The sequence below is a fragment of the Pseudacidovorax sp. 1753 genome, from assembly GCF_040544975.1.
Lineage (GTDB): Bacteria > Pseudomonadota > Gammaproteobacteria > Burkholderiales > Burkholderiaceae_C > Xenophilus.
Map to the genome: position 1 here is coordinate 110,684 of NZ_JBEPKY010000007.1, position 55,212 is coordinate 165,895.

Genomic DNA, 55,212 nt, shown 5'->3' on the forward strand with positions numbered 1-55,212 from the left:
AACGTCACCTCGAACTTGGCGCGTTCGCGGTCCCAGCGGTTGGTGCGCTTCCGGCTGGCTGGCCAGTGGAGGGGGTAGGCTTCGGTGGTCATTGAGGGGCCTCCGCTGGCGCGTTGGCCAGCTCCAGCAGCACGTCGGCATGGCAGGATGCCCCGGGCTTGCACCAGCATGCGAGGTTCTTGCCGCGCAGTGGCGTCAAGTCGAGCAGCGGCGCGGTTTCACAGGCGAAGCGAAGCACGGGATCGGTGCGCCCGGAATTCTCGGCCGTCCATGGGTTGCCCCAGCGGGTAGAGCGGTCGACCTTCACCTTGTTCTCGGGCATCCGCCAACCCTTGGCGCGGCTGAGCTGGATGCGCACGGGCTTCTCGGTGGGCGTGGTGGTCTTGACCTTCATGACCCTGCCTCCTCGCGCAGTCGCTGCACCTCCTGAGCCAGCGCATCGCGCTCGGCCAGAAGGGCCATGGCCGCGCGCTGCAGGGGCGTCTGCACCACGGCGCGCTCCACCACGTAGCCGGCGAACCGCTCGGGGTAGTCGCGCTGGTGTTCGGCCAGCCAGGCGCGAGCTTCCCGCTCAGGGTCCAGGCTGTTATTGCGGTTGAACCACATGACGATGCCGTCGCCCTTGATGACACGCCACTCCTCACGGCCCGCGCACAGGTCGCGCACCTTGCCGTCTTCGACCGTCGGGATACTCATGACGCCACCTCGCTCTGTGGGCTTGGAATTGAGCACCGAGCAATGTCGCGGAGTTCAGCGCCGGAGAACGTGAAGGGGCGAAGCCGCTGCTCCAGCAACTTCCGGTTGTGTTCGTTGATGGACTCCACCATGCGAGCGCCTATGGCCTTCGCCTCTATGCGCAAGATCGCGCTCAGTGCGATGGAGAACTCCCGATCCACGTTCAGCTTGCGGCGGCGTTGGCGCTGCGTGGTCATGACGGCACCCCATCCCAGGTGAGGCCGTCCAGCAGGCGGCCGGCGGCCTTCTTGCCTACCTTGACCATTGCATAGGCATTCCGCAGACCCGTGGAGCTCGGCTTCGCAGTCTTGCCGTCGACGTCCAGCCAGATAGCTGCGTTGCGGCTCATGTCGCTGTCGAAGTGACCATTGGCCTCTGACGCGATTTGCCACTCGCCCCACTGCTTGAAGAGGAATGGCACGCCCGCCTGGGCGCACTGGTCGCGCAGACAGCGGGCCCAGTCCGGATGCATGGGCCTCGCGCTGTGGCCGCTCTCGCCGCCGACGATCACCCAATCCAAGGCCTCCAGCACGTTGGTGCCGTCAGCCGGATTGCCTCGGTTGGCGAAAAGGCCCTCGAAGCTCACCGGCCCCAGCAGCGGCTCCATCGATAGGAACCGCTTCGTGGCGGGCACGGCCAGCAACTTCGAGATATCGCGGTCGGCCTCGGGCTGGTTGCAGATGGTGGCGCCCAGCCAGACGTTCTTCGGCGGGTTGCCGGTGCGCCACTGGTGGGCGAGCAGGTCGCCTGCATGACTTCCTGGGCGCGGCAGGTCGGCAATCTCATCGACCAGCCGGATCACATTCCCGACGCGCTTGGTCAGCAATAGCCAGTCAAGATTCGGGGTTTCGGCGATCAACTTGAACAGGTCGCGGCGCCAAGCTGGGTCCACCTCGTTGTCAAAGACGTCGGCGAGGGAGGCGCAGAACACACGGAAGCGCAGGCCCTCAGCCTTGGCCTGGGCATCCCACTTGATCGGCTTCGCCCAGTTGGCCGGCGTGGTGCGCACGCGGGGCGCGCCCGGGCCCCACTTGCCGACCTTCGCACCGGCGCGCTTGCTCCAGCCCTCCGCATAGCAGAGGTCGCAGCCGTCGCTGACCTTCGTGCAGCCAGTCCAGGGGTTGAACGTGTGGTCCGTCCACTCGATCTTGCTGTTCTCAGCCATGGAAGAGCTCCTCGGTGCGTGCTGCGCGCGCGGGCTTCGCCGCCAGCTTGCGCTCGATGGAAAGGATGGTGCGGTCCGGTGCGCCGGCCAATCGCTCACGCCAGCCGTCCTCAAAGACTGGCTTGAAGTCGGCTGCCAGAAGCGCGTGGGTCCTGGGGCGCAGCTTCTGGAGAAGTTCGGGGTTCGTCACGAAGAGACGGAACATCTCGGCGAACCATTCGCCGTCGTCCGGGCAGTAGGAGGTCAGGGGCTGCTCGTTGCCGCTGCGCTTGCGAATGCCGATGCTGTAGTCGCCGCGGTACCGATCGCGCCTGGTGCTGCGCGTCATGTCCACATGGTGGCCCAGCTCGTGCGCAATCACGCCATAGGGGGTCCGGTCGACCGAGTGGCCCGGGAAGGACCACTGCATGCCGGCGAACCCGATGGAGGCGCACTTGTCGACGCAGATGCGGATCTCGATGGGGCGGTAGTAGGCGCAGGCGTCGAAGGCCCAGATGCGCCGTTCGACTGTGACGACGGGCGGCACGAGCAGGCCATTCGGTGCGCAGAACTGGCGCATCAGCTCGATGCCGCGGTCCAGCATCGATTGCTTCGTCTCCCAGCTCATGCCGCACTGCCTACCTTGCTGGAGCCGCTGGTGCGGGCACGGTCTGCTGCGATGCCGATGCGCGCGTAACGCAGGAAGGTGGCGCGGTCCTGCGGTGCCAAGTGGCGGCCATGGGCGGCGCGGCTGTACGCCTTCAGCAGCGTCACGTCGTCCGGCACTGCGAAAGCAGAAACAGGTGCTGGGGCCTGCTCCACGGCGGCCGGTGCGGACTGTGCAGCGTCAGCGACGGTCAGCTTGCCTTCCAACACGCCGATGAGGTTGCCGAATTTCTCGGCCGTGATGTCTTGGTAGACGCCCGTTTGCTCGTAGCCGCTGGCGGCATCCAGCCGGTAGTGGAAGTGCGCCACGCCTTCGGATGGCGGCCCCTTTGGCTCGACCGTGGGCTGGCGCCCTTCCATCAACTCGCCCATGACGATGCCGCGCATGCCGGCGTCGTCGCGAAGGAACTCCACGATGTCGTCGGCAGACACATGTTTGAGCCACCAGCCGGGCGAGCCTTCGGGCTGTGCAGCCAGTGCGTCAGCGAAGGCCGCCAGCTGCTCGTGGGTGAACGACCAGCCGCGCACCGCACGCATGGGCGGAGGGCTGTAGAGGGTCGCGCCGCACTGCTTGGCAAGCGCTTCGAGTTGTTCGGGCGTCATGGGAGGCTTTCCAGGATGTCGAGGGCCCAGCGCAGGGCTGCGGCCTCAGCGCGGTCGTATGAGCCGTGACCGCTGTTAGCGGCGATGCGCGTTTCGAGGTGCTTGAGCCGGCGGCGCAAGGCGGCCAGCCGCCGCGCGCGCACGTGCTCGGCTGGCCGCGTCTGCATCAGGCCGGCGCCCCGACGAGGATGTCCAGGCCGGTGCCCTCGGCGATCTTGGCGCGCAGGTCCTTCACCGCAGCCTCGATGACCTTGTGCGGGCGCACCAGCTCGTACCAGATCGCCAGCTTGCCGCCGTCGTTGATGCGGTAGCGCAGCTTGGCTTCGACGCGCCACGGTTCACCGTTCTCGAAAACGGGGATGGCCAGGACGAACACCTCGGGCACCTTCAGCTGGCCCTTGTGCGCCGAGCCCTGGATGTCCTCCTCGTAGTTGAACTGCACGCTGCCGTCGGACAGGCGGATGCTCGAAGCGAACTCCACTTTCTTTTTGGCTTCGAGCGAACGCGACACCTCCAGCATCACCGCGCCTTCGGGCTCGATGATGTCCAGCATGTTGGCCTCGATGAACGCGGCGAAGTCGGTTTGACTGCAGGCCTTTCCGGAGGAGCCCAGCCAGATCTGCCACTCGGGCGACAGCGGCGCGTTGTAGCTCGCGCGGTGGTCACGCCAGCCGGGCTCGGCGGAGGTGTCGTTGAAGACGGCCAGGAAGGTGGGCGGGTTGACCGTGGAGTAGAGGCGCGTGGCCTCGCCCTTCTGGTCGTTGACCACGGCGATGAAGCTGGCGGCGTCGTTCAGCTTCGTGGTGCCGGCCTTGCGGATGGGCTGCAGCAGGAAGTCGGTGCACTCCTGCAGCTCGTAGCCTTCGGGCACGATGGCATAGGGCGCTTGGCCCTTGAGCGATGCGAGGTCGACGGTCTTGATGCCGACCGAGGCGGCGCCGGCCGCAAGGGCGGCGGGCACGTCGCTGTGGATGATGGTCTTGTCGGACATGGGGTGTGGTGAGGGAGTGGTGGGGATGGATGCGCGGCGGGGCCGCGATCAGGAGACGGCGCGCACGGGCCGCGTTTCGTCGGCCACGGTGCGCACGCCGTCCAGCGTGCGCTGGCGGGGGTCCTCGCGTTGGAGGTTGTTGTCGGGCGTGGCGAACATCAGCGTCTTGCCGCGCACGGGCTTCGGCTTCTTCACCTTCACGTCGCTGTCCAGCTCGACCTGGCCGGCCTTGCCGACCGGCTTGATCTTGATGGTCAGGGTGATCTCGCCGGTCTTGCCGGTCTCGGTGCAGGCGTGCACCAGCTCGTTCAGCTCGTGCGTGGCTTCATCCGAGATGGCGCCGTAATCGAGCGCCTCCAGGAACTCGGAGAAGCTCTGCCGGCGCGCGGCCGGCGTGGGGGACTTCAGGGCTTCGGGCATCGTTGCCTTTCAGGGGTGGGGGGAAGGGGCGCGCCCGGCAGCCAGGCGCGAGCGATCAGGCCGCGGACTCTTGGAAGGCGCGGACGGCGTAGATCGAGGAGGAGAGGCCCGTGACCGCCGCTTGCCACGAGAGATTGCCGGTGGGGCCGGCGTTGCGGACCGCGGTGATCACCGGCTGCTTGTGCAGTTCCTTCTCGGCCGCGGTCAGCAGTTCCAAGGCCTTCTCCAGCGACGCCAGCGACGGCCGGGGCGCTGCGGCGCTGGTGTCATGCTGCGCGTCCTGCGCCTGCGCCTGCGCCTGCGCCTGCGCCTGCGCTTCCGCTGCCGCAGCGACAGCCGGGGGCACGCGGCGGGACTCGCAGGCCGCGCAGCAGCAGCCCACGTTGAGGAAGAAGTCGGCGAGTGGATCGGCGCCCGCGTCTTCGCGGTCGGCGCCATTGCGCTTCAGGCCCTGCGTTTCGGCGGTGCTGCGTGGCGCAGTGGCTGCGGCGAGGAGGCTGACGGCCAGCAGCGAGGCTAGGCCGGAAGGGGTGCGGCGGTTTTCCATGGGATGAGGTCCTTTCGTGTGGACTGGTTGCGGGATGGGATGAGTGGAGGGCTCAGGCGCTGGCGTCGGCCGGCTGGTCTTCGTCACCGCTGGGCGCGGCGAACTTGTCGAAGGGCAGCGGCTTGATGTGCTCGCCGAAGAACTTGCCCTTCGACTCGGCGGCCATGAAGTCCGCGTGGGTCTTGGCCTCGACGTTGGGGTAGTGGTAGATGTGGCCCGGCCCGCGCGTGAAGGTCAGGGCCAGGGTCTTGGTGCTGGCGTCGTAGCCGATGCTGGCCACCTGGTTGGAGTCGACCTTTGTGGCGGGGATGGGGACGTAGGGCTTGTCGCTGACGGGCGCGGGGGCGGTGAAGGGGCGGGGCATGGTGGGCTCCAGGTGGTGGGAAAGGAATCAGGCGGCCAAGCGCTGCTGGTGCGCAGCCTTGGCCTGCATGGCGCGGACGGCCACGGCGTCACAGATGGCCGGGAACTGCGCTTCGTGGTAGACCGGCAGGCCGCGATCGAGCGTCGCGGGCTGGATGCCCATGGACTCCAGCTGCACGCGCGTGACGGCGAAGCCCAGGCGCTCGGCGATCGCGCCGATGCGCAGGCTCGGGACGCCGGCGGGCTGGACTTCGTTCGCGGCGGGCGCAGTGGCCACGGGTGCGAGCAGCGGGGCCGGCACCAGTGCAGCCGCAGGAGCGGGAGTGGGAGCAGGCGCAGGAGCGACGACGGGTTGCTGCAACTTGCGCTCGGCCTCGATGGCTGCCTGCGTGCGTCGGGCGCGCTCTTCCTCCTCAGCGCGGATGCGGACCCGCTCGGCCTCCAGTTGGCGCACGCGCTCGGCTTCGGCCGCAGCATTGAGGCGGTCCTGCTCGGCGCGCGCATCGGCTTCGGCCTTTGCGCGTTCCTCTGCGGCGATGCGGACGCGCATTTGCTCCTGTGCCGCCCATTGTTCTGCCTCATGCTGGGCGATGCGCGACGAGATCACGGCGCGCAGGTCGTCCATTTGCTTCTGCACCAGCGCCTTCACGTCCGGGAACAGACCCGCGAACTTCTGGTGCTCGGCCAGGAGCTTCAGATTCGCGTCGATGCGGTCGGCGGCCTCGTTCGCGGTGATCTTGTACTGGGCCAGGACGGTCGACACGGCGTCTTCCATGCTGTCCAGGTTGCGCTTGCCCTTCACCGCACCCGCGAAGTCTGAGGGGAGCGCGGGCAGGTAGTCGCCGCCCAGGCGCTTCACCAGCGCTGCAGCGTGATCGCGCTGCGCGGCGATGGCCCTGCTGACGATGGCGTCGCGTCGGGCCTCCTTCTCGGACTTGACCAGCTTTTCCAGCGCGAGGCCCTTCGCGTCAAAGGCGGTGGCGATCTCGCGCACTGTACTGATGGCGGTGTTGATGTCGCCCATCTGGCCCAGCGCCTGCTCGATGGCGAGCTTGAGCTTGGAGGCCGATTCGCGGCAGAACTTGGCATCAGCGTCCGCATCTGCGAAGTCCTGGTCGGTCGTCAGCTCAGTGTTGATCGAGGCGATATAGGCCAGCGCGGCGGGCTTGTACTGCTCCAGGTTGCAGGACACGAGGCGCCCTTCGACGCGCATGTCCAGCACCACGGGCAGACTGGCGACGATCTTGGCCACGGGCGCCGGCGCTGCGGCGGGCGTGGGCACGTAGGCGGCCACGTCCTTCTCCAACTGATCCCAGCCGGCAATGATGTGGGTGCGTAGCGAGAAGTTGGGCTTGTAGAAGCAGTGGCGCTCTTCGATCAGCGTGCCGTCGTCAGCCCACTTGGAAGCCATGAACAGCACGCGCTCGATGGAGGGACAGACCATGCACTGGTGTTCCATCTGCACCTGGTAGGGCATGGGCAGGTCCGCGCCGGTGCAGCCTTCGACCATGGCCGCGCGCAGCGTGTCGTTGAGGGCCTTGTGCTCGAAGGCTTGGTCTTCCATGAGCGTCAGGCCGTCGTAGCTGGCCGAGTAGGGCCCGTCATCGGCCACGCCTACGAGCGGCGACAGCTCCTCGCCCAGGATCTGCTCGGCCAGCGGGCGGGCCAGCGCCTCGGCGCGGTGGCCCATGTCGAAGCGGCGCTGCTGGGAGGCGTCGACCTCGGCGGTCAGACCGGTAGCGCGCTCACGCACCAGCTCGGCCCGGGTCTTGTAGGGGCTGACGCCCATCATGGCCGGCGCGTCGCTGGCGTTGAAGTGCTTGGCGCGATGGGCATGCCACTCGGGCGAGCCCTGCAGGAGGGAGACGATTTGCATGGCGGACCTCAGAACGGGGGGAGTTCGTTGCGGCGCAGCTCGATGAGGTTGGCCAGCTCGGCGCGGTGCTGTGCATCGGCCACGGCGCCCAGGTGCTCGTCCAGGGCATTCAGGTCTTCCTGCGTCTCTGCGCCGTTGATGAGTGCAGCGACCTCGGCGTAGGTCTTCGTGGGCGCGGCCGGGGCAGGTGCCGACGTTGCCTGAGCAAGTGGTGCGTGCGTGTCCTTCGGCTGCACGTCCGTAGCGGCAGTTGTGGGATCGGGTTGCACCGCCTTCAGCCTGGCGATCTGCTCGGCCGTGTACGGCTCGCCGCGCTGGGCGGCGAAGTGGATGAAGTCCTCCGCGATCTTTCGCCCGGAGCGGATCACCTTGGACCACTGCTCGAAGTTGGCGTCGAACTTGGCTTGGTCGTAGCTGGGGGCCGCGGGCGGGGGCGGCGGCTCGACCACATCGGCCGGGCCCATGAACTTCTCGGCGGGCTCGGCAAGCTCGTCGGGCGTGTAGACGCCGAGGATCACGTCCGGCGCGTAAAGCCGCGACCAGCGCTTCTGCGCCAGATAGGCCAGCTGCTGCTTGGGGTCCTCAGTCCACAACGTGGAGTTGCGGGTGCGGGCCTGGGTCAGCAGCAGTTCCAGCTTGCGCGGCTCGTTCTCGCCCTTGATCGTGGCCCACACGCGCACGCCCAGGCCATGCTCGTCGGCCTGCTGCCATGCCGGCACGATGTACTTCTTGGGGTAGCCGTTGTCGTCCTTCTTCGTCTTGGACTCGACCTCTTTGAAGCGGCCGACGATCTTCTCCCAGGGGCCGAACCACTCGAAGTGGAAGCGGTCCTTGACGACGCCGCTGTTGTTGATGACGGCGGCCACGAGCTGGGCTTCGTAGCCGAGCGTGCCGTTCACCAGGTGCGTCTTCTGCGCCACCGCGAACGGGTTCATCGCCCACTGCATGGCCTGCAGGGTGATCGCGAAGCAGTCGCCCGTGTTGCCGCGCAGATGCTGGGGCACGGTGGTCTTGCCGCTGGCCATCAGATCGGCCACGCGCTCGATGCGGGCCATGGCTGGCTCGTTCAGCAGCAGCGCCCCGGCGGAGGCGCCGCTGAATGCGGCCAGTTCGGTGCTGGGCGTGCGCTCGGCGACGGCGTTCATTGCACGATCCCCTTGAGCAGAGCCAGCACCTCGGGCATGTACATGCCGACGCCGAAGGCGAAGATCACGATGACGGCCACGACGCAGATGACGTCCAGCGCGGTCGGGAAGGCGGGGGCGATGTCGTCGGCCTGGCCCAGCGGGCGCAGGTCCAGCGGATCGTGATAGGCGGTGTCCTGGGCGTCGGCCGGCGGACGGGCAATGCGGATGCTCACGGCAGATCCTTTCGGGTGAATCAGGGAAGGGGTCAGCGCGCCGGCAGGGCCGGCGGTGGTAGGGGTGGCGCTTCGTCGCTGCCGACCGTGGCGCCCAGCACCAGGGCGGCCACCAGCACGAACAGCGCGGCGTCGATGACGGCCAGCTGCAGGCGAGTCACTGTTCGTGGGGCAGGTTGGCGAACAGGCCGGCAAACGACATCACCGGGTCCAGGCCTGCGGCGAGCAGTCGGCGGCGGTTCAGCGCCATCAGCTCGGCGCGGCGCCAGTCGATGGCCACGATCAGCCGCGTGAGGTCGTCCGTGATGCGCGAGCGCACTTCCAGGCGCTGGATCTCGTCAGCCAGCTCGGTGGCGCGCGCCTCTTCCTCGGCCGTCAGCGGCAGGGCTGGCGGCTCATCATTGGCGGCGGTGAGGGGGTAGGGCACTCGCGTGGGCTGGCCGCTCATCGCGGCGAGCACCGGCGCGAATGCCGGATGAACTTGGGCGTGCTGCCCGGGGACGGGTTCCATGCGCTCTCCTTGCTGGCCGGGATGGCCGGTGAGAGAATTACAAGTGAACTTGTAGATAAAGTCAACAAGAGAATTTGTAGATAAACAGGCTCGCTTGTAGACTCACTGTGCGCCGCGCGGGCGGACGCAAAAAAGCCCGCGCGCGGCGGGCATAGGGCTTAAAGATGGATCTGTCAGATGCGGAGCGTGCGTTCCTTCACTCCCTTCCCCCGGAGGACCTGCTCGTGGGAAATGGAAGTGACAGCCGGCCCGTGTGGGTAGGCGTTGACGCCGCGCAGCGGCGCGTGTTCAAGATTTTCGCGAGCGGTCGGTGTCAGGGCTTCGTGTCCGAGGCCGGAGCTTCGCTGCTGGTGTTCAACGGCCTAAGCGGCCCCTCGGAGTGGACGTTCAGACGTGCACGGCAAGTCGCAGGCGGTGATGGCTCGGATCTGTTGAAGGACGACGAGCGGATTGCGGTTTACGGGCTGCAGGAGCCTGATCAAGATTCGGAGCGCGACACATAACGCACCCCAAAGCTGACCTGTTCGTCGGCGGCTGGCCGCACGATCTCCATGATCTCCCCAGGTGGAGCAGATTTGCCGCGCATTGACAAGTGTCGCCGGAGACTGTCGGGCGCGGCGCGCACACGTCGGTCTGCAGCACGGGAGATCAGGTAGTCTCCGCAGTGGTCACACGCATAGTGCCAGCGGTTGCCGTAGTCTTTAGGGGCGCGTCGGGCCGCTTCGTCGCAGAGCGCGCAGGTGGCTACTTCTGTTGTCACCGTTGTTCCCGCCCGGCCCCAGTTCAGTCGCACCGAAACTGGATCTCTGCAGACGCATAGCGCCCAGCGAGGGTGGCGTCATCGCCGCGCGAGGCCACAGGCTTAAGCGACTTTCCTTGCTTTGCGCAGTACTCGTTCGCTTCCTTATACAGCTCGGCCTTGATCACGCCAGACGACCAAGCCATCGTGTCCATATTTGACGCCATGTAGAGCCCATCCCCGATAGGCACGATGCCGGTCTTGGTGGCGCAGCCTGCGACGGCCAGGGCCGCTGTTGCAAGGATCATCAAGGTTCGCATGTTCTTCTCCGTTCTACCGTTCAAACTGGGCGCCAGGCGCTCGGCGGGACGATGGGTCCTACAGCCTGGATGCTCTCCATGTCGGCCTTCTCAACCGTGAACCGCTGGGCTTGGTTTACGGACATCACCTCGAAGCTGCTGGGCCGTTCGAACAGCAACTCCTTCAGCATCTTGCGGCCGTCGCGGAGCTTGATGAGCACGTATTCGCCTTCGGTCGGGCGACGGTTCGGCTCGATCACGACATACCAGCCGTCGCGCACTGCAGGAAACATGCTCATGCCGCGGCACCTCAGGCCGTAGGCGTTCGGGTCTGCGGTGGCTATCTCGATGTGGCCGTCGCCAGCGCCAGGGATGTCGCTGATCTCCTCGTAGAACCCGTCATCGCCCATCTTGGCCGTGCCCACGATGGGGATCCGCCTCACCTGCATTAGAGGGGCGTCGATCTCGGTCAGGTCGTCAGGCTCAGGGGCGGCGCTTGGCGCGACCTCCACGGCGTCAGGCGAGCCGTCGCCGGTTGCCAGCCAAATTGAGCTCACCGATAGCGCCGCAGCAAGGGCGGCTACGTGTTTGCTGCCTGTAGCTGCCTTGGTGACATCGACCAAGTGTTGGATCGCCTGTGGCTTGACCCCGACCTCGCGCGCCAGCGCGCTCTGGTTCGTCTTGCCAGCGTTGTCCATCGCCCACCGCAGGCGCCCAGCCAACGAGAACCAGTCAGGAGAGCCATTGGGCAGGTACAGGGTTAACGCCATTGCCCGATGCTACAAACTAGTTTGTTGGAAGGGTTGCAAATCAGTTTGTAGTCATGTACAAACTGGCTTGTATGCAGCACCTCCAACACCCCTCGCGTTCGGCGATTGACCGCGCCGTCAAGGCGCTCGGCAGCCAAACCGCACTGGCTCATGCCTGCGGCAAGGCGCAGGGCCACGTCTCGCACTGGATCAAGGTCGGACGCATCCCTGCGGAGTACTGCCCGGCGGTGGAGCGTGCGACCCACGCCCACGGCGAGATGGTTGTCTGCGAAGACCTGTGCCAGGACGAGCCCTGGCGCCGCATCCCCGACAAGGCCTGGCCCAACCCCAAGGGCCGCCCGGTCCTGGACTACGCCATGCGTGAGCGGGCGAAGGAGGCCGCGTGATGCGCAGCACCCAGAAGCATGGCCCGCGCACCCCCGGCTTGAAGAAGGCAAGGGCACGTCAGGCAAAGCTGAAGCGGGAGCGTGCGAACTCCACTGGCTGGTTCCTGGAGGCAATGCGCAACGTCAGCGCGAGCGGTGTCGCAAACGCTGGGCTCCTGAAGCTGCAGAACACGCACCAGTTGCAGGCAGACCTCAATGCACGCCGCTCCGCCGTCCTCGCGGCACTGTGGGGCGGCGCCGGGGCTAGCCCTGCCGCTCGTCGTCCTCGTCCATCTGGATCACCTCTGTCCAGGTGTGCACAGCTGCTTGCGCGGCTTGGAAAAACGCTTCGGGCTTGGAGGAGTAAATGGCTCTGATCGTCGTGTCCTCGGCCATCTCCGCGAAGTCTTTCAGCAACTTCGCCCGGTCTGGCACCTGGGCGATCAATGCCATCACGAGCAGGTTCATGACCGCAGCTTGGCCGCTCGCGTCGTTGACCGCCTTGGCCAGGTCCTTTGGATCGTTCATGGGCGTCCCCGCAAAGGGGTCCAGGTTGGGGAACCCGGATTCTCCCCTCGGCGGTGGACGCCCACCCCCTACTCAAGACCCCACCCCTGCAGCCGCGCCGCCCAGGCGCCCCCATCCACGTGCGCCTGCCGGCGCGGCTGCTGCCGTCCCACTGCCCGACCTCCCATTCCTCATGCACCACCAGATCAAGCCCCTGACCTCATTGACCGCGGCCGAGGCCGCTGACCTCGGCGCCCTGGCGGCAGAACGCGGGGAGCGCGTCGAAGACGCGAACCCATTCGCCCAGGGGACGTTGCTCCACATCGCGTTCATCCAGGGCTTCGATCACCGGGCCGAAGAGCTCGACGTCGTCGCCTGAATCGTCTTCCCCACCAACTGCGTTTCCGTCATGACCAACGACCCCAACGTGCCCGTGTTCGCGCGGGCGATCCTCGGCGGGAAGAAGACCTGCAAAGTCGAGGCCCGCGTCAGCGATGAAGTCAAAGAGGCCGTCCGCCGCCGCGCGCTGGACCTCGGCTTCTCCTCCGAGAGCGAGTACCTCGAAACCCTGGTGACCGTCGATTGCTTTGGAAAGAAGCATGTGCAGATGGTCCGCGATCGCCAGATCGCCATGGTCTGCGCCTTGGCAGACACCGAGCCGACGGCCGAAGGGGTTGCATCGTGATGCCCCTCAAGACCATCTACGTCGACCAGCCGCCGCCGTCGGAGATCCCGCACGCTCGGCCACCGCTGCATCTTTACGACTGGTGGCTGCTGCCCAGCGGCCAGATCGTGGAGTTGCGCAAGATCAGCGGCGAGCACAACCCCGAGGTCGTGGTGCGCAACATCAACTCCGATGGCGAGATGGCCGCGGGGGAGTACTGCCTGTCGCTGCGCTTCCTGGTGACGCGCGCGACGCGCGTGGAGGTGAAGCGATGACCGTCAAGCACCTCAAGGGGCCCACGATCATGCTGGCCAGTGGCCGTTACTTCGACCTCGAAGACCCTGCCGCGTGCGACTTTGACATCGGCGACATCGCCCACGCGCTGGCGCACATCTGCCGCTTCACCGGCCACTGCAGCGAGTTCTACAGCGTCGCCCAGCACTCGGTCATGGTGTCGGTGATCGTGCCGCGCGAGCACGCCCTGGCGGGTCTACTGCATGACGCAGCCGAGGCATTCATCGGGGACGTGTCGAAGCCCCTGAAGATGCTGCTGCCGGACTACAAGGCAGTGGAGCAGCGCATCGAGGCAGCCGTGTTTGCCCGCTTCGGTCTGCCACCCAAGCTGCCAGCGTGCGTGAAGGAGGCGGATGTGCGCCTCCTGCGCACTGAGCAGCGAGATCTGATGGACGCAGAAGGCCATGCGTGGTCCTTCACCGAGGGCGTCGCGCCGCTGCCGCTCAAGATCGCGCCGCAGTCGCCGAAGGTGGCACGCATGCTGTTCATCAACCGCTTTAACGACCTGCAGCGCGGAGCTGGGGGGGTGGCATGCTGACCCCTCAATTTCTTCTGCCCATCGCGTCCGAGCTGGTGGTGGACCTGTTCGCCGGTGGCGGCGGTGCCAGCACGGGCATTGAGCAGGCCATCGGCCGGCCGGTGGACATCGCCGTCAACCATGACCCGGAGGCGGTGTCGCTGCACACGGCGAACCACCCGCAGACCCAGCACTTCATCTGCGACGTGTTCGAGGTCGACCCTCTGCAGGTGACCGCCGGACAGGCGGTGGGTCTGCTGTGGGCTTCACCCGACTGCAAGCATTTCAGCAAAGCCAAGGGCGGCAAGCCTGTGTCCAAGAAGATCCGCGGCTTGGCCTGGGTGGTGGTCGAGTGGGTGCGCCGGCTCGCTGAGTTTGACGCAGGCAAGAAGCCTCGCGTCATCTGCTTGGAGAACGTCGAGGAGTTTCAAACCTGGGGTCCACTCGGCGACGACGACAGGCCGTGCCCGTTGCGAAAGGGCGAGACTTTCAACGAGTGGCTCGCTGCGCTGCGCTCATTCGGCTATGTGGTGGAGTGGCGCGAGCTGCGCGCGAGCGACTACGGCACGCCCACCATCCGGAAGCGCCTGTTTCTGGTCGCGCGATGCGATGGGCAGCCGATCGTGTGGCCGGAGCCGACGCACGGGAAACCTGGCACCTTGCCGGTGAAGGCCAAGAAGCTGCAGCCCTGGCGCACGGCAGCCGAGTGCATCGACTGGAGCATCCCGTGCCCGTCGATCTTCGAGCGGAAGCGGCCGCTGGCGGACGCCACGCTGCGCCGCGTCGCCAAGGGCGTCATGCGCTACGTGGTGGATGCGGCGGAGCCGTTCATCGTCGGGCTCGCGCATGGCGCACATGCTGGCCGTCCGGATGCTGGTGACCGCTCCCACGGTGTAGATGAGCCGGTGCGCACGATCCATGCTGGCGGTGGCAATCACGCGCTGGTCATCCCGACGCTGGTGCAGACCGGCTACGGTGAGCGCCCCGGCCAGGCGCCCCGCGTGCCCGGCCTGGAGAAGCCACTCGGCACGGCCGTGGCCGGTCAGAAGCATGCGCTCGTCGCCGCCTTCCTGGCGAAGCACTACACGGGCGTGGTGGGCAGCGAAGCGGCGGAGCCGATCGGCACCGTCACGAGCGTCGACCACCACAGCCTGGTGGCGGCGCACCTCGTGCACATGGGTCACGGCGAAGGCAAGGACGGGAAGAAGCGCTTCAGCCACGGAATCCGCGACGTGCGCGAGCCGCTGAACACCGTCACGGCCAACGGCATGCCCGCCGGCGTGGTGACGAGCCAGCTGGTGAAGCTGCGCGGCACCAGCACAGCCCAAGCCGCGAACGAGCCGCTGCACACCATCAGCGCTCAGGGCCAGCACTTCGCGGAGGTGCGCGCCTTCCTGCTGAAGTACTACGGCACCGACCAAGACCCGCAGCTGTCGGAGCCGCTGCACACCGTCACGACGAAAGATCGATTCGCGCTGGTGACAGTCCGCGGCGAGCAGTACGCCATCGTGGACATCGGTTTGCGCATGCTCACGCCGCGCGAGCTGTATCGGGCCCAGGGCTTCCCTGACAGCTACCGCATCGAGCAGGGCGCAGCCGGGGAGCCGCTGACGAAGACGGCCCAGGTGCGCATGTGCGGCAACAGCGTGTGCCCGCGACTGGCCCGCGCCATCGTGGCGGCGAACTACCGGGACTTGTCGATGGAAAGGGCGGTCGCATGAAGGTCATCCACGTCGTCAGCGTCTCGGGTGGCAAAGACAGCCTCGCCACTCTGCTGATCGCGCTGGAGCGCTGCGGCCACGCCAACGTCGTGGCGATCTTCTGCGACACCGGCAACGAGCACGAGGAAACCTACGCCTACCTCGACTACTTGGAGCGTGCGCTGGGCATCCAGATCATCCGGCTCAAGGCCGACTTCAGCGAGCAGCTGCTGGCGAAGCGCATGTTCATCGCACGCGACGTGCGCACCGCGCGCGAGGTGGAGCGCGTCGTGTGCCTGGATGTCGCCGGTCAGCCGCTGCCCGCGCGCCGGCCCGGCGACGGCGCCATCATCACCAAGCAGGTGATGCGCAAGGACGGCACCGTGGAGACCATGGTGGTGCCGAAGACGCGCAAGGTCACCACCCGCCGCATTCGGTGGAGCAACCGCGCGAAGCGCCGCGCGCTGGCCGTGATGTACCCCAGCGGCAATCCCTTCCTCGACCTCTGCATGTGGAAGGGTCGCTTCCCCAGCCGGAAGGCTCAGTTCTGCACCGAGGAACTGAAGCGCAATATGGCCGTGGGCTACCAGCTGGAGCTCCTGGAAGCCGGTCACCGCGTCATTTCCTGGCAAGGCATCCGGCGCGACGAGTCGCAGAACCGGGCCAACGCAAAAAAGTGGGAGCGCGTCGGGCCCGGCATGTGGATCGCCCGCCCCATCGTTGACGCGACAGCGGCCGATGTGTTTGCGCTGGCCCGGGAGCGCGGCCTGCGGCCGAACCCGCTCTACCTGCAACGCATGAGCCGCGTTGGCTGCATGCCCTGCATCAACTGCAATAAGGCCGAACTTCGGGCCATCGCTGCACGCTTCCCCGAGCATCCCTCGCGCATTGCGCATTGGGAGTGGCTGGTCGGCCAGTGCAGCAAGCGCGGCTTCGCCACTTTCATGGCGGATGCGCACAGCGCTAAGGACCGGCGGCAGATCTTCGCCGACCTCAACATCTGGGCCCGCATCGAGTGGTCCAAGACCACCCGCGGCGGGCGTCAGTTCAACCTCCTCGACGAGGAGGAGAACGAAGGCGGGGGCTGCAGTTCGTCCTATGGCCTTTGCGAACAGGGCGAGCCCCTGACCGAATTGGAGGCCGCATGACCGCAGCCAACGCTCCCACCTTCGGCCGCGTGGATCCCGTGGTGCTGGCCCACCGGCACCCCGACGAGTTCACCGCGCGCTTCATGGCCTACCTACCCGAGAACCGCCACGTGTTCGAGGCCTTCGAGTGCGAGGCCTTCCGCGTCATCGCCAAGGGCTTCGATCACTACAGCGCGCGAACCATCATCGAGGTGCTGCGGCACAACTCGGCGCTGGCCGAGCGCGGCGGGCCCTGGAAGCTGAACGACTGGCACACGCCGTACCTCGCGCGCCTGTTCGCGCTGGCGCACCCGGAGCACGCCGGCCTCTTCGAGTTCCGCGTGACGAAGGCCATGCGGCAAAAGCAGGAGGCTGCTTGAACTTCTACAAGCGCTACCCGGGCGACTACGCCAAGAAGACCTCCCGCCTCACGCTGGCCCAGCACGGAGCCTATTCCCTGCTGCTGGACGAGATCTACCTAACCGAGGCGCCGTTGCCCGCGGACCTGGACGAGCTCTACCGCATCTGCCGGGCCATGACGAGGCCTGAGCAGGAGGCCGTTCGCATCGTGGCCGATCGGTTCTTCCCAGTGGCGGCCGACGGCCTCCGCCACAACGAGCGTGCAACCGAGGAGATAGCCGCGGCGGCACCCGCCATCGAAGCCGCCAGGTTGAACGGAAAGAAGGGCGGTCGGCCGCCTAAGCAGCCCCAGCCAGTTACTCCGCAAAACCCACCAGATAACCCGCTGGGTTTCTTCGTTGAAACCCAGGTCAAACCCGGCACGGAAGCTCCCCATAGTCCAGAGAGAGATCTATCCACTGACGTGGATAGCTCTCTCCGTGCTCGAAGCGGCTACAGCCACGACTTTGAACAGGCTTGGCGGGAATACCCGAGCCGCACCGGTCACTCGAAGGCCGAGGCCTTCCGGGCGTGGAAGGCGCGGCTCGCCGATGGCGCGGCGGTTGCCGAACTGCTGGAGGGCGTGAGGCGCTACGCCGCCTACTGCCAGGCGTGCCGCACCGAACCACGCTTCGTGAAGCACGCTGCGACCTTCTTCGGCCCCGACCAGCACTACCGCAGCGACTGGACCCCGCCGGCCGCAGGCCGCGCCCCTGCCGCGAATTCGAGCCCCTACGCCTCCCCTTCGATCCACGAGCGCCGCGCCGCAACGATGGCCGGCCTCACCAACACCGGAGAGCACGATGACCGCACTGTCGATGCCGAATCCCGCTTCGTCGGCTGAGCCCGCGCCGGCGCCGCGCCGCTGGGTTGCCCGAGTTTTCGAGCGCCTGGGCGGCCAGCTCGGCGCCAAGGTGGCCGACCTCTACGCCGACCAGAACCCGGAGGCGGTGCAGGAAGAGTGGGCCGCCGGTATGGCGGGCCTGCATCCCGATGAGATCGCCCGCGGCATCGCGGCATGCCGCGAGCGCGTTTTCGCCCCCACCCTTGGCGAGTTCCTGCACCTGTGCCGCCCGGGCCTCAATCCCGAGTGGGCCTGGCATGAGGCCGCCGACTGCCTGCGCCAACGCGACGCGGGACATGTGGGCGCGTGGTCGCACCCGGCCATCTGGCGCGCCGCCTGCGCGATGTCTCCGGAGGTGCGCGGCGGCGACTACCTGCGCCACCGCACCCGCTGGATCTACACGCTGCGCCGCGAGTTCGCCGCGGGCTGGGGGGAGCCGCCACCGAAGCCCGCCATGCGCGTGCAGCACAACGCGGCCGTGCGCGCGCCATGCGCCAAGGAGCGGGAGGCGCTGGCCAGCCTGCGCAACCTGCACGCCCAAACCGCCGCCGCCCGCGCGGCAGCCACCACCGAGGAGTGAGCATGTCCACCATCAGCAACATCATCGGCATGGCATGCGACGCGCAACGCCGCATGCAGGTCCTGGCGGACCTGGACCGCAAGGCGCGACTCGGCGCGCCCATCCACCCCGTTGCCCTGCGCGTCGAGCGCGACAAGCAGCGCGCCCGCCTGGACATCTGCGCCGAGCACTTCGCGCTGCTGGGTGCTGCGAACGATCCGGCCCCCACGCCGGCCCCGGTGCTCGCATGACCGGCGTTCGCATCCGACGCCCGGACGTGGAGGAGACCGGCCTGTCCGAGGAGGAGATGCTGCTCGCGCTGCGCGAGGGCGTGATGCCGGTGGGCGAGTCCGACGCCATGATCATCGTCACGGCGAAGGCGCCGCGCGTGCTGCACATCACCGCACGGCGCAGGCAGCCTGCCTGGAGCGCGGTCGACGGCGCCTCTGAAGCCCGAGGTGCAACGTGAGCGGCCGCCGCCAGCGCGTGGTGCGCATGTCCCTCATCGAGCGGGCCCTCATGGAGAAGCAGTGGCATGCCACCGCCGTGCGCGCGCAGATCCACGCGATCACCGGCGATGACGGCAACCACTTCGTTGACGCCGCAGGCCGCATCCTGTGGGTGGTGCTGGAGGCCGCTATCACGGAGCAGGTGGACCCGGAGCTGCCCGAGATCCGCATCATCCGGGGCGCCTGCAACTCGCTCGAAGAGCAGGCCGGCGTGGAGGCCATCACGCCCGCGCGCCGCGCGTCGATCCGTGCGGGGCTCGAAGCCTGCGACCGGCTGATCGAGGCGATGCCCCGCAAGGCCCTGATCGATGGCGCGTGCGAGCTGCACCTGCGCCTGAACCGTGGCTCCGTGAACTGGAGCGACTTCCAGGACCGCCTCGCCAAGGTGGCTGCATGACAGAGCCGATGCTCGAGCGCCACCGTTGCGAGGTGCGCATGCTCATCGCAGCCAACCGGGATAGGGCCCGCGGCCGGGAGTGGGTGCAGAACTACCTCGACTCGCCGGCGGTCAACGGCCGACGCGAGCAGCTGCGCGCGGACTTGAACGACCAGATCGCCAAGGGCAACCGCGGCGGGGAGGGAGAGTGGCTGTGACGACGATCCACGCCAGCGTGCCCCTGCGCACCACCAATGGCCAGAACGCGCGAGAGCACCACTTCACCCGGGCCCGCCGCGTGAAGAAGGAGCGCGAGGCCGTGCTCTGGCGCTTGGCGCCGACGCGGCCGCCCGCCGGGCCCGTGCGGGTGCTGATGGTGCGCGTCTCGCCGCCCAGCGCTACTGGCCGCTGGCAACCGCTGGATGCCCACGACAACCTCCGCGGCTCCCTCAAGGCGCCCGTGGACGCCGTGGCCGAGTGGCTGCGCCGCGACGACGCCGACCCGTCCATCACCTGGGAATACGGCCAGCGGCAGGGCGGGAAGGGCGAGTGGGCTGTGGAGATCCACGTCAGCGAGGCGGCCCAGCTGTAGCCCATGGCCCTGAGCCCCAACGAGCAAGCGCGCCGCGCCACCTACGGCCGCGGCATCTGCGAGGGCCTGCGCATGGCAGGCATCGACAACCCTGGAGCATTCATGAACGCCAACAAGATGGCCCGCATCGAGAGCGGGCTCAACACCATGGCCGTCAAGGTCCTCGACGCGGTTCCTCTGCAGGAGGTGTGGAGCAAGGCGCAGATCGTAGCCGAGCTGCACCGTACCGGCTGCGGCGCCGGCCGCGACGTGGTGGACGGCTGCCTTGCCACGCTGAAGGATCGGGGCGCGATCAAGGAGCCGAAGCCCGGTCACTACCAGCGCGTGGCCGTGCGCCAGGTCGCGGCCAATGATTCCGCGCCCGTGGCCACAGTGCATCCCATCCAGCCCGCGGCCGCGCCGAGCAGCGACGACACCCTGAGCCGCCTGGCCAACCTGGGCGCGCTGTTGCGCCGCGCCGCCGACGAGTGCGACTCGCTCGCCCTGGAGGTGGAGGAGCGGGTCAAGGACGCCGGCAAAGACGGCGCCAAGCTGCGCCAGCTGCAGGCCATCCTGAAGGGCCTGGGAGACTGACCATGCCCGAGATCATGCTGGTGCGGCAGGAGCAGGGCGCCCTGTCAGAGGACGACAAGGCCGCGGCGCGCCGGGCGATCTTCGGCATGGTCGACGGCCTGGGCGAGCGCGGCCGCCGGCAGTGGCGCCGCCTGTGGAACCACATCCTGAAGCTGGAGCCCGGCGAGATGCTGTCGGTGGCCACGCACCTGCCGCGCAGCGGCAAGTTCCACCGCCGGCACTTCGCCATCGAGCAGGCGCTGTTTGAGGCGCAGGAGCGCTTCGAGGTGTTCGACCAGTTCATCTACTGGATCAAGGTCGGCGCGGGCTGGGTGACCTGGGCCGCTGGCCCGAAGGGCGGGGTTGTGCCGATCCCGCGCTCGATCAGCTACGCGGCGGCCGACCAGGCCGAGTTCCACGACTTCCACGACCAGGTGATGCAGTTCCTGCGCGGGCCCCACGCTGCCCGCTACCTGTGGCCGCACCTGAAGGACGGCCGCGCCGACGAGATGATGGAGTCGATCCTGGGGAGGTTTGAGGAATGAAGCGCAGTGCCCCCATCCCGCGCACCGCATGGAAGCGCCAGGACCAGCCGAAGGGCGAGGCGCGCCCCGAGCGCATCCCGCCCGTGGTGAAGCCCCTCACGCGCCCGCCGGTCTACTGGAAGCCCGCCAACGAGCCGGTGCTGGCCCTGCCGAAGACGGTGGCGCACCGCAACCGCGCGCTGCTGGACCTGGCCGAGGACGCGCCCTGCCTCATCCGCCGGCCCGGCGTGTGCAACGGCGACCCGAAGACGACGGTGTCCGCCCATGCCAACCTGCACGAGGCCGGGAAGGCGGGGGCGCGCAAGGCTGACGACGAATACAGCGTGTGGGCCTGCGCCCGCTGCCACACGTGGCTGGACAGCAGCTACAGCGCCACCTTCGAGGAGAAGGCGGAGGCCTTCAAGGTGGCCCACGCCCGGCAGCGCATCGCGTGGCAGGCCATTGCCGAGGATCCGCAGCGCAGCGAGAGCGACAGGCGGGCGGCTCGCTGGGCGCTCGATCACCTGGCAGGGAATTGAAGAAGGCTGTATATTTAAACAGTGTTATGCGTCGTCTACCGCCTCCACCACGCCGGGGAAAAGCTCCCCAAGGAGCTGGTGCGCGCGCAGCAGCCGGTGGAGGGCTGGCTCTACCTGGGGCAGTGCCCCAAGAAGTATTTCCCGAAGCGCATTGCCCAGCTGCAGGATCCCGAGGACCGAACGCGCCTGCTGCTGCCGGAGCTGGGCGACGCTAGCGTCATCGGCATCAAGAAGGGTGGCCTCATGATCTTCGGAAACGAGGGCTTCTCCTCGAGCCATCCTGTGTGGCAGCGATGGTGGGTGATTCCGGGGATCTACGACGACCGGCTCGCCCAGGTGGCGAGTGAACCTCGACCCCCCTTGCACCCGGAATCTCCAGTCGGCAAAGTCACTGCCGCGGCGTAGCTCAGCCTGGTAGAGCAGAGGGTTCATACCCCTCGCGTCGTGGGATCGAAGCCCACCGCCGCAACCAGACATAAAACCGTGGTGCCCCTTCGTAAGAGGGGAAGCCGCCGAGGGGGCCGGACCCATGTGGTGTTCCGGCTTTCGCCGAGGCGCCGGGCGGCAACCGGCAACCATCATCCGTCCCGCGACCCATGCGCGGCCCGGCCCAGCCGGGGTGATCCAGACTGCACGGCGCAGGTCATCGGGAGCCGAACGGCGAGGGATGCTCGATCCCTTCCGCCCTGAGCCAGTGCAGGGCGCCCCTTTGGGGGCCATCACGCCTGACGGCGGCCGCAGAAGGGAGTTGGGCGTTCCTGCCCATTCCGCCGTCAGACGGGATGGTCAAGCGCCCCGCGCGCAGGGTCGGGAGGACCTGGCCGCCATCGCCTCATTGCCGCCATAGCTCAGTCCGGTCAGAGCGTTCCCCCTGTAAGGGAAGGGCCCCAGGTTCGAATCCATGGTGGCGGCACCAGATCCCGACCCCCCTTGAATCCCTGCCTCCCGGCAGGTTGAATCCCCTCCGACGACTCGCAGTTGTCTCCCTCCGCGCCACCGCGCGTTTCACCCCGGGGCAGGTCCCCGGGGTTCTTTCATTGGCACAGCGCAAACCGTCCCACGCGGGAAACGAGCCAAAGGCGACGAAGCCGAAGGGCAAGGTCACCCCGAAGAAGACGGCAGCCAAGAAGACCCCCGCACCCAAGCCGCAGCCCCAAGGCACCCCAGCAGCCTCGAAGTGGCGCGCGGCGTCTCCCTCTCCCTCCCCATCAGCACCACAGCCCGGTACGGCGCTGATGGTCATTCCGCAGCCTGAGCCCCTGACGCCCTGGGAGCAGTTCAAGTCTGAGCTGCCCGGCGCGCTGGACGAGTTCATGGCGTACATCGCCAAGGGTGGGCACATGGCCGCTTGGTGCGGCGCCCGCGGCATCAACTACACGACGATGCTGAAGTTCGTCCACAGCGACCCCGCTCGCAGTGAGATGTACGCGCGCGCACGGGAAGACCGGGCCGATGTGCTGGTGGACGAGATCGTGGCCATCAGCGACGAGGAGACCGTCGAGATCAAGGAGCCGGTGCCTGGCGTGCAGGTGGCGGTTTTCGACAAGACGGCCGTGGCCCGAAATCGCCTGCGGGTCGACGCTCGGAAGTGGGTCGCCGCCAAGCTGCGCCCGCGCGTCTACGGCGACAAGCTCGAGGTGGAGAGCACGGTGAACCACAAGGCCGTGCCCGACGAGGAACTGCTGGCCCGCCTGGCCGCGCTCGGCGTGGTGCTGCCGTCGATCATGCCGGCATCGGGCACGGGAGGCGGCAATGCTTGACCTCTCCACGCTGACGCATGACCAGCGCATCGAGCTGTCCGGCCTGCTGGCCGAGCTGGAGCGCCGGCGCAAGCAGCGGATGCTCCAGACCATGTTCCCGGACACGGGCCCGCTGCGGCGCGAGCTGTACCCGCGGCACATGGAGTTCTTCCGCTCCCTCGCGCCGGCTGCAGTCGGCACGCCGCCCGGCGAGAAGACTGCCATCGCCCGCGCCAGCGAGCGCATCTTCATGGCCGGCAACCGCGTAGGCAAGACCATGGCGGCCGGCACCGAGATCGCCTACCACCTGACGGGCCAGTACCCGTGGTGGTGGGACGGCCACCGCTTCGACAAGCCCAATCGCTGGTTGGCCAGCGGCGATACGCACGAGACGACGCGGGACATCATCCAGCTGAAGATGCTGGGCGCCACGACGGACCGCCCCGAGTCCTACGGCACGGGCCTGATCCCTGGCGAGGCCATCCTCGGCGTCGTCCCTCGGCCGCACGTCAAGGGCGCGGTGGAGAAGATCGTGGTCCGCCACGCCAGCGGTGGCGAGAGCGAGCTTTGGCTGCGCAGCTACGAGCAGGGTCGGGAGATCTTCCAGGGCTTCGAGCTGGACGGCTTCTGGGCGGACGAGGAATGCCCGCAGGACGTGTACGAAGAGGCGCTGGTGCGCCTGATGACGCGCAACGGCCTAGCCATCCTCACCTTCACGCCGCTGAATGGCCTGACGCCGCTGGTGCAGGAGCTGACGAAGCCCGCCAACGCCTACACCGACGAGGACGACCCGGACGGCCTGAAGCGCATGGCGGCCCGCGACCGCCTCATCGTGCAGTGCGGCTGGGAGGACGTGCCCCACCTGTCCGCCGAGGCCAAGGCCAAGTTGCTGGCGAAGCTGGCCCCGCACCAGCGCGAGGCCCGCACGAAAGGCATCCCCGCGCTGGGCAGCGGCGCCATCTACCCGGTGCCCGAAGGCGACATCGTGGTGGACGACTTCCTGCTGCCCGATCACTGGCCGCGGGCGTACGGCCTCGATGTGGGCTGGAACAGGACTGCGGGCATCTGGGGAGCGCTGGACCGCGAGTCAGATGTGCTCTACCTCTATGCCGAGCACTACCGCGGCCAGGCCGAGCCCAGCGTGCACGCGGCGGCAGTCAAGGCCCGCGGCGCGTGGATCCCTGGCGCCATCGACCCAGCCAGCCGTGGCCGCAGTCAAAGCGATGGCGAGCAGCTGCTGCAGAGCTACATCGACCTGGGCCTCCTCCTGAGCCTGGCCGACAACGGCGTGGAGAGCGGCCTGTACGACGTGTGGGAGCGCATGTCCACCGGCCGCCTGAAGGTCTTCAAGTCCTGCCGCAACTGGGTGGACGAGTACCGCATCTATCGCCGCGACGACAAGGGAAAGATCGTCAAGGAGCGCGACCACTTGATGGACGCGACCCGCTACCTCGTAAAGACGGGCCTGTCCTTGGCCCGCGTGAAGCCGCGCGAGCGGTCCAAATCGGGCCGACAAGGCTCATGGAGAGTCGTGTGAAAGAACTGTCCCTACTCGGCCCTCGCGGCACCCCCCTCGTTGAACTGGGCGGCGAGCGAGCCTGGCGCACCTTCACCAAAGGCGACATCGTGTGCAGCCTGCAGTGGCTGGACCTGCAGGCCCAGGACCCCGAATTCCCCGAAGAGGGCCCGATCCCCTGCATGGTGCTGCACAGCGCCTTCCGCCGCATGGACATCGGCGCCCACGTGATCCCGCAGCGCTACGCCTACCTCTACGGTGCGCGCGAGGGCAAGCCCACGCCGCACTTCTTCCGGGCCGTGTGCGACGCCTGCGAGACGCTGGGCTTCGACCGCAACGACAAGGCCGCCCAGCACCGCATGATGGATCTGGTGGTGGAGGGGCTGCCGGACCTCATCCTCATGCCCACCGAGCAGCCGAGCGACCTGGAGGTGCAGCGGCACCGCATGGGCATTGAGGTCTCCGTCAAGGCCGGCGGCAAGACGCTCCACACCGAGGTGATGTGATGTTCGAAGCCCGAGACAAGCCCGCCGCGCCCCGCGAGGAGCAGCCCGACCAAGAACATGGCATGCCCGCCGCGCTCGACGGCGTGACGCAGAACCTGAAGGGTCCCGAGTTGAAGGACGCGAGCCGCGACGAGCAGGCGAAGCATCGCCACTCGACCCTCATGGACCTGCTGGACTATGAAGCGGAGCGGCAGGCCGAAGAGCGGATGCAGATGCAGGTGGACGAGGACTACTACGACCACCTGCAATGGCGCCCAGAGGATGCCCAGGAGCTGATCCGGCGCGGGCAGGCCCCCCTCGTGTTCAACCAGTCCCGGCAGGCTATCGACTGGCTGTCGGGCACCGAGAAGCGCATGCGCAAGGACTACAAGATCCTGCCGCGCGAGCCGGGCGATGAAGCCGGCGCCGAGCTGAAGAGCAAGCTGGTGAAGTACCTGGACGACGTGAACCTGACCCAGTGGCATCGCAGCCGAGCGTTCAAGCAGGCTGTCACGGCTGGCCTGTCCTGGCTGGAGGAGGGCCTGAATCCCGACCCCGAGAAGGAGATCATCTACAGCGGCTGGGAGGACTGGCGCAACGTCTACCGCGACAGCCACAGCCGCAACCTCGACATGAATGTCGACGCCCGGTACCTCTTTCGGGCCAAGGTGATCGACCTCGACTATGCCGAGGCCCTGCTGCCCGGCTGTGAGGAGCACCTGCGAGCGGTGGCGAGCCGTATGGACGAGGACGCCGAGTGCGACGACATCTGGTACATGGGCCAGCGACTCACCGGCGCGTCCGAGACGGAGTGGGGCAGCATCCACAGCCTGGCCAGCTTCGGCGACCGGGCGGCGTACATGGGCCGCAACGGCTACTACGACTACGCGCGCCGTCGCAGCGTGCGCATGCTCGAATGCTGGTACCGCGTCCCGCAGCGCGTGAAGGTCTTCGCAGGCGGGCCGTTCCAGGGCCGCATGGTCAACATGATGGACCCGCGGCACCTGCAGGCCGTGAACGAGCGCATGCCGCTCTATGAGGCCGTGAAGATGCAGATGCGGGTGATGCTGGCAACCAAGTACTCCCCGCTGCGCGACATGGCCAGCCCCTTCCGGCACGGCCGATTCCTGCTCACGCCCATCTTTGCATACCGGCGCGCTCGTGATGGCGTGGCCTACGGCGCTATGCGCGGCATGCGGGACATCCAGGACGACATCAACAAGCGCCGCTCCAAGGCGCTGTTCGCGCTGTCGTCCAACCGGGTGATCGCGGAAGAGGGCGCCGTGGATGACGTGGACGAGGCGCGGGCTGAAGCGGCGCGGCCGGACATGTGGCTGACGAAGAAGCCCAACAAGGAACTGAAGTTCGAGAAGCCGCTCGGCGACTACCAGGGAAACCTCGAGCTGGCCGCGCAGAACACGCAGATGATCCGCGAGATCGGCGGTGTCACCGGCGAGAACCTGGGCCACGACACCAACGCCAACAGCGGCAAGGCCATCCTCGCCAAGCAGGACCAAGGCGCGCTCACGACGGGTGAGCTATTCGACAACCTGCTGCTGGCAATCCTGCAGGCCGGCAAGCTGCGGCTGTCGCACATCGAGCAGTTCTGGACCGAGGAAAAGGCCGTGCGCATCGTGGGCGAGCGAAAGCCCATCGAATGGCTTGAGGTGAACAAGTTCGACCCGGCCACTGGTCAGATCCTGAACGACGTGACCGCCCGGGAAGCGGACTTCATCGTGGACACGCAGGACTACCGCGCGAGCCTGGCCCAGGCCGCGATGGAGCAGATGTTCCAGCTGCTGGGCCAGATCGCGACGTTCGCGCCCCAGGTGGTGCTGGCGGTGCTGGACCTCGTGGTGGAGTCGGCCGAGATCAAGGACAAGGACGAGTGGGTCGCCCGCATCCGCAAGCTCAACGGCCAGCGCGACCCCAGCAAGCCTCCCACGCCCGAGGAGCAGCAGGCTGAGCAGGCGGCCCAGGCGAAGCAGGCCGAGGTCGAGCAGCTGGCCACGGACACGGCCAAGGCCCAGTTGGAGCAGGTCAACACCAACATCGAGCTGCTGCGCGCACAGATGAAGAAGCTGAGCGTGGACGACGCCATGAAGCGCGTCGAGACGCTCTACACCGCGCTGCAGGCCGCTCAGGTCGCCGCTACCACGCCGGGCGTGACGGGCGCAGCCGACGAGATCGCCAAGAGTGCTGGCTTTGATGACCAGCAGCCGGGCGGCATCCCCCAGACGCCGGCCACGCCGGGCGCCACGCCACCGACCAACACCGATCCCATGACGCCGGTGCCAGGCAGCCCGATGAACGCGCCGGCTGATCCGCTTCCTCCCGACCCGGGCCCGGCCACGGGCCTCGCAGGCGCCCGCGGCGGCATCGAGACGCCCACGGGCACCGACAACCTCCCACCCCAGTGAAAGGCAAGACGCCATGACCGACCCCACCAAGACCATCATCCCGCCCACCGTCGGGCGCGTCGTCTGGTATTACCCGGATCCGCGCAGCGGCGAGTCTGGCTTTCAGCCGCCATTCAAGGGCGCACCGCTGGCCGCCATCATCGCCTGCGTGCACTCGGCCACGATGGTGAACCTGACCGTGTTCGACGCCAACGGCGCACCCCACAGCCGCACGTCGGTGGAACTGGTGCACGATGAAAGCGAGCTGAGCAACGATCTGCGCCCCTTCTGCACCTGGATGCCCTACCAGAAGGGCCAGGCCGCAAAGACCGAGGCGGCAGAGCGGCGGGCGGCCGCTGTGGAAACGAAGACCTACGCCGACGGCACGGTGGTCACGGGCACCAGCCCGCTGCCCGACCTGTCGCCCAAGACCTTCAGCTTTGGCGTGGCCCTGGACCTGCTCAAGGACGGATTCCGCGTCAGCCGTGTGGGTTGGAATGGCAAGGGCATGTGGCTGGATCTGCAGCTCCCGGACGCCGGCAGCAAGATGACGCTGCCCTACCTCTACCTGAGCTACCCCACCATCGACGTGCGCACCACGCCGGGCGCGCGCGTGCCGTGGCTCGCGAGCCAGACGGACATGCTCGCCGAAGACTGGGTGCAGGTGCCCTGACCATGCAGAAGAGTCGCCACAGCCTCGCCCTGTGCGTGGCCGCAGGCCTGAGCATGACCGCGCTCGCCGTGGCCACGCCCGTGGAGCCGCGCGAGGGCATCACGCGCGGTGCGCACACGACGCGCCGCCGTGCCAACCCAGTGCAGCGTGTGCCCCCGCACCCCGACGCCGAGATCGCGCGCTGGAACGCCGCCGTCGATGCCAAGAAGGCGGCGAAGGCCGAGCGCAAGGCGCGCCGCCGCGCTGCTGCTTGACCACCCCACCATCCCCACAAGGCATGACACCATGACCATCGAACTGAGCGAAGACGACCTGCGCGGCCTGAGCGCCAACGAGCGCGCCGCGCTGCTGGCGGCCGCAGAAGACGACGAGGAGGGCGCTGTCGCCGAGGCGTTCGGCAAGGTCGCGACTGCGCCCGCCCCCGGCCCCGCTGCTGCTCCCGCCGGCGAGGAGGCCCAGACGGACCCCGAGGACGAGGCCGCCGCCGCTGCTGCAGCAGCAGCTGCCGCATCGCCTGCACCTGCTGCGGCCAGCCCGGCTCCCGCGGCCGCCACGCCCGCTGCTGCGCCCCCGATCGATCCGGCACCTGAAGCCGAGCCGCCCGCGGCCCCGCCGCCGCCCGCGCGCCACGCGCCCACCGACATCGCCGACCAGCGCAAGGCGCTCACCGCGCAGGAAGACGATTCGATGGCGAAGCTCATGGAGGGCGAGATCACGCCCGCCGAGCACGCCGCGGTGCGCGCCGAGGTGCGAGCCAAGCTCGACTCGCTGCTGCTGGCCGAGGCCCAGGATCGCGCCGCCGACGAGTTCGCGCGGCAGCAGATGGTCGGCCAGTACCAGGTGGACCTCGCGGAGACGGTGAAGGCGGGCAAGACCGTGGGCCTCGACTACACCAAGGGCGACCTGCAGAAGGAGTTCGACGGCGCCGTCGTCATGTTCTCCAACGAACTGGCGGCCCGCAACATCTTCGACCAGCCCGGCAACCTCGCGAACTCGCGCCAGGCGCTGAAGGAGGCGCACGAGCTGCTGATGCGCCGTCATGGGAAGGCGGCGGCACAGGCCCCGGCCGCTGCTCCCGCTGCCACGCCGGCCGCGGCGGGTCCGCGCCCGCCGGTGAACCGCTCGGCGCTGCCCACCACGCTTGCAGCCACGCCCGCGGCGGTGGACCCCTCGATCGCGGGCAACAAGTTCGCCCACCTGGAGAACATCACCAACCCCGCCGAGTTGGAACGCGCGCTGGCGCGCCTCAGCCCGTCGGAGCAAGAGGAGTACCTCGGCCAGTGACCTCGAAGCCCACCACCACCCTCATTCGCGACCTTCGGGTCGGCGAGTGCGTTTCGTTCGACGGAGGACGCATCAAGGTCTGCTTGCGCGAGAAGAGCGGTCGCGCCGCGCGCCTGCAGTTCGAGGTGCCGGAGGCGGTGGGCATCGACAAGCCGCGCCAGGCCGCCAACGACGAGGCGGCGGAGCCTGCGACCCCCCTTGATTCTGCGACTTTGTGATATAGGCTTCACGCCACTGAATCCGCCGACGCGCGCGTATGCGTTGGGAGCGGGAACAAGGCCGCCGGGGGCAACCCGGTTCTGAGCGCAAGACGTGCTCCATGCCGTGAGGCGAAGGAGCACGATCGTGCGCACCCTGATCGGGGTCAACGACCCCCAAGCAGTCAAGAAGTGGAGCTCGCTGATGGCCGTGGCCATCAACAAGGCTTCCTACTGGGCGAAGAAATTCGTCGGCGAGGGCAAGGACGCCCGCCTGCCGATCCAACGGATCGATGACCTCGAATCCGGCGCGGGCGACGAGGTGCTCGTTGACCTGCTGATGCCGATGAACATGGAGCCGCTCATCGGCGACCAGACGCTCGACGGCAAAGAACAGCCCCTGAAGTACTTCACCGACCGCCTGCGCATCGACCAGGTGCGTGGTGGCGCGGACCTGGGCTCGCGCATGACCAAGAAGCGCACCCTGCGCAACCTGCGGTCGGACGCCAAGCGGGCCCACACCGACTGGTGGAAGCGCTTGATGGACGAGCTGTACTTCATCTACCTGTCCGGCTCCCGTGGCACCGGCGGCGGCTTCGTCTGGAGCGCGAACAACCCGTTCTTCACCGTCAACCCGTTGACGGATCCCGACTCCATGCACCAGATGTATGGCGGCTCGGCCACGTCCAAGGCATCGCTGACCTCGGCGGACACCATGAAGCTGCGGCTCATCGACAAGGCGGTGGCCAAGGCCGAGACGATGGGTGGTGATGGCACCGACGAGCTGTCGATGATCCCCATCAGCATCGAGGGTGGCGATCACTACGTGGCCCTGATGCACACGTGGCAGTTCGACGCCATGAAGCAGGACGTGAACCCCGGTGGCTGGCTCGACATCCAGAAGGCCGCCGCTGCCGCCGAGGGCGCCAAGAACCCGATCTTCCAGGGCAACAAGGGCATGTACAACGACGTGATCCTGCACACGCACCGGAACGTCATCCGCTTCGGCGACTACGGCGCCGGTGCGAATCTGCCGGCCGCTCGCGCGCTGTTCCTGGGCTCGCAAGCGGCATTCGTGGCCTACGGCGACAACGAATCCGGTACGCGCTACCAGTGGACGGAAGAGAGCAAGGACCACGGCAACAGCATCGCCATCGGCACTCACGCGATCCTGGGCGTGAAGAAGGCGACCTACAAGTCCAAGGACGGCCAGACGCAGCGCGACTTCGGTGTCGTGGCCATGGACACCTACTGCGCCGACCCGAACGCCTGATGACCACGGGCCCTGCTGCGGCAGGGCCTCATCAGCGCATCGCTCATCCCATTCAAGGAGTCCGAAATGTCCCGAATCCTCTCCGAACTGCTGACCGGCAAGAAGAACGGCCCGCTGCCCAATGACGGCGGCGTGTCGGAGATGCCCGTCACCGTCGTGCTGCCCGCCGCGCTGGCCGTGGGCGACCTCATCGAGCTGGTGGATCTGCCCCAGTACGTCAGCCTGGTGGACTACGACGTAATCGCCCCCCAGCTGGACAGCAACGGCGCCCCTACGCTGGCCGTGTCCATCGGCGAAGAGAACGCCGGCCTCACCGACCTGGCCACTGTCTACGAGGCCGGGCTGACGCCGGGCCGCGGGGCCAGCGGCAACGTGGTGCGCTGCGGCAATGCCGCTGCATCCCAGGCCAGCGTGGCCGCGTCGCGGCGCATCGCCCTCAAGGTCACCACCGCTGCGGCCACCTATGCCGGCGCGGGCAAGACCATCACCTTCGTCCTCCACCTGCGTAGCTAACCACCGCGGGCCCCGGAGTGTGTGCATGGGGCGCTGCTGCGGAGTAGCGCCCCTTTTCTTTGTCCATCACCCAGCCAATCACCAGGAGCGCAAGATGCAGATCCACGCTTACCGCCGCAAGGAGCCGACGCCGGTCGAACTCTTCGGCAAGAACTACCTCTTCACCCCGAACCCGGCCGGCCACTGCGTGGCGGACGTGGCGGACGGCCGCGCCATCGCGCGCCTGCTGTCCATCCCCGAGGCCTACCGCGAATACGACGCGGCCACGGCGCCCGCCGTCTCCAGCGCCCCCGCGCCGGCGCCCCTGGCCACCCCCATCGCTTCTGCGCCGCAGGCGACCACCGAGACGGACGACGACGACGGCCCCGAGCCGCTGAAGGGCAGCGACTACCTCCCGGCCGTCATCGAACTCGGCTACGGCAAGACCGTCACGATCGGCGAGTTGGTAGCGCTGGCCCAGGCCCGCGCCGGCCTCGATGCTGAGGAATGGAACCTCAACGACGACGAGGACCGCGAGAGCTTGCTGCAAGACCAGGTGGACGCCATGCGTGCCGAAGTCAGCGCTATTGCGAAGGCCGAGGAGGCTGCCGAGGAGGCTGCGGCGCGCGCGGCCAGCACCCCCGTCCCACCTGCTGCTGTGGGCGGAGACGACGGTGCCGACACGCCCACCACCGGCATGGTCGTCACGAACGGCGAGCAGAGCATCGACATCGGCGCCATGACCGCCGCCCAGGTCCGCGCTTTCGCGGCCGAGGCCGGCGTCGAACTGCCCAAGGGCAACAGCGTGAAGGTCGCCGACCTGCGCACGATGCTCTACCAGGCGCTGACCAAGCCCGCCTGAGCACGACATGCAGGCCTCGGACATCATCGCCAGCGCGCGGATCCTGCTCACCGACCCCGACAAGGTGCGGTGGGACGATCCGACGCTGCTGCGCTGGCTGAACAGCGGCCAGCGGCAGATTTGCGCTGTGCGCCCGGACGCGAAGTCGGTCCGTGCAGACCTGGCGCTAGCGGCCGGGGTGGAGCAGACCATTCCCGCCAACGGCTGGAAGTTCCTGTCCGCCCTGCACAACGTCGGCAGCGATGGCAGCCGCGGCCGCGTCTTGACGCTGGTGAGCCGGGACGAACTCAACGCCATCGATGTGTCGTGGCCCGCTGCGTCCGGCCAGGCCGTGCAGAAGCACTACACGGTGGACGAGGACAACCCGCGCATGTTCGAGGTGTGGCCGCCGTCGATGGGCGGCAACAAGCTGCGCATCAACTACGCCGCCCTGCCCACGGACTGCACCACGCTGTCGTCCGATGTGGACCTGAGCGACGTGTACGAGGGCCCGCTGGTGGACTGGATCTGCTACCGCGCCTATGGGCCGGACAGCGACGACACCCAGGATGCGACCCGGTCCGCCACGCACCTGTCCGCCTTCATGACCGCCCTGGGCGTGAAGAGCCAGAGCGATGCCGCCACGGCGCCGAAGCGCAAATGAAGCCCTTCAGCGCGTTCCTGCCCGACCTGCTGCCCCTGGTGCCGAACTGCCCGGAGCCCGTGGCCGAACTCGCCCTGAAGCGCGCCACGCAGCGCTTCTGCGAGCTGTCGCGCGCCTGGCGCATCGACCTCGATCCCGTCACGCTGATCGCCGACATCGACCTCTACGACCTGGAGCTGCCCATGGCCGCCGAGCTGGTGCGCATCGAGCGCGCCAAGCTGGACGGCCTGCCGATCCGCGTGGCACCCGTCGATGAGGAGTGCTCGGAACGAGACTACATCCGCTGCCCCGACGGTCGGCAGATTGTGGTGGCTCCGGTGCCGGTCGGCACGCGCTCGCTGGTCATCACTGCCAGCCTGAAGCCCGGCAACGCCGCGCAGAGCGTGGAGGACTTCATCGAAGCCCGCCACCGCGAGCTGATCGCCCGCGGCGCGGCCGGCCGCCTGATGCAGCAGCCGGGCAAGGTGTACAGCGACGCCAACCGCGGCCTGGTGGAGGTCGCCGCCTTCGAGGCCGAGTGCACCCGCGTGCGTGAGCAGGCCCGCCGCGGCTACGGCCGCGTGCCGCCGCGCGTGATCCCCAACTTCGTCTGACGGAGCAGCCGTGAGCCTGCCTCTCCCCACCTGCCAAGTTCGTGTCGTGGTCTTCGATTCGGCCGGCGGGGCACCCGTGGCCGGCGCGCAGGTGCAGGCCCAGCTCTCGAGCTACGACGTTGGCGATGGGTATGTGGTTCCGCGCCTGGTTGTTGGCACCACGGACATCGACGGCGAGGCCTTCCTGGACCTGTGGCCCAACCAACTGGGTAGCAGCGAGTCCTTTTACACGGTCACCATCACGGCGCCGAACGGGAAGCGCCTGCGCACCATCGCCGTGGTGCCGAATCAGCCCACGGCCGACCTGCAGGACATCGCCGAACTGCCGCCCTATGACGGGAAGCCAGACGCAGCGATCTACCTGAACACCGTCGTTCAGGCGGCCCAGGATGTCACACAGAAGGCCCAACAGGTCAATGATGATGCTGAAGCGGCCACGCAGGCCGCTGGCATCGCGATTCAGAAGGCGAACGACGCAGGGCAAAAAGCGAGCGATGCGGAGCAATTTGCCTCCAATGCGGCGGGCTTCGCTGATGCAGCAGCAGCATCGGATGAATCCGCTGGGCAACATGAAGCCGCGGCGGCAGCACAGGCGGGTGTTGCTACGGCGGCATCCAACAATGCGCAGGCCGCGTCCCGTTCTCCAGGGACTTGGACTTTCCTGGCTGGACTCACGCCGACCGTCATCGGCGAGGGGGCTGAGGTACCAGACAGTGACACGGGCACCCACGTTGATCCTTCCACGTCGCTTCCGGTACCCAACGCCGGGCGGTACAAGGGATTTGCCACGACGCTGGGTGCATGGGAGCGCATTGGGCCCACCGGTCTGTATGGAAAGACGAGTATTGCGGTTGTCAACCAAGTCCCTTCAGTCGTCTACTTGTACGGGCAGCAACTGGCCGGGTGGGTCAAAGACACGAATGGGCGCATTGGCGTCGGCATCGCGCAGGACAGCACTCTCCTCGCAAAGCTGCCCCTCGTCCAAGGCTCCGGGATCACCATTACGCGCTCGGCTGCTGACGGCAAATACACCATCGCTTCCACGGGCGGGGTGACTGGCGTTACTTCCGGCCTCAACGCCATTTCAGCCGCCATCAATGCAGGCACCCTAAAGGTCTCGCTCGGCACGACTGAGGGTGTTGTGCCAGTCGGTGGCGGGTGGATTGATGGACGGGGCCTTAACGTCTACATCGGCGGCGTGAAGGTCGTGGGTGGCATCAAGGGCACCGATGGTCGCTGGCCCATCTGGGTCGGAGAGGACGGCAAGGGCCACGTCCACGGGCTCGTCGTGCCGACGCCCGCCGACTACCTGCTGAAGGAGGCGGCAGCCTACGGTGACAGCCTCACGGCTGGCGCCGGCGGGGGTGGGTCCACCATCATTGGCGCGCTCGCGACCGCGCTGGGCATCCCTGGGTTCAACCGTGGCATCGGCGGGCAGACTTCCAACCAGATCGCGCAGCGCCAGAGCGGCAACGTCGTCACGGCGACGCTCTCGGGGAATCAGATCGTTGCGGGCGCCAACACGGTGACCGAGTTCAATGGCGCTGCTGTGGCCGGCATGTCCACGAACGGCGCCCGCGACCAGCCGCTGTCCACGGCATCGGACAACACGACGCGCAGCATGTCGGTCAGCCTGTGCGGCGTGACCGGGACGCTCACGCGCACGGCGAACGCCGCGCCGTCTACCGTCGAGGGCTACACGTTCACGCCAGACGCCGGCCAGGCACTGCCGGTGACATGCCCGACTCAGTCGCCCATGCTTGTGCTGTCCAACGTCTTTGCAGACACGCGGCGCATCAACATCCTCTGGCCAGGGCGCAACAACGATTGGACGTCGCCGACCCAGATCATGAGCGACCTCGACGCGATGACAAAGGTGCTCATCGAGGCCGGGAACCGGCGCTTTGTCGTCATGACGGTCATCAATGGCAACTACGCGGCCGAATATGCCGGTGCCTCCCGGTACGTGCAGCTCATGGCGATCAACCGAGCCATCATGCGGCGCTACCCGAACAACGTTGTGGACGTGCGCTCGTACCTCATCAACCGCGCGCTGGCTTACCTTGGAATCACTCCCACTGCGCAGGACCTGATTGATATCGGAAACGACACGGTGCCGACCTCCTGCCGGGCCGTAGGCGACAACATCCACCTCAACGGGATCACCTACGCCGCCATCGGCGCGAACCTGCTGGCCCCGTTCATCACTGCGAAAGGATGGGTCTAATATGCCCCTCGAAATGAATTGCGGCGTGGCCTTCATTGGCTCCGACCTTCCGCCCAAGGGGTACGCCGACCCCATCATGAACGACGGCACGAAGTTCCTCCTGGACTTCACGCGGGCCGACTGCAACCCGAACGCCGATGGCGCCCTCGCGGTTGGCTCCGTCTTCCATGACCTCGTCAGCGGCAATGCCGACTGGACCATCGTCCGCCCTGGAGGCGTGAGCCCGGTCACCCAGCGGCCCGGGCGCATGGGTCTGTCGTGGGCGGACAACTCGCTGGTTTCGCAGGTGGACACCATCCGCTCTTCGGCGGCCAAGCTGTGGAACGCGGACCAGCCTTTGACGCTGTGGGCCTGGATCAAGCAGTCGGGCTTGAGCGTCGTGGCGAACTACGCGCGCCTCTTCGGCCGCAGCGCGGCCGTCAACGGCAACACCAATGCGTGCCAGGTGGCGATTGACACGGGGAACGGGGGCGCTAACCCCCGCGGCTCCGTCCTGCCGGCCAGCAGCGGGGTCGGTATTGCAACCGGCCCGGGCGCCGCCCTCTCGCGCGACACAGTGCACCTGCTGACCCTGGAATACGTGCCCAACAGCACGCTGGTGATGTACTTCGACGGCGTGGTCAGCCAGCGCCTCGACTCAAGCATCCCTGCAGCGCTGGCCGATGACACTGGCTGGTACAACTGGCTCGCGTTCGTTGGCGGCGGCGTCGTCTACCGCATCGGCGCGGAGTCCCCGACCCAGAGCGGGCGCTCGGCATCGCAACTGGCGGCCGCCGAGAAGGCGCTGAAGAACGGCATCTTCAGTTGAAGCTCATCAGCTTTTCTACGCAGCGGGGCCGGCGCTTGATGCCAGAACCAACCAACACAGCGGATTGAAAGCAATGCCGAAGATCGCGCTCGCCGAGTTCAACGGGGCCGCCCTCGCGGTGCATCCCAAACTCATCCCGGACACGGTGGGCACGGCCTCGCGCAACCAGCGGCCGGGCCGCGGCGACCTGCGGCCGTGGCGGCAACCGTTGCCGGTGGCCACCGTGCCGGCCGGCCGCCACACCATCTACCGCATGGGCCGGGACGTGGCCAGCGACACGCAGTACTGGCTCTCTTGGCCGGGCATCGTGCACGCCGTGCGCGGCTTCGTCAGCGGCGACACGGTGGAGCGGACCTTCTATACCGGCGACGGCGCCCCGAAGCAGACCAACACCAGCATCGGCCTGGCCGCTCCGCCGTACCCGAGCGCCTACCGGGAGCTCGGCGTGCCTGCGCCGGCCTCGGCGCTGCTGGTGACGCCCAACAACACGGGCGAGGCGACCGACACCGAGCTGCGGTACTACACCTACACCTACGTGACGGACCTGGGCGAAGAGAGCGCGCCGGCGCCGGTCAGCGCGCAGGTGCAGTGCAAGACCGATGACACCTTGGCGATCGCCGGTGTCTCGCCGCCGCCGGCCGGCGCCTATGGCATCGACCGGATCCGGTTCTACCGCACGCAGTCGGCAACCAGCGGCGACGCGGAGTTCTTCTTCCTGCGCGAGGAGCCATCGACCATCGGCAGCACCACCGACGACAACCGGGCCCTGGGCGAGGTGCTGCCCACCGATGGCTGGCTTGTGCCGCCTTCGACGCTCACAGGCCTGACGGCCATGTGGAACGGCATGGCCGCAGCCATCAACTCGGCCGACGGCTCGGTGCGGTACTGCGTGGCCTACAAGCTCTATGCCTGGCCGGTGGCCTTCGAGACGCTGCCGCCAAATGCGAAGGCCGTGGCGCTGGCGGTGTACGGGCAGCGCCTCCTCGTGCTCACCACCGGCAAGCCCGTGCTGGTGCAAGGCTCCGGGCCCGATGCCCTGGACGAGCAGCCGCTGGAGATCGCGCAGGCCTGCGTGGCCGCTCGCAGCGCCGTGGGCCTGGGCCACGGCGTGGCCTGGGCATCGCCGGACGGCCTGGCCTACTTCGGCGACGGTGGCGCATCGCTCTGCACCATCGGCCTGCTCACCCGCGACCAGTGGACGGCCATGAACCCCGAGTCCATCACCGCCGTCAACTACGAGGGCTTCTACTTCGCGAGCTACCTGGACATGGAGGGGGTGCGCCGGGGCTTCTTCCTGGACCCATCGAACCCCAAGGGCATCTTCTTCCTCGACCAGGGCTACGAGGCCATGTTCGTGGACGAGCACCGCGACGCGCTGTTTGTGCTGGACGGCACGGCCGTGAAGAAGTGGGATGCCGGTGAGGCCTCGATGACGGCCCTGTTTCGCAGCAAGGTGTTCGCGGGGCCGGAGCGGAACTACTCCGCCGCCCGGGTGGAGGCGGACGCCTACCCGGTCACCATGCACGTCGACGTTCTGGACCTGCACCCGGATGTGGTCGCCGCCCGCATCGAGGCCCGGCCCGGCCTGTTCACGTCGCCAGCAACCGGCGTGCTGCGGCACACCCACGTCGTTGACGACCGCCGGCCCTTCCGGCTGCCGGGCGGTGTCCTGTCGCGCACCCACCAGGTGACCATCGAGACGAGCAACCCTGTGCAGTGGGCCACGCTGGCCAGCAGCATGCGCGAGCTGTCGGAGGAGGGCTGATGGCCGATCCTCGGCGCGAGATTCCCTCGGTCAACTCCGCGAACTTCGCGCAGCGCATGCGCGAAACGATCATGGTGTACCTGGGCAAGCAGGGCAACAAGCTCGACCGGGGTGTGACGGTGCGCGACCTCGTGGAGGGCGGGTACCTCAAGCTCCGGCAGAGCTGGCTCGGCGGGGACAACAATCCCTTCGACGGCGTCGCGCCCGGCTTCGAAGTGCCCAAGGACACCCGGCCGCCGCCCACGCCCAGCGGCTTTGCGGCAGATGGGGCGCTGTCGCACATCCTCGTGACGTGCGACGACCCGACCTACCAGAGTGGCCATGGCCATGGCGAATCGGTGCTCTACGGGGCGCCCTTTGATGGGACGGGGCCCATGCCCACGTTCGCGAACGCCGTGGAACTCGCGCGGTTCCCCGGAACGGTCTACGCCTACGGCGTGAACCCCTCGACGCGCCTGCGCCTGTGGCTGAAGTGGCGCTCGAAGGATGGCGTGCTCTCGCTGCAGCCCGCCGGCGGCATCAACGGGCTGGACGTGAGCACGGGGCTCGATGTGGCGCCGCTGCTGGACGCGCTCACTGCCGCGGCGGAGGACCCCAGCGCGCCCTATGCCAAGTTCGCGGTGCGCGCGGACCTCTTCTACGTCAGCAGCTCGACCGGGCCCACGGACGCCGGGCTGTTCAGCGTCGTGACGGTGCCCATCACCATGAACGGGGTGACCGTGCCCGTTGGCGTCTACATGCGTGATGCGTTCATCATGAACGGCACCATCGTGAACGCCAAGATCGGCAACGCGGCCATCGACAACGCCAAGATCGCCAACGTCAGCGCCTCGAAGCTGACCGCGGGCTCCATCACGGTCGGCGAATACATCCAGTCGATCGGGTATGCCTCCGGCCTGAGCGGCTGGCGCATCGACGGCAATGGGAACCTGGAGGCCAACAACGCCACGATCCGCGGCACCACCTACGTCGGCGGCGGCACGGTGGGCGGCATCATCATCGAGCCCACGGCCATCCGCTCGAGCAACTACAACGGCACGTCGCTCGGCTTCCGCCTGGGCGCCGACGGCACGCTCGACATGCCGAATGGCGTGGTGCTCACGCGCAACCTGGCTGCCGGCGCTGTCACGGCCGACAAGATCAGTGTGCAGCGCCTGGATGCCATGTCCGCCACGATGGGCACGCTCGCTGCCGGGCAGCTGGAGATCGACGGTGGCCCCGACCCCGACAGCTGGGGCTATGTGCGCACGCCGGGCAAATGGCTGGACGACAACGACGGCTGGATCCTGGCGCGCAACCGGGCCGACGGGGCGAATTTCCTGAGCTTCAAGTGTGGGGGCATGCGCTTCAACATGCACAACTACCCTGGCGGCTACGGCGCGGCCATGGACTGGGGTGGCATCTACATGGACAGCAGCGGCTACCTGGAGGTGCGCCGCCAAGCTGTCATCGACACGCTGAACGTTGCAGCCGGGGCCGTGGCGGCGCACATGCGCACGTCGGGGACGTCGGACACGATCACCATCGGCGTGACGGTGCCCGAGGGCCAGACGTGGGATGTCGTTGCGAACGGCTACGTCGCACCCTACTACGTCAACGACACGAACCCAGCGGCCGGATACGACCCGGCGGTCTATGTCACCCTCTCGCAGAGCATGTTTTCGGAGTATGTGCCTGGGGTGAACCAGAGCTACTCCGTCGACGTGGGTGAGGGCACCACGCTCTACTACATGAAGTACCGGGCGCCGCTGAACGTGATGGGGCGGACCACCCTCGCCGCGGGCTACCACTCGGTTTCGCTGACGGTGACTGGGCCGAGCGGGCCGATGAACAAGATCCTCCTGTTGAGCATCCTCAAGCGGCCATGAGCGACATCTTCTACTTCACCCGCTTCGACAAGGCCACCGGCCGCGTGCTGGAGGTCGGCCAGACCATGCACACGCTGGAGATGCGCACGGCAGAGGTGGGTGTGGTGCGCGAAGAGGCGCCGCCGAACACCTATCGGGCGGGCGACGCATGGGTGCCGATACCGCCCCAGCCCAGCCCGGCGCACCGTTTTGACTGGACGGCGCACGTCTGGGTCGATGACACGCCGGCGGTCAGCGTGGAAGACCTGAAGACGGCGCGTGCCCACGCGGTCGATGCCGACTTCAGCAAAGCCTCGGCCGCGCTGCTGGACGGCTACCCCCAGGCGGAACGGCTGACCTGGCCCACGCAGCAGGCTGAGGCGATGGCCTGGCATGCCGATGCGCAGGCGGCGACACCGTTCCTCGATGGGCTGGCGCTGCATCGCGGGATCTCGCCCGAAACGATGCGGGCGAAGACGCTCGCGGCTGTGCAGGCCTTCCAGCAAGCCTCGCAGTACCTGGTCGGCACGCGGCAGCGGCTGCAAGACCAGCTGGCGCAGGCCACCACGGCGGAGGCTGTGGCCGCTGTTTCCTGGCCATCCGACCCCCCTTGAAATCGTAGGGTGGCGGGCCGTAGTCTCAGGCGCCTTTCCCTCCCGCCATGCGCCTGCGCCTCGCCCTCGCTCTGTCCCGGTACGCCGGCCAGGTTCTTACCCCGGACCTGGCCCGTTCCATCTTGCGCGACGTGGAGGGGGCCGACCGCACCATCGACGGCAAGCGCTTCGGGCAGGAGGGCTTCAACGGCTACGTGATCGCTGCCGAGACCGTGGCGGGCAACGAGGCGGCCCTCGTTCCGCTGCAGGCGGCCTGCCACGAAGAGACGCGGCCGGGCATCCCCTTCGATCACCAGTTCGACTTCGCCCGCCAGCGGGAGGCCGAGCGCGCTGGCAACCTGGTGCTGTTCACGGCCAGGCTGGCGTCCACGGGCGAGCTGGTCGGCGTCCTGCGCGTGCGGGTGTTCCAGCCCGACGGCTGCGCTCACCTGGAGGTGACCGACGACCTCTTCTACATCCGGCCGGCGCACCGGAACTGGCTCGCCGTCCACCTGTGGCGCTTCGCGGAGCGCTCGATGTTCAACCTGGGTGTTCGGGTGGTCAGCTTCGACAGCCTCTCGATCACCGGCGCGGACCGCATGGCGCGCTACCTCGGCTACACGCCGGTGGCCACCAAGTTCACCAAGGTCGCGCAGGACGCTTGCGACTACCAGCAGGTGCCCCAACGGCGCCCGCGAGGAGATTCGCATGGCGCGATGGCATCGCACTGAGTTCGACCTGCTCCCCGAGCAGGCTTTCCGGCCCCGCGCGGGCGGTGGCATGACCCTGGAGGGCGGTGGAGGCGGTGGCAGCAGCGCTGCTGACTACGCCCAGATGATGGCCACCATCAAGCAGACCGAGCTCAATCAGGAGCAGTTGGCCTGGGCGAAGAGCGTCTATGCCGATGAGGCGCCCGCCCGCGCGGAAGCGACGCGGCAAGCCTCGGAGGTGGCGGACACGCAGCTGGCGCAGATGCGGCAGCAGATCGCCATCACCCAGCAGGCCCAGGACGACTACACGAGCCTCTACCGACCCCTGGAGCAGTCGCTGGTCACCGACGCGGCGAACTACGACACCCCCGAGCGCAGGGCAGCCGAGTCCGCGCAGGCCGTGGCCGGCGTGGAGCAGCAGCTCGCCGCCCAGCGCGGCGCCACGACCCGGGAGATGGAGCGCTCCGGCGTGGACCCGTCCAGCGGGAAGATGGCCGCCCTGCAGGGCTCCATGGACCTGAATGCAGCGAAGCTGAAGGCTGGCGCCGGCAACGCTGCCGCGAAGTCCGTCGAGAACATCGGCTATGCCCGCAAGATGGACGCGGCCAGCCTGGGCCGCAACATCGCTTCGAGCCAGGGCACCACGGCGGCTCTGGCATCTCAGCTCGGCTCGTCGGCCATCGGCTCGAACGCGGCCAGCATCGCTGCTTCGCAGTCGGGGAACGGGCTGATGCAGGGGGCGTACAACACGGCAGTTTCTGGTGCGGGCCAGACTGCCAACTCCTATGGCGCCATGGCGGGGCGGCAGACCTCGGCGGCCAACGCCGCATCGGCGGAGCGCTCTTCGAACGTCGCGGCTGGGGTTGGTGCCGCCGCGACTGTGGCAACTGCCGCGATTGTCATCTGATGAGCTTGATGAATACCGAGGCCGTAGCGGTCGCAACCGCCCAGCTTGTCCAACGCGGCATGCGCGTCTTCAATGCCGCGCTGTTCGCACCGACCGAGCGCGAACACGTCGCCGTGCTGTTGGCGCTCGCAGACCTGCCGGAGGGCGGCATGGTGATCGATGCGGGCTGCGGTGTCGGCGAGATGGCGCTGCACATGCGCAACGACCGGCCCGACCTGGACATCCTGCTGGTCAACATGAGCGCGGAGCAGTTGGCGCAGTGCCCGGAGGGCTTCCATCGGCTGCAGGCCGACTTCGACCACATGGGCGCGGTGCCGGACGGTGCGGCAGACGCCATCATCTTCAGCTACGCCATCTGCCATTCTCCGGACTGGCCCACCACGCTGCGCGAGGCGCGCCGGGTGCTGAAGGACGGCGGCGTGCTGCTGATCAACGACCTGGCCCGCCTTGGCGGCGACAACGCCGAGTTCGAGCAGCTGCTCGGTGCCCGCGCGCACGAGCCCGAATGGGTGGAGGAGTGGGCAGCCCGAGCCGGCTTCCGCCTGGACTTCGCCGCCGCGCCCGCCGTGCACGAACACCGGCTGCGCGAGGTGCTGGTGGCCGACGGTGCTGGCGCTGGCCTGCTGGATGACCTGGTGCCGACCGTCTGGCGCTTCGTCGCCGCACCTCCGGAAGAAGCGCGGTGGATTCGCCACCGGGGCCGGATCGGCTTCCAGTTCAGCGGCGGGCGCGACAGCACCGCGGCGCTGTACCTGCTGCGCGATCGGTGGGTCGAAATGACGATCTACCACCTGGACACGGGCGACCAGTTCCCAGAGACGCGCGAAGTGGTGCGCCGCGTGCGCGCGGACCTGGAGGCGGCAGGCGGGCGATTCGAGGTTATTGAGACAGACGTGCAGGCCCGTCGTAATGACGTGGGCTACCCGTTCGACGTAGTGCCCGTGGACAACACCACCGTCGGGCGCTTGGTGTCGGGGGACCCTATACGAATCACCAGCCGCTACGAGTGCTGCGCTGGCGCACTCATGAAGCCGCTGCACGCGCGCATGGCGGCCGACGGCATCACGCTGTTGGTGCGCGGGCAGCGTGACGACGAATACGCCGCCCCCCCGCTTCGCAGCGGCGACGTGGCCGATGGCTTCGAGGTCTTCTACCCAGTGCAGGACTGGACCGCCGAACAGGTGATGGCGTTCCTGCAGGAGAACGGGCTCCCCGTGGCGCCGTTCTATGCCGCGGGCGTGCGCCGCGCACCCGAATGCATGGGCTGCACCGCCTGGTGGGACGAGGGCCGCGCCGCGTACCTGAAGGCACACCACCCGCGCGAGCACAAGGTGCTGATCCAGCGCCTCAACGACATCCGGGCCGCCGTCGACAAGCAGATGAGCTGGCTCACGCACGAAATGGAGGCCTGACATGGCAGCAGGATGGGGCACTGCCCTTCAATCTGGGGTGAACGGTTACCTCACGGGGTTGCAGATCGCCAAGCTCAACCGGGAGCAGCAGGACGCCGAGCAGCTGAAAGCCGACCTCAAGGCTGCCGGCCAGCAGGTCGCGGTGGAGCAGACCGGCGGCCAGCCCCAGATCCCCGAATGGGCGGACAACCGGGATGCGGGCACGCCCGAGATGCAGGCCCTCCCGAATTCGGGCTTGGTGGACACGCCCATCGCCCTGAAGGTGGGTGGACAGTCCTACGCGACGCGCGCCGAGGCCGACGCGGCGGCAGCGAAGGCCAACACGCCCGCAGCCATGGCGCAGCGTGCATCGGCCGTCTACGGCAAGCACGGGCAGATGGACAAGGCCATGGCCATGCAGCAGCAGGCCATGACCATGGAGCGTCAGCAGGCGGAGATGACGGAGACGGCCATGCGGCTCAAGAAGGCCGGCGTGATGGAGTCGCTCACGAAGTTCCGCATGACGGGCGATCCCGCCTCGGCCAGGGCCGCACTGGCCGGCGCGGGCTTCCCGATCGCCGGGGACGTGAAGGTGGAGCCGGTGGAACTCGACGTGCCCGGCCTGGGCAAGATGCGCACGTTCAAGGCCATCTTCGCGATGAAGGAAGGCGACAAGGAAATCCCGGCCGAGATCGACGCGCACCAGGCCACCATGGCCATGATGCCCTACGAGCAGGTGCTGCAGAACCAGCGCCAGGGCGTCGTAGACCAGCGCACCCAGGCCAATGCCGACCGCACGTTCAACGAGGGCGTGCGGCAGTTCGACGTGACGAACTCTCGCCTGACCGCCAGCCAAGCCCAGGAAGCGGAGCTGCGCGGCCTGCACATCGGCAGAGCCCGCCTCGACTTGGAAGAGGCCACGCGCAACGCAAAGGTGCCAGCGGCTGTGCGCCTGCAGGCCGAGACGTTGAAGAAGGAATCCGAGGCGATCAACGCCGCCATCACGAAGTCGCAGGCTGATGGATCGTGGGCGCCGGATAGCCCTGGCGCCAAGCAGCTGCTGGAGCGCCGCGCTGTCATCACGGAGCAGCTCAACCGCACCTTGGCGCCCTACGTCCCCTCCGAGGGCAAGGGCTCCGCAGACCCGTTCGGCCTGCGCGGCGGCGCGCCGGTGTCCTTCAAGGATCCGGCGTGGGACAAGGCCGAGGCGGAGGCCTCGCAGAAGACCGGCGTTCCTGCCGATGTCCTGCGCGTCGTGCGCACGCTGGGCGAGCGCAGCAACGGCGATCAGGTGTCGCCTAAAGGTGGGCGCGGGGTGTACCAGTTCATCCCGGAATCTCGCGAGGCCTTCAAGAAGAAGTACGGCGTGGACGCCTACTCGGACAACCCGGCGGATCAGGCGCTGGCCGCGGCCTATCACCTCAAGGAGGGCTACGACCGAACCGGCTCCTGGGAGAAGGCCGCAGCCGGCTTCAACGGTGGCATCAGCGCGGAGAAGGGCAAGAACGCCACCGCGGAGAACAAGGCCTACCGCGAGCGGACCGGACCGGCGATTGCTGCCGCCATGCAGCAGCAGGCCGATCCCATGGAAGAGCTCTACCGCAAGCAAGTAGCAGAGATGAACCGCGGAACCCGCGCCGACCTGAGCAGCGATGTGAAGGACTGGCTTGCGCGTCGTGACGACGACAAGAAGCAGCGCTTCAATGCGGCCCAGGCTGCCTTTCTCCAGAAGGAGAAGGACCGCGCGCTGCGGGAATCCAAGGTGCTGGCTGCGACCGCGCGCCCCTAAACAACGGACCTCACCCACATGGACATCAGCCAGATCCGCGCCAAGAAGCCCGAATGGAGTGACCTGGACGACATGCAGGTCGTCAACGTCCTGAAGCAGGTCTATTACCCGGACTTGGCAGAGGGCGACATCGCCAAGGCGATCGGCGTCTCGCAACCTGCGCCGCCGCCAGCCCCGCGCACGCTGGGCGGCACGCTGAAGGATGCTGGGATCAGCGCGCTCAAGGGCGCCATCGGCGTGCCGGAAGCGATTGTCGGCCTGGCCGACATCCCCACAGCGGGCTACGCGGGAAAGGCGGCGGAGGCGGTCGGCTTCCGGCCCAAGGAAGCGCGGCAGATCCTGGATGACCAGCTGAGCGACGCGCAGAAGCAGGCCAACACCAAGGTGCAGCAGGCGGACGGCTTCTTCAACACGGTGGGCGCTGCGGTGCAGAACCCGTCGGTGATCGCGCACAGCGCCATCGAATCCGTGCCTCTGATGCTGGCCGGCGGGGTGGTTGGCCGCGGCGCCGCGGCGATTGCGCCGCGCATCGGCGCCGTGGGCGCGGCCGCCGCCGGCGAGGGTATCGTTGGCGGCGGCTCGGCTGCGGAACAGATCCGGCAGGAGACGGCCGACGGCACGCTGACTGCCGGCCAGGTGGCCGCATCGCTGGCCAGCGGCGCCGGCACGGCCGCGTTCGGGCTGCTGGGCGGCAAAGTCGCGAAGAGCCTGGGCATCCATGACGTGGACACACTCATCGTCCGCGCCGGCCAGAGCCAGGCCGCGGCCAAGGGCATCACCCGGCGCGTCCTTGAAGGCGCGATGTCCGAGGGCCTGTTGGAGGAACTGCCCCAGTCCATCCACGAGCAGGTGATGCAGAACCTCGCCCTCGGCAAGCCGCTGGAGGAGGGCGTCAACCAGGCTGCGGTGCTGGGCATGCTGACGGGCGGCGCCATGGGTGGTGGCGCGCAGTTCCTGGGCGGCGGCCACCGGCCGGCCGCCAACGATCCCATCGACACGGCGGTACCGGCGGCCAATGATGCGGCCGCGCCTCTGGCGCTGCCCGCGCCCACCATCACCGTCGGTCCCGACGGCATGGCTGCGACGGCCGACCAGCGGCAGATGGCGCGGGACGAGCTGCTGGCGCGCGAGGGCCAGATCGTGGAGCGTGGCCCGCTGTCGCGCGCGGCGCGCACCGCATTGGGCGACGGTGCTGTGCAGGACGTGCAGCCGAAGGCGGGGCCGCTGGCCGCCGCCACCGCGGTGATGCCCGCGCAGGAGGTGACGAATGAAGGTCCGATCGATCAGGGTGCGACAGCGCCGCAGGATGGCGCGCTGGCCGGCGAGGGTGGAGCGCTCGTACAACCAGATGGGGCTGCGCCTGCAGCACCAACCGACGCTGGAGGCCTGGCGCAGGGCATGCTGGGACGCGCAGCGCCGGCCGTCGCGGCTGCTGCACCTGCTGAACAGCCTGTAGCGCCACCGTTCCCCACCTACGAGGACGCCGAAGCCTACAGGCGCGAGCAGAAGGCCCGCGGCGGGAACGTGCAGGCTCTGCCGGCCCCGGCCGCCGAGGGTGGCTTCCGACTGGTGGGCAAGGACTCTCCGGACTACCCGGCCGCCGAGGCGCTGCGCACCGAGCGCCGCCAGGCCAAGGCGCGGGCCGATGCCGGCGTGCTGGCTGGCGACATCACCAACAAGCAGGGCATGCCGTTCACCATCGCGCTGCCCGCGCGCAACGCCGCGAAGAAGGCCGGGCCAGGCCACGAGGTGGTGCAGGTCAAGGGTGGCTACGTGGTGCGCAAGGCGGCGCCTGCGGCCGAGGCCGCGCCTTCGGCTCCTGCTGAAGCACCGGCCGCGGAGGCTCCGGCGCCGGATCCGCAGGCGGCCCCGAGCTTGGCAGGCGCGCCGCGGCCGGATGGCTGGACCGAGTTCGCGAAGGATTCCGGCACGCTGTCCGTGCCGCGCGCCGAGATGCCGCAGATCAAGGCTGAGCACCGCGGCGCCATGGTGAACTTCATGAATGCGCGCGGCATCGCGCATCAGGAAGAGGAGGTGCCCGGGGACAGCCTCAAGCCGACGCAGGCCGAATTCAGCCAAGAGAAGGTGGAAAAGGCCAAAGCCGCGGATGAGGGTGGGAGCCGCGCCATCCTCGTCTCCCGCGATGGGCATGTGCTGGACGGCCACCACCAGTGGCTGGCAGCCCGCGAGGCCGGCGAGCCCGTGCGGATCATTCGGCTGGATGCCCCCATCAAGCAGCTGCTGGACGCGGCGCACGAGTTCCCCAGCTCGACCACTGACACGGCCAGCAGCACCAGCACCACGCCGGAACCGGCGCCCGCCGCAGAGGCGCCGCGGGCCGAGCCGCAGATCGTGGAGCACGTGACGGCGAAGGGTAAGACGCTGCGCGGCGTGGTGCGGCAAGACCTGGACGCGGCGGAGGCCAAGGCCATCGACCCGTACACCTTCCAGAAGGAGGGCGGCTGGTTCATCCGCGAGAAGTACCTCGGCCAGGCCGCTGCACCCGCAGGTTCTGCAACGATTCCCGAGAACATTTCCGAGCCCGCCGCCACTCGCGAGGAGCCCGCCGCGGCGCCGAGTTCCGAGAAGATCGGGGACGCGCCCGCGCCCGCGCCGTCGGCGCCCGCCGTGGCCGGCCGGCCGGCGGTCAGCCAGAACACCGTCTTCACCGAGGACGCCGCCGCAGCCGCGCGCGCGTTGCTGAAGCGCAAGCTGGGCCAGCTGAACAGCGGTATCGACCCGGAGATCCTGCAGGCCGGCATCACCCTCGCCGGCTACCACATCGAGAAGGGCGCCCGTACCTTCGCGGCCTACGCCAAGGCCATGCTGGACGACATGGGCGAGGGCATCGGCCCCTACCTGAAGAGCTTCTACCTGGCAGTGCGCTTCGACCCGCGTGCGGCGGCGTTCGAGGGCATGGATTCGGCCGCGGCCGTGGAAGCGGCAGAACTGCCGCGCGTTGAGACGGCGCCTGCTGGCGCCGATACTGGAGGCAAGGACGATGGGCGAAATGCAGCACGCGAACTGGATCGAGCAAGCCCGGGAGCACTGGCGCGAGCACCTGCCCAAGATGTTCGCCCGGCTGCAGAAAGCCGGGACGCTGGAGAAGACGCTGGCCGAAGCCGCCGAGGCGACGGCGAAGGACCTGCGCGCGCTGACCGCGCAGGGGGCGACGTGGGACGAGGCATGGGAGCAGGTCCGGGAGCGGTACCTGTTCCTGCCCGAGGAGCCGCAGCAGACGCCCCGGATGCGAAAGAGCGCCGGGTACCGCGCGCACCTCGACCTGATGAAGGGCCTGGCGGACTTCGACCCCAACGCCAAGGACTGACGCCGGAGGAGGGCGCCAACCCGGCGCCGAACGCCCCCGTCATCCGCGCGCCGCAGGCGGCCGACTTCACCATCGGCGCTGACCTGGCCCTCGGCGAGGGCGGCCAGAAGACCAAGTTCAAGAACAACGTCGCAGCGATCCGCCTGGCCAAGGAGTTCGAGGCCGACCCGGAGCGCTGGGCCACGCCCGAAGAGCAGCGCACGCTGGCGCGCTACGTGGGCTGGGGCGGGCTGGCGCAGGCTTTCGACGCCGGCAACGCCGACTGGGCGCGCGAGCACGCGGAGCTGAAGCAGCTGCTGACGCCCGAGGAATACGACGATGCGGCCCGCTCGACCCGCTACGCGCACTACACGAGCCGGGAAATCATCGAGGACGGCGTGTACGCCGCGCTGCGCCGCTTCGGCTTCACCGGCGGCAAACTGCTGGAGGCTGGCGCCGGCGTGGGCAACTTCCTGGGCCTGATGCCGCCTGACCTGCGCAGCAGCTCGCGCTTCACCGCCATCGAGCGCGATCGGCTGTCCAGCACCATCGCCCGCCAGCTGTACCCGCAGCAGAACGTGCAGCGGGCCGACTTCACCGAATTCAAGGGCTCCGACGGCTTCTTCGACGCGGCGGTGGGAAACCCGCCGTTCGCCAGCGACCCGCAGGTGGACGCCAGCGGGCGCAAACACCTGTCTGGCCTGAGCCTGCACAACTACTTCTTCGCCAAGGCGGTGGACATGCTGCGCGAGGGCGGCGTGCTGGCGCAGGTGGTGACCAACGCCTTCCTGGATGCCAAGGCGGACGCCGCGCGCCGCTACATCGCCGACCGCACGGTCTTCCTGGGCGCAATCCGGCTGCCCAACAACGCCTTCTCCAAGAACGCCGGGACGGAGGTGACCACCGACCTGATCTTCCTGCAGAAGCGCGCGGACGGCGACATCGGCAGCCGGGCGGCGAAGCTGGACGCACGGCGCTGGCTGACGGTCGGCGCGCACACGGACGCCAGGGGCCGCGTGGTGGCCCTGAACCAGTACTTCATCGACAACCCGGACATGATGCTGGGCGACTTCGGCGCCTACGGCACCATGTACCGCGGCGACATGCCCGCACTGGTGGCCCGCGATGGCCAGGACACCACCGCGCTGCTGCGCGAGGCCGTCGGCCGACTGCCGCAGGGCGTGTTCAAGTCGATCGCCGACACGGCCACCGCCGGCCTACACCAGGCCGCAATCGTGGCGCTGCGCAACCCGCAGGTGCAGGAGGGCGGCTACTACGTGGCCGAGGGCGGCCAGTTGATGCAGCGCCTGCCCGACCTGGGTGGCGAGGCCCGGGCCCAGGCCGTGACGCCTGCCACGGCGTGGACCGAGAAGACGACGCTGGGAGAGAGCGGCTACGCCCGCATCAAGGCCCTGTCCGAGATGCGCGGCACGCTGCGCGGCCTGATCGCCGCCGAGATGGCGGACGACGACAAGGGCATGGGCCAGCTGCGCGCCAAGCTGAACGAGCAGTACGACGCCTACCGGAAGGAGCACGGCCTCATCAACGACCCGAGCACGCTGCGCGTGTTCGAGGACGACCCTGACTACCCGCTGCTGGCCTCGCTGGAGCACGGCTACACGCCGGGCATCGGCCCCGCCGCCGCGAAGCGCCAGGGCATCAAGCCGACGAAGAGCACGGCGAAGAAGGCACCGATCTTTGATCGCCGGGTTGTGGCCGCGCGCAAACCCGTGCGGAAGGTGGACTCGCCGGCCGACGCGCTGGCAGTGTCCATGGCCGAGCGCGGCAAACTGGACGCCGACTACATCGGCAAGCTGCTGGGCCGCGACCCGGAGGAGGTGCTGCGCGAGCTGGCGGGCGGCGACAAGCCTGCGTTGTTCCGTGACCCCGCCACCGACGAATACGTGCTGCGCGACGCCTACCTGTCGGGCAACGTGCGCGCGAAGCTGGCGCAGGCCCGTGCGGCCGGCGTGATGGCCAACATCCGCGCCCTGGAAGAGGTGCAGCCCGAGGATGTGGGCGCGGGCCAGATCGTGGCGCGCGTCGGTTCACCCTGGGTGCCCACAAAGGTCTACGAGGACTTCGCCGGCCACCTCTTCGGCGAGGGAACCGCCGCCACCGTGCGGTACGTGCCGTTGAACAGCAGCTTCCAGATCTCGGTGAAGCCCGGCAACGAGGTGGCCTTCACCACCACCTACGGCACTTCGGCGGTGGATGGCGAAGCACTTCTCGCCGCGCTGCTGAACAACCGGCCCATCAAGGTCACCTACAAGGACAGCGAGGGTCGGACGCACGTCAACACCGAGGCGACCGAGCAGGCCAACAACAAGGCGCAGGAGATCAAGGACAAGTTCACCGACTGGCTGTTCTCGGACAGTGATCGCTCCGAGCAGCTGGTGCGCGCGTACAACGACACGAACAACAACTACGTCACCCGTGTCTATGACGGCAGCCTGATGGACTTCCCGGGCAAGGTGCCCGACGACATCATCAAGTTCCGCCGGCACCAGCGCAACGCGATCGCCCGCACGGTGCAGGACCGTACGGCGCTCTACGACCACGTGGTGGGCGCAGGCAAGACCTTCACGGTGGTGGCCAGCGCGATGGAGCTCAAGCGCACCGGCTTGGCGAAGAAGCCCATGGTGGCCGTGCCGAACCACCTGGTGAAGCAGTGGGCGGCCGACTTCTACCGCCTCTACCCGGGCGCCAACATCCTGACGGCCACGAAGAAGGACTTCGAGCGGGCGAACCGCCGGAAATTCCTGGCCAAGATCGCCACCGGCGACTGGGACGCGGTGGTGATCGCGCACTCGTCCTTCGGCTTCATCCGGCCGGCCCCTGAGTTCGAGGCCAGCTTCAACCGCCGCGAGATCGCCAAGATCGTGAAGACCATCGACCAGGTGGAGGTTGGCGGCGGTGACAAGGCGCAGAAGAAGCGCACGGTCAAGCAGTTGGAGGGCCTGAAGGAGCGGCTGGAGAACCGCATCAAGGCCCTGCGCGACAAGCCCATGGACGACCTGCTGGACTTCGAGCAGATCGGCGTCGACCAGCTGTTCGTGGACGAGTTCCACCTGTTCAAGAACCTGATGTTCAGCACCAAGATGCAGAACGTGCAGGGCCTGGGCGACAGCCAGGGCAGCCAGCGTGCCTATGACATGCTGGTGAAGATCAACCAGATCTTCGCGAAGAACGGCCGCGACCAGGGCTTCGTGGCGGCCACGGGCACGCCGGTGTCCAACTCGCTGGCCGAGATGTACCACATGATGCGGTACCTCATGCCGACGCAGATGCGCGAGCTGGGCTTCGAGTCCTTCGACGCTTGGGCTAACACTTTCGCGAGCGTCGATCAGGTGTGGATGCAGAAGCCGAGCGGCGACGGCTTCAAAGCCTCCGCGCGCATGGCGAACTTCGTGAACACGCCCGAGCTGCTGAAGATGTTCGACCAGGTGTGCGACACGGTCACCATGGACGACATCAAGGCCGCCTACGCCGAGGAGAACGATGGCGCAGACTTCCCGCTGCCGAAGCTGAAGGGCGAGCGGCGCACGCCGGTGTCGCTGGAGAAGACGCCGGCCCAGGAAGCCTACATGCGCGACCTGGCCGAGCGCGCGCGCGTGCTGGAAGCTCGAAAGGGCCCGCCGAAGAAGGGCGAGGACAACGTGCTGGTCATCATGGGCGACGGCCGCAAGGCGGCCATGGACATCCGGCTGGTGGATGTGGATGCGACCGCCCGCGAGCCCGGGAGCCGCGTGGACCGGGCCAGCGACGAGATCGCTGCCCGGTACCGCCAATTCGCCGGTGTGAAGGGCACGCAGCTGGTGTTCTCTGACCTCGGCACGCCGGTGAAGCACGCCAAGGCTGAACTGAAAGAGTACGAGGCCCTGCGCGAGCGCGTGGCCGCGGCGACTGAGGACGTTCAGGCCAGTGCCACGCTGGGCAACGAGGCCGCCCAGGCCATCGTGGAGGACGCCGAGGCGGCGCAGGCCGAGCTGGATGCCAAGGGCCCGGACTGGCTGGACGCCGTGCGCGCCGCGGAGCGCGGCTTCAGCGTCTACGACGACCTGCGCGCTGCGCTGGTAGAGAAGGGCATCCCCGCCGAGGAGATCGCCTTCATCCACGACTACAACACCGACGAGCAGAAGGCGGCGCTCTTCCGCAAGGTGAACGCGGGCGACATCCGTGTGGTGCTGGGCTCGACGCCGAAGATGGGCGCCGGCACCAACGTGCAGGAGCGGCTCGTTGCGCTGCATCACCTGGACGTGCCCTGGAAGCCTTCGGACGTGGAGCAGCGCGAGGGGCGGATCATCCGGCAGGGCAATGTGCTGGCGCACGGTCCCGCCGCGCTTCCGGGCTTCGAAGTGGAGATCCTGGCCTATGTGACCAAGGACACCCTGGACATGCGCATGTGGCAGGTGCAGGAGACGAAGCTGAAGATGATCAACCAGCTGCGCACCCGCAAGGTGGGCCGCGAGGTGGACAACGCCTTCGAAGACCTGGAACTGTCGGCCGGCGAGATGCAGGCGGCTGCCACCGGCAACATCGACCTGCTGCACGAGATCCAGCTGCGCACCGAGGTGAAAAAGCTCGAGCAGCGCAAGCGCGCGTTCGACGCCAGCCGCAACGAGCTGGCCAGCCGTCGGCGCCGCGCGGCCGAGGTGCTGTCGCGGCTGCCGCAGGAGATCGAGGTCGCCGCGCCGCTGGTGCGCCAGGTGCAGGAGTACCAGCAGGAGGCGCAGGCCCGGCTCGATGCGTTCAAGGCGACGATCGACGGCCGCGAGTTCACCAGCTGGCGCGACGCCCAGGACTACCTGCGCGAGGTGGACGACCGAAAGGTCGTCACAAAGGACAAGGACGGCAAGGATGTGGAGCGGGCCGCGCCCATCGATGTCACGATGAATGGCGAGCGCTTCACTGCCCGCGCCGCGCTGGCTGACGCCTTTTCCGAGCTGCGCGGGGACCTGGAGCCCATCGTCTGGGCGGTGGGCGACATTGAATACCGCCGCCGCGCCAAGATTCAGACCGCCATTCGGCAGCCCGTGGTCGACGCGATCGCCGACCAGACCGAGAAGAGCCTGGGCACCGTCGCCGGCTTCGAAGTGCGCGCCGAGGGCCAGGTGACGGCGCGCGGCAACGAACTGGAGGTAGTGCTGCGGGACGGCGACAAGGTGGTCGCTTCCCGGTCTGGAGAGGTGCTGGATTCGATGCAGGGCCCTGCGCAGGTGGTGCGCTGGGTGGATGGCATGCTCAACAGCATCGTGTCCGAGCAGAGCTACCTGCAGAAGCGCCTGCAGCGCGCGCAGAAGGAGCAGGCCGACCTGGAGAAGACGCAGGACGTGGGTAGCTGGCCGGACACGGCGAAGCTGGAAGAGGCCCGCGCGCGCCACAAGGAGGTGCTTGGCCGGTTGTCCGGGAAGGGTGCCAAGGCCGACGCCGAGCCCGGGGACACGCCGGCCTTCAGCCGCGGCGTCGGTGCCGGCCTGGGGGTGGAACAGGTGCGGCAGGCTGTCGATGCGCTGACGCGAGGCTGGACCAACGCACCGGAGATCGTGGTGTTGGAGAGCATGGCCGACCCGGCGGTGCCGGGCCCGGTGCGCACGGAGAACGAGGGCCAGCAGGCCCGCGGCGCGATGGGCGAGCCCGAGGGCTTCTTCTACGGCGGCAAGGCCTATGTGCTGGCCGGCCAGATGAACACGCCGGAGGACGTGGCCCGCGTGGTATTCCACGAGGTGTTGGGCCACCACGGACTGCGCGGCGTCTTCGGTGACGAACTCGGCACCGTGCTGTCGCAGCTGGTAGGCGTGCGCCGCGGTCAGGTGATGCTCAAGGCGGTGCAATATGGCCTGGATCCGACGAAGCCTGCGCATCGGTTGATCGCGGCCGAGGAGGTGCTGGCGGAGATGGCGCAGACCGCGCCAGAGATGGGTTTTGTGAAGCGCGCCATCGCGGCCATCCGCACCTGGCTGCGCGCCCACGTGCCGGCGCTGCGGTCCCTGCGCATGTCCGACGATGAGATCGTGCGTGACTTCATCCTGCCGGCGCGCCGGTTCGTGGAGCGCGGTGGACCCAACGGGCCGGACGGCCCCGCCGGCGGAGTGCCGGCGTTCAGCCGCGGCACGGCGCAGGGCGCCGCTGCCCAGGGCCTGAACGACACCCGCGACTTCCGCGAGAAGGCGCAGAACATGGTCAACGACCTGTTCCGCTCGCCCGGCGTGGTGTCGTGGTGGCACAAGTCGGTGGGCACCATGCATGACCTGGCCGAGCGCTCGCCGGTCTTCAAGCGGGTCTACGATTCGGTGCAGCGCTTCCTGCAGGACGTGAGCTACTACGCCACCGAGGCCGCGGACCTGGCCCCGCGCATCCTGCCCAAGCTGGACACGCTGGCCGACCTGAAGAAGACCGCCTTGTCCGCCGATGACACCAAGGCCCTGAGCCGACCGGTGTTCGAGGGCACGCTCCTGTGGGGCCGCGACGAGAACGGCAAGCTGGTCAAGGTGGCCGATGGAGGCACCGAGGAGACCGGCACGGTGTTCACCGATGCCGAACTGAAGGCGGAATTCGGCCTGACGCCCGATCAGATCGGGCTCTACCGCGAGTTCCGGGCCGCGACCGACAAGAGCCTG

At 68.1% G+C, this 55,212-nt stretch carries 61 protein-coding genes and 2 tRNA genes (2 of these 63 only partly in view); 44 read left to right on the plus strand and 19 right to left on the minus strand.

The features are described from left to right. The 18 genes from ABIC63_RS10345 to ABIC63_RS10430 all read right to left on the minus strand — a co-directional run. A protein-coding gene (locus ABIC63_RS10345; RefSeq protein WP_304305834.1) for a J domain-containing protein crosses the window boundary here: on the minus strand, positions 1–92 show its start. It extends 502 nt beyond the left edge of the window; 92 of the gene's 594 nt are visible here — the first part of the coding sequence; its start codon is at positions 90–92; the stop codon falls past the left edge of the window. Beyond that, positions 89–394, minus strand: coding sequence for a DUF4326 domain-containing protein (locus ABIC63_RS10350; RefSeq protein WP_354319667.1), 306 nt, complete (start codon positions 392–394; stop codon positions 89–91). The genes ABIC63_RS10345 and ABIC63_RS10350 overlap by 4 nt, the downstream gene beginning before the upstream one ends. Beyond that, a complete protein-coding gene (locus ABIC63_RS10355) occupies positions 391–696 on the minus strand; it encodes a hypothetical protein (RefSeq protein WP_354319668.1) in 306 nt (101 codons plus the stop codon). The genes ABIC63_RS10350 and ABIC63_RS10355 overlap by 4 nt, the downstream gene beginning before the upstream one ends. Continuing rightward, positions 693–932, minus strand: coding sequence for a hypothetical protein (locus tag ABIC63_RS10360; protein ID WP_354319669.1), 240 nt, complete (start codon positions 930–932; stop codon positions 693–695). Before ABIC63_RS10360 ends, ABIC63_RS10355 begins: the two co-directional genes overlap by 4 nt. Then, on the minus strand, positions 929–1,900 hold the full coding sequence (locus ABIC63_RS10365; protein WP_354319670.1) for a phage Gp37/Gp68 family protein: 972 nt from the start codon (positions 1,898–1,900) through the stop codon (positions 929–931). Before ABIC63_RS10365 ends, ABIC63_RS10360 begins: the two co-directional genes overlap by 4 nt. After that, positions 1,893–2,483 (minus strand): hypothetical protein, encoded by a 591-nt coding sequence (locus ABIC63_RS10370; protein WP_354319671.1) that lies wholly within the window; start codon positions 2,481–2,483, stop codon positions 1,893–1,895. Before ABIC63_RS10370 ends, ABIC63_RS10365 begins: the two co-directional genes overlap by 8 nt. A 20-nt stretch (positions 2,484–2,503) precedes the next feature. Beyond that, positions 2,504–3,148, minus strand: a complete 645-nt coding sequence (locus ABIC63_RS10375; RefSeq protein ID WP_354319672.1) for a hypothetical protein — start codon at positions 3,146–3,148, stop codon at positions 2,504–2,506. 166 nt (positions 3,149–3,314) lie between these two features. Further along, positions 3,315–4,139 (minus strand): DUF2303 family protein, encoded by an 825-nt coding sequence (locus tag ABIC63_RS10380; protein WP_354319673.1) that lies wholly within the window; start codon positions 4,137–4,139, stop codon positions 3,315–3,317. A gap of 48 nt (positions 4,140–4,187) precedes the next feature. Further along, positions 4,188–4,559, minus strand: a complete 372-nt coding sequence (locus tag ABIC63_RS10385; protein ID WP_354319674.1) for a YfdP family phage-associated protein — start codon at positions 4,557–4,559, stop codon at positions 4,188–4,190. Between the two features lie 55 nt (positions 4,560–4,614). Further along, positions 4,615–5,106, minus strand: a complete 492-nt coding sequence (locus ABIC63_RS10390) for a hypothetical protein (protein ID WP_354319675.1) — start codon at positions 5,104–5,106, stop codon at positions 4,615–4,617. Positions 5,107–5,158: 52 nt separating this feature from the next. Beyond that, positions 5,159–5,470, minus strand: coding sequence for a KTSC domain-containing protein (locus ABIC63_RS10395; RefSeq protein ID WP_354319676.1), 312 nt, complete (start codon positions 5,468–5,470; stop codon positions 5,159–5,161). Between the two features lie 27 nt (positions 5,471–5,497). Further along, positions 5,498–7,345, minus strand: a complete 1,848-nt coding sequence (locus tag ABIC63_RS10400; RefSeq protein WP_354319677.1) for a lambda-exonuclease family protein — start codon at positions 7,343–7,345, stop codon at positions 5,498–5,500. An 8-nt stretch (positions 7,346–7,353) separates the two neighbouring features. Beyond that, positions 7,354–8,490, minus strand: coding sequence for a RecT family recombinase (locus tag ABIC63_RS10405; RefSeq protein WP_354319678.1), 1,137 nt, complete (start codon positions 8,488–8,490; stop codon positions 7,354–7,356). Beyond that, a complete protein-coding gene (locus ABIC63_RS10410; RefSeq protein WP_354319679.1) occupies positions 8,487–8,705 on the minus strand; it encodes a hypothetical protein in 219 nt (72 codons plus the stop codon). Before ABIC63_RS10410 ends, ABIC63_RS10405 begins: the two co-directional genes overlap by 4 nt. A 32-nt stretch (positions 8,706–8,737) precedes the next feature. Beyond that, positions 8,738–8,866: a hypothetical protein gene (locus ABIC63_RS10415; RefSeq protein ID WP_354319680.1), complete on the minus strand. Its 129-nt coding sequence runs from the start codon at positions 8,864–8,866 to the stop codon at positions 8,738–8,740. After that, positions 8,863–9,216 carry a hypothetical protein gene (locus ABIC63_RS10420; protein WP_354319681.1) on the minus strand — a complete coding sequence of 118 codons (354 nt, stop codon included), beginning with the start codon at positions 9,214–9,216 and terminating at the stop codon, positions 8,863–8,865. The genes ABIC63_RS10415 and ABIC63_RS10420 overlap by 4 nt, the downstream gene beginning before the upstream one ends. A gap of 783 nt (positions 9,217–9,999) precedes the next feature. Further along, the gene (locus ABIC63_RS10425; protein ID WP_354319682.1) at positions 10,000–10,275 is read right to left on the minus strand and encodes a hypothetical protein; all 276 of its coding nucleotides are present in this window, start codon (positions 10,273–10,275) and stop codon (positions 10,000–10,002) included. 20 nt (positions 10,276–10,295) lie between these two features. Beyond that, positions 10,296–11,024: a S24 family peptidase gene (locus tag ABIC63_RS10430; protein WP_354319683.1), complete on the minus strand. Its 729-nt coding sequence runs from the start codon at positions 11,022–11,024 to the stop codon at positions 10,296–10,298. 71 nt (positions 11,025–11,095) lie between these two features. On the opposite strand from ABIC63_RS10430, the gene ABIC63_RS10435 reads away from it, so the two are divergent. After that, positions 11,096–11,410: a YdaS family helix-turn-helix protein gene (locus ABIC63_RS10435; protein WP_354319684.1), complete on the plus strand. Its 315-nt coding sequence runs from the start codon at positions 11,096–11,098 to the stop codon at positions 11,408–11,410. Positions 11,411–11,653: 243 nt separating this feature from the next. Here ABIC63_RS10435 and ABIC63_RS10440 read toward each other — a convergent pair whose 3' ends face one another. Then, positions 11,654–11,917 carry a hypothetical protein gene (locus ABIC63_RS10440; protein ID WP_354319685.1) on the minus strand — a complete coding sequence of 88 codons (264 nt, stop codon included), beginning with the start codon at positions 11,915–11,917 and terminating at the stop codon, positions 11,654–11,656. Positions 11,918–12,089: 172 nt separating this feature from the next. Between ABIC63_RS10440 and ABIC63_RS10445 the strand changes: the two genes are divergently transcribed. From ABIC63_RS10445 to ABIC63_RS10655, 43 genes are all read left to right on the plus strand, one after another. Then, positions 12,090–12,275 carry a hypothetical protein gene (locus ABIC63_RS10445; protein WP_354319686.1) on the plus strand — a complete coding sequence of 62 codons (186 nt, stop codon included), beginning with the start codon at positions 12,090–12,092 and terminating at the stop codon, positions 12,273–12,275. 30 nt (positions 12,276–12,305) lie between these two features. Then, positions 12,306–12,581 carry a hypothetical protein gene (locus ABIC63_RS10450; protein WP_354319687.1) on the plus strand — a complete coding sequence of 92 codons (276 nt, stop codon included), beginning with the start codon at positions 12,306–12,308 and terminating at the stop codon, positions 12,579–12,581. Then, positions 12,581–12,835, plus strand: a complete 255-nt coding sequence (locus tag ABIC63_RS10455) for a hypothetical protein (protein ID WP_354319688.1) — start codon at positions 12,581–12,583, stop codon at positions 12,833–12,835. Before ABIC63_RS10450 ends, ABIC63_RS10455 begins: the two co-directional genes overlap by 1 nt. Next, on the plus strand, positions 12,832–13,392 hold the full coding sequence (locus tag ABIC63_RS10460; RefSeq protein ID WP_354319689.1) for a metal-dependent phosphohydrolase: 561 nt from the start codon (positions 12,832–12,834) through the stop codon (positions 13,390–13,392). Before ABIC63_RS10455 ends, ABIC63_RS10460 begins: the two co-directional genes overlap by 4 nt. Continuing rightward, entirely contained in the window at positions 13,386–15,092 is a 1,707-nt protein-coding gene (locus ABIC63_RS10465) for a DNA cytosine methyltransferase (protein WP_354319690.1), read from the plus strand. Before ABIC63_RS10460 ends, ABIC63_RS10465 begins: the two co-directional genes overlap by 7 nt. Continuing rightward, positions 15,089–16,219, plus strand: a complete 1,131-nt coding sequence (locus ABIC63_RS10470; RefSeq protein WP_354319691.1) for a phosphoadenosine phosphosulfate reductase domain-containing protein — start codon at positions 15,089–15,091, stop codon at positions 16,217–16,219. Before ABIC63_RS10465 ends, ABIC63_RS10470 begins: the two co-directional genes overlap by 4 nt. Next, the gene (locus tag ABIC63_RS10475; RefSeq protein WP_354319692.1) at positions 16,216–16,578 is read left to right on the plus strand and encodes a hypothetical protein; all 363 of its coding nucleotides are present in this window, start codon (positions 16,216–16,218) and stop codon (positions 16,576–16,578) included. Before ABIC63_RS10470 ends, ABIC63_RS10475 begins: the two co-directional genes overlap by 4 nt. After that, complete coding sequence (locus ABIC63_RS10480) at positions 16,575–17,441, plus strand: YdaU family protein (protein ID WP_354319693.1); 867 nt, start codon at positions 16,575–16,577, stop codon at positions 17,439–17,441. Before ABIC63_RS10475 ends, ABIC63_RS10480 begins: the two co-directional genes overlap by 4 nt. Further along, positions 17,401–18,021 (plus strand): hypothetical protein, encoded by a 621-nt coding sequence (locus ABIC63_RS10485; protein WP_354319694.1) that lies wholly within the window; start codon positions 17,401–17,403, stop codon positions 18,019–18,021. The genes ABIC63_RS10480 and ABIC63_RS10485 overlap by 41 nt, the downstream gene beginning before the upstream one ends. A 2-nt stretch (positions 18,022–18,023) precedes the next feature. Continuing rightward, positions 18,024–18,251, plus strand: a complete 228-nt coding sequence (locus ABIC63_RS10490; protein WP_354319695.1) for a hypothetical protein — start codon at positions 18,024–18,026, stop codon at positions 18,249–18,251. Then, positions 18,248–18,469, plus strand: coding sequence for a hypothetical protein (locus tag ABIC63_RS10495; RefSeq protein ID WP_354319696.1), 222 nt, complete (start codon positions 18,248–18,250; stop codon positions 18,467–18,469). Before ABIC63_RS10490 ends, ABIC63_RS10495 begins: the two co-directional genes overlap by 4 nt. Beyond that, positions 18,466–18,906, plus strand: coding sequence for a hypothetical protein (locus ABIC63_RS10500; protein ID WP_354319697.1), 441 nt, complete (start codon positions 18,466–18,468; stop codon positions 18,904–18,906). Before ABIC63_RS10495 ends, ABIC63_RS10500 begins: the two co-directional genes overlap by 4 nt. Beyond that, a complete protein-coding gene (locus tag ABIC63_RS10505; protein ID WP_354319698.1) occupies positions 18,903–19,103 on the plus strand; it encodes a hypothetical protein in 201 nt (66 codons plus the stop codon). The genes ABIC63_RS10500 and ABIC63_RS10505 overlap by 4 nt, the downstream gene beginning before the upstream one ends. Beyond that, entirely contained in the window at positions 19,100–19,477 is a 378-nt protein-coding gene (locus ABIC63_RS10510) for a hypothetical protein (protein ID WP_354319699.1), read from the plus strand. The genes ABIC63_RS10505 and ABIC63_RS10510 overlap by 4 nt, the downstream gene beginning before the upstream one ends. Positions 19,478–19,480: 3 nt before the next feature. Next, complete coding sequence (locus ABIC63_RS10515; RefSeq protein WP_354319700.1) at positions 19,481–20,050, plus strand: hypothetical protein; 570 nt, start codon at positions 19,481–19,483, stop codon at positions 20,048–20,050. Positions 20,051–20,052: 2 nt separating this feature from the next. Continuing rightward, positions 20,053–20,574 carry a DUF1367 family protein gene (locus ABIC63_RS10520; RefSeq protein ID WP_354319701.1) on the plus strand — a complete coding sequence of 174 codons (522 nt, stop codon included), beginning with the start codon at positions 20,053–20,055 and terminating at the stop codon, positions 20,572–20,574. Continuing rightward, positions 20,571–21,092, plus strand: a complete 522-nt coding sequence (locus tag ABIC63_RS10525) for a nuclease domain-containing protein (RefSeq protein ID WP_354319702.1) — start codon at positions 20,571–20,573, stop codon at positions 21,090–21,092. The genes ABIC63_RS10520 and ABIC63_RS10525 overlap by 4 nt, the downstream gene beginning before the upstream one ends. A gap of 78 nt (positions 21,093–21,170) precedes the next feature. After that, the gene (locus ABIC63_RS10530; RefSeq protein ID WP_354319703.1) at positions 21,171–21,497 is read left to right on the plus strand and encodes a hypothetical protein; all 327 of its coding nucleotides are present in this window, start codon (positions 21,171–21,173) and stop codon (positions 21,495–21,497) included. Next, positions 21,488–21,564: transfer RNA gene (locus ABIC63_RS10535), tRNA-Met, on the plus strand. The genes ABIC63_RS10530 and ABIC63_RS10535 overlap by 10 nt, the downstream gene beginning before the upstream one ends. A 365-nt stretch (positions 21,565–21,929) precedes the next feature. Continuing rightward, positions 21,930–22,008, plus strand: a tRNA-Thr gene (locus ABIC63_RS10540). A 319-nt stretch (positions 22,009–22,327) separates the two neighbouring features. After that, positions 22,328–22,852, plus strand: coding sequence for a terminase small subunit-like protein (locus ABIC63_RS10545; RefSeq protein ID WP_354319704.1), 525 nt, complete (start codon positions 22,328–22,330; stop codon positions 22,850–22,852). After that, on the plus strand, positions 22,845–24,368 hold the full coding sequence (locus tag ABIC63_RS10550; protein WP_354319705.1) for a terminase large subunit domain-containing protein: 1,524 nt from the start codon (positions 22,845–22,847) through the stop codon (positions 24,366–24,368). The genes ABIC63_RS10545 and ABIC63_RS10550 overlap by 8 nt, the downstream gene beginning before the upstream one ends. Beyond that, positions 24,365–24,853, plus strand: coding sequence for a hypothetical protein (locus ABIC63_RS10555; RefSeq protein ID WP_354319706.1), 489 nt, complete (start codon positions 24,365–24,367; stop codon positions 24,851–24,853). The genes ABIC63_RS10550 and ABIC63_RS10555 overlap by 4 nt, the downstream gene beginning before the upstream one ends. Continuing rightward, positions 24,853–27,252: a portal protein gene (locus tag ABIC63_RS10560; protein ID WP_354319707.1), complete on the plus strand. Its 2,400-nt coding sequence runs from the start codon at positions 24,853–24,855 to the stop codon at positions 27,250–27,252. Before ABIC63_RS10555 ends, ABIC63_RS10560 begins: the two co-directional genes overlap by 1 nt. Before the next feature lie 13 nt (positions 27,253–27,265). Continuing rightward, on the plus strand, positions 27,266–27,904 hold the full coding sequence (locus ABIC63_RS10565) for a DUF2829 domain-containing protein (protein WP_354319708.1): 639 nt from the start codon (positions 27,266–27,268) through the stop codon (positions 27,902–27,904). A gap of 2 nt (positions 27,905–27,906) precedes the next feature. Continuing rightward, positions 27,907–28,158 (plus strand): hypothetical protein, encoded by a 252-nt coding sequence (locus ABIC63_RS10570; protein ID WP_354319709.1) that lies wholly within the window; start codon positions 27,907–27,909, stop codon positions 28,156–28,158. A gap of 31 nt (positions 28,159–28,189) precedes the next feature. Continuing rightward, the gene (locus ABIC63_RS10575; protein ID WP_354319710.1) at positions 28,190–29,188 is read left to right on the plus strand and encodes a hypothetical protein; all 999 of its coding nucleotides are present in this window, start codon (positions 28,190–28,192) and stop codon (positions 29,186–29,188) included. Further along, positions 29,185–29,406: a hypothetical protein gene (locus ABIC63_RS10580; RefSeq protein ID WP_354319711.1), complete on the plus strand. Its 222-nt coding sequence runs from the start codon at positions 29,185–29,187 to the stop codon at positions 29,404–29,406. The genes ABIC63_RS10575 and ABIC63_RS10580 overlap by 4 nt, the downstream gene beginning before the upstream one ends. 127 nt (positions 29,407–29,533) lie before the next feature. Then, a complete protein-coding gene (locus tag ABIC63_RS10585; protein ID WP_354319712.1) occupies positions 29,534–30,658 on the plus strand; it encodes a N4-gp56 family major capsid protein in 1,125 nt (374 codons plus the stop codon). 66 nt (positions 30,659–30,724) lie between these two features. After that, positions 30,725–31,171, plus strand: a complete 447-nt coding sequence (locus ABIC63_RS10590; RefSeq protein ID WP_354319713.1) for a hypothetical protein — start codon at positions 30,725–30,727, stop codon at positions 31,169–31,171. Positions 31,172–31,265: 94 nt separating this feature from the next. Beyond that, positions 31,266–32,012 carry a hypothetical protein gene (locus tag ABIC63_RS10595; protein ID WP_354319714.1) on the plus strand — a complete coding sequence of 249 codons (747 nt, stop codon included), beginning with the start codon at positions 31,266–31,268 and terminating at the stop codon, positions 32,010–32,012. 7 nt (positions 32,013–32,019) lie between these two features. Further along, a complete protein-coding gene (locus tag ABIC63_RS10600; protein ID WP_354319715.1) occupies positions 32,020–32,655 on the plus strand; it encodes a phage adaptor protein in 636 nt (211 codons plus the stop codon). Further along, on the plus strand, positions 32,652–33,248 hold the full coding sequence (locus ABIC63_RS10605; protein ID WP_354319716.1) for a hypothetical protein: 597 nt from the start codon (positions 32,652–32,654) through the stop codon (positions 33,246–33,248). Before ABIC63_RS10600 ends, ABIC63_RS10605 begins: the two co-directional genes overlap by 4 nt. Positions 33,249–33,258: 10 nt before the next feature. After that, a complete protein-coding gene (locus ABIC63_RS10610) occupies positions 33,259–35,475 on the plus strand; it encodes a hypothetical protein (RefSeq protein ID WP_354319717.1) in 2,217 nt (738 codons plus the stop codon). A 1-nt stretch (position 35,476) separates the two neighbouring features. Then, positions 35,477–36,283, plus strand: coding sequence for a hypothetical protein (locus ABIC63_RS10615; protein ID WP_354319718.1), 807 nt, complete (start codon positions 35,477–35,479; stop codon positions 36,281–36,283). Between the two features lie 73 nt (positions 36,284–36,356). Then, positions 36,357–38,048: a hypothetical protein gene (locus ABIC63_RS10620; protein WP_354319719.1), complete on the plus strand. Its 1,692-nt coding sequence runs from the start codon at positions 36,357–36,359 to the stop codon at positions 38,046–38,048. After that, positions 38,048–39,916 (plus strand): phage tail tip fiber protein, encoded by a 1,869-nt coding sequence (locus ABIC63_RS10625; RefSeq protein WP_354319720.1) that lies wholly within the window; start codon positions 38,048–38,050, stop codon positions 39,914–39,916. Before ABIC63_RS10620 ends, ABIC63_RS10625 begins: the two co-directional genes overlap by 1 nt. Beyond that, entirely contained in the window at positions 39,913–40,509 is a 597-nt protein-coding gene (locus ABIC63_RS10630) for a hypothetical protein (RefSeq protein WP_354319721.1), read from the plus strand. Before ABIC63_RS10625 ends, ABIC63_RS10630 begins: the two co-directional genes overlap by 4 nt. 47 nt (positions 40,510–40,556) lie before the next feature. After that, entirely contained in the window at positions 40,557–41,219 is a 663-nt protein-coding gene (locus ABIC63_RS10635) for a hypothetical protein (RefSeq protein ID WP_354319722.1), read from the plus strand. After that, entirely contained in the window at positions 41,197–42,105 is a 909-nt protein-coding gene (locus ABIC63_RS10640) for a hypothetical protein (protein WP_354319723.1), read from the plus strand. The genes ABIC63_RS10635 and ABIC63_RS10640 overlap by 23 nt, the downstream gene beginning before the upstream one ends. Further along, positions 42,105–43,517, plus strand: a complete 1,413-nt coding sequence (locus tag ABIC63_RS10645) for a methyltransferase domain-containing protein (RefSeq protein WP_354319724.1) — start codon at positions 42,105–42,107, stop codon at positions 43,515–43,517. The genes ABIC63_RS10640 and ABIC63_RS10645 overlap by 1 nt, the downstream gene beginning before the upstream one ends. 37 nt (positions 43,518–43,554) lie before the next feature. Next, a complete protein-coding gene (locus tag ABIC63_RS10650; protein WP_354319725.1) occupies positions 43,555–45,285 on the plus strand; it encodes a transglycosylase SLT domain-containing protein in 1,731 nt (576 codons plus the stop codon). Between the two features lie 18 nt (positions 45,286–45,303). After that, positions 45,304–55,212, plus strand: the 5' portion of a protein-coding gene (locus ABIC63_RS10655; protein WP_354319726.1) for a PLxRFG domain-containing protein. 2,241 nt of this gene lie beyond the right edge of the window; 9,909 of the gene's 12,150 nt are visible here — the first part of the coding sequence; the start codon lies at positions 45,304–45,306; the stop codon falls past the right edge of the window.

What these genes read in the sequence shown, in the direction of transcription:
- ABIC63_RS10515 (WP_354319700.1), top strand. Translation starts at nt 19,481, where the DNA reads ATGGCCCTGAGCCCCAACGAGCAAGCGCGCCGCGCCACCTACGGCCGC.
- ABIC63_RS10440 (WP_354319685.1), bottom strand. Translation starts at nt 11,917, where the DNA reads ATGAACGATCCAAAGGACCTGGCCAAGGCGGTCAACGACGCGAGCGGC.
- ABIC63_RS10445 (WP_354319686.1), top strand. Translation starts at nt 12,090, where the DNA reads ATGCACCACCAGATCAAGCCCCTGACCTCATTGACCGCGGCCGAGGCC.
- ABIC63_RS10490 (WP_354319695.1), top strand. Translation starts at nt 18,024, where the DNA reads ATGTCCACCATCAGCAACATCATCGGCATGGCATGCGACGCGCAACGC.
- ABIC63_RS10465 (WP_354319690.1), top strand. Translation starts at nt 13,386, where the DNA reads ATGCTGACCCCTCAATTTCTTCTGCCCATCGCGTCCGAGCTGGTGGTG.
- ABIC63_RS10435 (WP_354319684.1), top strand. Translation starts at nt 11,096, where the DNA reads ATGCAGCACCTCCAACACCCCTCGCGTTCGGCGATTGACCGCGCCGTC.
- ABIC63_RS10600 (WP_354319715.1), top strand. Translation starts at nt 32,020, where the DNA reads ATGCAGGCCTCGGACATCATCGCCAGCGCGCGGATCCTGCTCACCGAC.
- ABIC63_RS10395 (WP_354319676.1), bottom strand. Translation starts at nt 5,470, where the DNA reads ATGCCCCGCCCCTTCACCGCCCCCGCGCCCGTCAGCGACAAGCCCTAC.
- ABIC63_RS10355 (WP_354319668.1), bottom strand. Translation starts at nt 696, where the DNA reads ATGAGTATCCCGACGGTCGAAGACGGCAAGGTGCGCGACCTGTGCGCG.
- ABIC63_RS10620 (WP_354319719.1), top strand. Translation starts at nt 36,357, where the DNA reads ATGCCGAAGATCGCGCTCGCCGAGTTCAACGGGGCCGCCCTCGCGGTG.
- ABIC63_RS10475 (WP_354319692.1), top strand. Translation starts at nt 16,216, where the DNA reads ATGACCGCAGCCAACGCTCCCACCTTCGGCCGCGTGGATCCCGTGGTG.
- ABIC63_RS10590 (WP_354319713.1), top strand. Translation starts at nt 30,725, where the DNA reads ATGTCCCGAATCCTCTCCGAACTGCTGACCGGCAAGAAGAACGGCCCG.
- ABIC63_RS10375 (WP_354319672.1), bottom strand. Translation starts at nt 3,148, where the DNA reads ATGACGCCCGAACAACTCGAAGCGCTTGCCAAGCAGTGCGGCGCGACC.
- ABIC63_RS10425 (WP_354319682.1), bottom strand. Translation starts at nt 10,275, where the DNA reads ATGCGAACCTTGATGATCCTTGCAACAGCGGCCCTGGCCGTCGCAGGC.
- ABIC63_RS10405 (WP_354319678.1), bottom strand. Translation starts at nt 8,490, where the DNA reads ATGAACGCCGTCGCCGAGCGCACGCCCAGCACCGAACTGGCCGCATTC.
- ABIC63_RS10365 (WP_354319670.1), bottom strand. Translation starts at nt 1,900, where the DNA reads ATGGCTGAGAACAGCAAGATCGAGTGGACGGACCACACGTTCAACCCC.
- ABIC63_RS10565 (WP_354319708.1), top strand. Translation starts at nt 27,266, where the DNA reads ATGACCGACCCCACCAAGACCATCATCCCGCCCACCGTCGGGCGCGTC.
- ABIC63_RS10595 (WP_354319714.1), top strand. Translation starts at nt 31,266, where the DNA reads ATGCAGATCCACGCTTACCGCCGCAAGGAGCCGACGCCGGTCGAACTC.
- ABIC63_RS10520 (WP_354319701.1), top strand. Translation starts at nt 20,053, where the DNA reads ATGCCCGAGATCATGCTGGTGCGGCAGGAGCAGGGCGCCCTGTCAGAG.
- ABIC63_RS10455 (WP_354319688.1), top strand. Translation starts at nt 12,581, where the DNA reads ATGCCCCTCAAGACCATCTACGTCGACCAGCCGCCGCCGTCGGAGATC.
- ABIC63_RS10625 (WP_354319720.1), top strand. Translation starts at nt 38,048, where the DNA reads ATGGCCGATCCTCGGCGCGAGATTCCCTCGGTCAACTCCGCGAACTTC.
- ABIC63_RS10370 (WP_354319671.1), bottom strand. Translation starts at nt 2,483, where the DNA reads ATGCTGGACCGCGGCATCGAGCTGATGCGCCAGTTCTGCGCACCGAAT.
- ABIC63_RS10470 (WP_354319691.1), top strand. Translation starts at nt 15,089, where the DNA reads ATGAAGGTCATCCACGTCGTCAGCGTCTCGGGTGGCAAAGACAGCCTC.
- ABIC63_RS10400 (WP_354319677.1), bottom strand. Translation starts at nt 7,345, where the DNA reads ATGCAAATCGTCTCCCTCCTGCAGGGCTCGCCCGAGTGGCATGCCCAT.
- ABIC63_RS10635 (WP_354319722.1), top strand. Translation starts at nt 40,557, where the DNA reads ATGCGCCTGCGCCTCGCCCTCGCTCTGTCCCGGTACGCCGGCCAGGTT.
- ABIC63_RS10550 (WP_354319705.1), top strand. Translation starts at nt 22,845, where the DNA reads ATGCTTGACCTCTCCACGCTGACGCATGACCAGCGCATCGAGCTGTCC.
- ABIC63_RS10640 (WP_354319723.1), top strand. Translation starts at nt 41,197, where the DNA reads ATGGCGCGATGGCATCGCACTGAGTTCGACCTGCTCCCCGAGCAGGCT.
- ABIC63_RS10385 (WP_354319674.1), bottom strand. Translation starts at nt 4,559, where the DNA reads ATGCCCGAAGCCCTGAAGTCCCCCACGCCGGCCGCGCGCCGGCAGAGC.
- ABIC63_RS10485 (WP_354319694.1), top strand. Translation starts at nt 17,401, where the DNA reads ATGACCGCACTGTCGATGCCGAATCCCGCTTCGTCGGCTGAGCCCGCG.
- ABIC63_RS10630 (WP_354319721.1), top strand. Translation starts at nt 39,913, where the DNA reads ATGAGCGACATCTTCTACTTCACCCGCTTCGACAAGGCCACCGGCCGC.
- ABIC63_RS10615 (WP_354319718.1), top strand. Translation starts at nt 35,477, where the DNA reads ATGCCCCTCGAAATGAATTGCGGCGTGGCCTTCATTGGCTCCGACCTT.
- ABIC63_RS10505 (WP_354319698.1), top strand. Translation starts at nt 18,903, where the DNA reads ATGACAGAGCCGATGCTCGAGCGCCACCGTTGCGAGGTGCGCATGCTC.
- ABIC63_RS10350 (WP_354319667.1), bottom strand. Translation starts at nt 394, where the DNA reads ATGAAGGTCAAGACCACCACGCCCACCGAGAAGCCCGTGCGCATCCAG.
- ABIC63_RS10460 (WP_354319689.1), top strand. Translation starts at nt 12,832, where the DNA reads ATGACCGTCAAGCACCTCAAGGGGCCCACGATCATGCTGGCCAGTGGC.
- ABIC63_RS10575 (WP_354319710.1), top strand. Translation starts at nt 28,190, where the DNA reads ATGACCATCGAACTGAGCGAAGACGACCTGCGCGGCCTGAGCGCCAAC.
- ABIC63_RS10420 (WP_354319681.1), bottom strand. Translation starts at nt 9,216, where the DNA reads ATGGAACCCGTCCCCGGGCAGCACGCCCAAGTTCATCCGGCATTCGCG.
- ABIC63_RS10645 (WP_354319724.1), top strand. Translation starts at nt 42,105, where the DNA reads ATGAGCTTGATGAATACCGAGGCCGTAGCGGTCGCAACCGCCCAGCTT.
- ABIC63_RS10560 (WP_354319707.1), top strand. Translation starts at nt 24,853, where the DNA reads ATGTTCGAAGCCCGAGACAAGCCCGCCGCGCCCCGCGAGGAGCAGCCC.
- ABIC63_RS10495 (WP_354319696.1), top strand. Translation starts at nt 18,248, where the DNA reads ATGACCGGCGTTCGCATCCGACGCCCGGACGTGGAGGAGACCGGCCTG.
- ABIC63_RS10430 (WP_354319683.1), bottom strand. Translation starts at nt 11,024, where the DNA reads ATGGCGTTAACCCTGTACCTGCCCAATGGCTCTCCTGACTGGTTCTCG.
- ABIC63_RS10360 (WP_354319669.1), bottom strand. Translation starts at nt 932, where the DNA reads ATGACCACGCAGCGCCAACGCCGCCGCAAGCTGAACGTGGATCGGGAG.
- ABIC63_RS10450 (WP_354319687.1), top strand. Translation starts at nt 12,306, where the DNA reads ATGACCAACGACCCCAACGTGCCCGTGTTCGCGCGGGCGATCCTCGGC.
- ABIC63_RS10545 (WP_354319704.1), top strand. Translation starts at nt 22,328, where the DNA reads ATGGTCATTCCGCAGCCTGAGCCCCTGACGCCCTGGGAGCAGTTCAAG.
- ABIC63_RS10380 (WP_354319673.1), bottom strand. Translation starts at nt 4,139, where the DNA reads ATGTCCGACAAGACCATCATCCACAGCGACGTGCCCGCCGCCCTTGCG.
- ABIC63_RS10605 (WP_354319716.1), top strand. Translation starts at nt 32,652, where the DNA reads ATGAAGCCCTTCAGCGCGTTCCTGCCCGACCTGCTGCCCCTGGTGCCG.
- ABIC63_RS10390 (WP_354319675.1), bottom strand. Translation starts at nt 5,106, where the DNA reads ATGGAAAACCGCCGCACCCCTTCCGGCCTAGCCTCGCTGCTGGCCGTC.
- ABIC63_RS10570 (WP_354319709.1), top strand. Translation starts at nt 27,907, where the DNA reads ATGCAGAAGAGTCGCCACAGCCTCGCCCTGTGCGTGGCCGCAGGCCTG.
- ABIC63_RS10525 (WP_354319702.1), top strand. Translation starts at nt 20,571, where the DNA reads ATGAAGCGCAGTGCCCCCATCCCGCGCACCGCATGGAAGCGCCAGGAC.